A 57,671-nucleotide genomic window follows, 5' to 3' on the forward strand; every position below is an offset into this window, starting at 1 on the left:
CCGCTGACATTTCAAGCGGTTTTATTCCGTAGGTCATCCCTCCAAGAGCTGTTGCAAGGTAATAATCATCGTCTTCAAAGGTTGAGATTCCCATTGTCTGCATAAAGGCAATTGCGTTTGAAGGTCCAATTTTATCAAAGACCTTAACTGAAGGAATATTATAGGAATAGACTAAAGCCTGTCTCACGGTAACATTTCCGTGATAAACTCCGCCGTAGTTCTTAGGGGCGTATCCGCCAAAATCAGTATAGGCATCCAGAATTTTAGTTGCAGATGTTATTAAACCTTTATCTATGGCTGCTGCATAATAGAGGGGTTTAATATTAGACCCCGGCTGTCTCGGGGTATCTGCCATGTCAATCTGGGTATTCCCGCCATAATAGGCTCTGACACTGCCATCTAAATCAGTGGTGACAACACTCCCTGTTTCAGTATCCAGGCCGTTTTTATCCAGGCCGGTTGTCAGACTGTCAATGGCATCTTTCTGATAAACAGAGTTAATGGTAGTATAGATACGGTAACCACCGCTGGCAATGTTTTCTTTAATATAGTTAATTGCCTGCTCCTCGGTGATTCCCCGTTCCTGCATAACAGCTAAAACCTGGGTTTTAGCATATTCATTCAGTCCTTTCCCGATGAATGCTTCATAACCATCCACAATCTGATTATCATTATTGATGGTTTCCGGGTCTCTGATCGTAATTTCTGTGGCTACCGCCGCATCGGATTCTTCCTGGGTGATATATTTTTCTTTGACCATTCGCTGTAATACCTGGCGTTGCCGTTTTTTTGCGGCTTCAAAGTGAGTGTTTGGCGCATAGGCACTTGGTGCCTGGGGCAGCCCGGCAAGCATTGCCGCTTCTGCCAGGTTTACCCCTGAAGCACTCTTATTAAAGTATGCTTTTGCGGCTTCTTCAATCCCGTAAGCGCCGGATCCAAAGTAGTATTCATTAAAATACATCTCCAGGATCTGCTGTTTTGTATATTTTTGTTCCAATTGCAGTGCAATGGAAATTTCCTTTAATTTGCGGGTCAATGACTGATTAAAGGTTTGTTCTGTGGCAATATCCGACAAAAACAATACTCTGGCCAGTTGCTGGGTAATGGTGCTGGCGCCCTCCCCATTGTTTTTATTTATGATATTTGCAAAAAACGCACGGGCAATCCCAAAAAGGTCAATGCCGGAATGATCGTAGAATCGGGAATCCTCAACAGAAATGAGTGCCTGTTGCAGTTGAACCGGAATCTGATCGAGGGTTACATAGGTACGGTTTTTTGTATACAATTCAGCAATCAACACATTATCCTGCGAATAAATTTCTGTTTTTTCTTTAACCTGATATTGATAGTCAGAAATATCCATCTGCTTAGCAGCATAAGCAGTATAAGCAGCCTCAATTGTATAAACAGCCCCAGCACCTATAATTGCCAGGATCAGCAGGACGACTGAAATCTTAATACCAATACGGATTTTTTTCTTCTGGTTTTTCATTTCTTTAGTTTGTTTTCTGCTCATCTTAGCACCTTTTTCTTTTCATATTTTCCAGGATTATTTCTGATGTCTTTTAATTCATTAACGATGGCTCTTTGCTTCGAAACCACCCTAATGGGTGCACATTAAAGCCTCCTATTGATTATTTTACCCAATCTTTTCCTAAAACTTCTTCAATAAATATCCTTGAAATGGTTGGATCAAACTTTGTGCCTGAACATCTTTTTATTTCATTAATGGCTTCTTCTTCACTTAATGCATTGCGAAACATCCAATCACTGGTCATTGCATCAAAAGCTTCTGCAATAGAAATAATCCTTGCCGGCAACAAAATTTCTTCGTCTTTTAGACCTTTCGGATAGCCTTCCCCGTTCCATTGTTCGTGATGTTGCAGAATCTGATCGGCTATTTCCGAAAATTCATTCGCTGAACTCAGTATTCGATATCCTATTTCAGGATGTTTCTTGATTTCATTCCATTCATCCGGAGTTAACTCTCGAGGGTTGTTCAAAATTTCATCCTTAATTCCTATTTTCCCGATATCATGCATCAGACCTGCTGTTCTGATCTGAATGACAGCATCTTTATCAAAATTCATTTTGGCTGCAATCAATTCGCAGATTTCACTCACCCTTATTGAATGCAAATGCTCCCTTTTGCTTTTTTCATAGAGGGTGATCATGATGAGTTCAATTGTTTTTCCTCTGAGGCTGGGACTTTCACAAAGCTTGTTTCGATACATATGCTCTTCCGCTTTTTTAAATATCTCCTGAATATTTTCTTTCTCTTTTTCTTTTGTTGCATATCCAAAGGCAATGGAAATATCACTCCCCCCTACTTTCTCTTTTGAGGACAACGTTTTTATGCGTTTAATAATTTCCTCAGTTTCTCTTCCATTGGTTTTAGGTAAAATAATAACAAACTCATCCCCTCCGTGCCTGGCAAGGATGTCATCAGATCGGCATCCTTTTTTCATCACTTCTGCCGCTTTTTTAATGAGTACATCTCCCACGGCATGTCCAAAAGAATCATTAATGAGTTTCAATCCATTAACATCACCCATGATCAGAGATAACGGCAGGTTTCTTTTTGTATCAAGTCTTTTTAATTCTTCGACGTAAAATCTCCGATTATAGATTCCAGTGAGTTGGTCGTGAAAACTTAAATGAAGGATTTTTCCTTTCTCTTCATTCTGAAAGGCGAGCTCTTTATTGGCGATGATTAATTCAGCGGCCCGTTTTTCCTTCTCTTCGTTTTGAAAGGCGAGTTCTTTATTGGCTATGACTAACTCCGCAGCCCGTTTTTCTTTTTCTTCGTTTTGAAAGGCAAGCTCTTTATTAGCAATGATTAACTCTGTAACCCGTTTTTCTTTCTCTTCGTTTTGAAAGGCGAGTTCTTTATTGGCTATGACTAGCTCCGCAGCCCTGTCTGCCTTTTCTCTGACTTCAAAGGCAAGCTCCTTATCCGCAATGACTAGCTCCGCAGCCCTGTCTGCCTTTTCTCTGACTTCAAAGGCAAGTTCCTTATCCGCAATGACTAGCTCCGCAGCCCTGTCTGCTTTTTCTCCGACTTCAAAGGCAAGCTCCTTATCCGCAATGACTAACTCCGCAGCCCTGTCTGCTTTTTCTCCGACTTCAAAGGCAAGCTCCTTATCCGCAATGGCTAACTCCGCCGCCCGTTGTTTTTTCTCTTCTTTTTCATAGGCAATTTCTTTATTCGCAATGACTAACTCCGCAACCCTTTTTTTGACTAATAGTTCAAGATTATTTTTTAAATAGAGCAGTTCATTTTCAGCTTTTCGTGTAGCAGTAATATCTCTTGCTGTTGCAAAAATGCCGATTGTTTTTCCTGCATCGTCTTTGTATACTGATGCATTATATAAAACAGGGGTTGTGTGTCCATTAATATTCTTGAGTTCAAGTTCATAATCAAAGACCATCCCTTCTCTGAATGCTTGTTGATATCCGGCTTTTGCTTTCCCGGGCTGGGTAAAATAAGCTGAAAATTCTGTCCCAATTAACTTTTCTCTGTGAAGTCCTGTGGCATTTTCCATAGCAGCATTCACATCTGTGACAATACCGTCCGGTGCTATTGTTACAAGGGCGTTTGGGCTTACTTCAATTAAATTACGATTATATTTTGAAATACTTTTCAGCGCTGCATTTTCGGCTTCGGCTTGCTTTATAGCAATCATCAGCTCTGCTATCTGTTTTTCATTTTCCTCTTTTTGAAAGGCGAGCTCTTTATTGGCAATGATTAACTCCTCAGTCCGTTTTTCCTTCGCTTCGTTTTCTTTAAGTCCCGTTTTCATTGACTCTGTTGTCGGCTCCCCCACTGGCTGTTTGTAAATATTGTCACCCATAAAACTGCCCTCCAATTTATTTAGTAACTTTATTAAAGTCTTTTGCTTTTCGTTATGATGCCCATCTAATTCTTGACTTGACTAATTATAAACCACTTCAAGCACCTTGTAATTCAATAAGCAACACGCCACCATTTTTTTATCTTTCTTTATTTACTGTACTACCCCTTTCAGCGAAATATTATCAAGTAGTTTATATTTATATCCGTATAAAAACAGCAGCTTATTTTATCCTTCAGACCATTAGCTTGAACATGCCTCGCAAAAAAAAGAGAAACCCAGAAAGGTTCCTAAAATTCAACGTTATTTATAGCTGGTTCACGGTTTGAAAACGAACCTTGATTTTATACTGTAGAGGTGGGTAGTACCCGCCAGCAGACGTGGGTGTTTGAGCTCAAGGTTAGCAGGCGATTAATAATCGCCCCTACGTTTTTTGAGCTGGCGATTAATAATCGCCTCTACTCTTCTTTCATGTCAGCAATCTTGTTTTTTATGGTTTCATACGGGTATCCCCGACCCATAAGACTTTTGGTAATGCGATATTCCAAGTCTTTTCCTTTGTATCCCTTATTTTTATGGGTTCTTTCGTATTTTTCATAATCCCGGTTAAGCTTATCCATTTCTTTCATCTGTTTTAGTGCAACCTCGTCCTCAGATAATTCTATGGCCGCTTCCTCCAAATCCAGGGTTCGAATGATCCCGGAGATCATATCCGAAGGATATCCCATTCGACTTAGCTTGTCATAAAGTTTTTTGCGTTTTTGCTGGACAGTTTGACCTTTTAACTTTTCAACGTTTTTTTCCGCAAGAGCTTCACAGCATATAAGCTCTTCCGCTCTTGGAAAAAGATCCTCTAAGCTGAGTAATAAATCGTCACTGATACCTCGTCTTCCCAGATCCTGGCGTATTCGTTTAGATCCGTAACGGGTCACCTGGCGATTATATTCCACATAATTTTTAAGATAGATCTCATCATTCACATAGCGATACTCTCGCAGCTTACCCATAACATGATCAATGGTTTCCTCTTCCATGTTTTTTTTCTTAAGATATTCAACCATTTCACTTTCTGTTCTGGCCTTGAAGGATAAATATTTTACTGCCAAATCCATGGCCTTCTGATTTTGATTTACTTTCATTAACTTCCTCCTTAAAAAACAAAATCACCAACATCCATTTGCTGGTGATTTCACATTTTGTCTAAAGATAAAATAACACATTTTCCTTATTTCATCTTTCCTTTAATGGATGATAGTACTGCTGCAAAATCCTTGGTCTCAGACAAAAGAATCGTTTTTTCAGTATAACGAATATTATTGGCATTAGGATAAAGATTCTGATAGGTTTTAATAATGCTTTGTGCCTCTTCAACGGATGACACCGCACCTATTTCCTGATCACTTATTAAAATAATCGCACCATTGGTATAAAGATCAATGTCACTATTAATTAAAACCCGGGTACAAGTTTCAAGATCCATAGGATTTTCAACCCTACCTTCCACAAGTTCAAAACCATTACCAAGAACAATATTATCATTATTGTAACTTCCCCGGAGACTTCCTTCTATACCCTCAACTGCAGTCTTGAAAATTCCTGTTGTTCGAACACAGCCAAGACTTTGACCATTGTAAATAATTTCATAGCCCCGTGTCTGAGCATTCACAACTCCCACCGTCATTATAACAATTATAAGGGTAATGGTTAATATTGTCGTACGCATTTTTTTTCGTTGCCTTATTTTTTTTCTTATTTCCCGTTCGAGTTTTACATCCTCGTGCATATCTTTACCCCTTGTTATTTTTTGTTACATAATGTTTACAATAATATTATCATACTTGTTTTTTCCCGACAAGTTTTTTCTGGAAATTCCATAAAAAAAGATGCCTGATCAAAGGCATCTTCTTTTATAGACATAATAATAATATCTATTCAGATGATAAATCATTGTCATTAAAATTAGATTTAGATCTTATACTCGGTCTCCGGTGTTAACATTAATATAATTTTGGATTGGCTGTGCTATGCCATTCAGTCTTATTTCAAAATGAACATGGTTAGCTGTGGATGATCCTGTGGATCCCATACCACCAATTTTTTGGCCTTGGGTTACTGTTTGACCTGCAGAGACATCTAAACTACTGAAATGTCCATATAAGGTTGAATATCCATTGCCATTATCAATGATGATGCATTTTCCATAACCACCATTCCAATCAGCTGAGATCACCTTTCCTGATACCGAAGCATAAACAGGTGTTCCAGCACTGTTTAAAATATCTACTGCAGCACCAGTGTAGTGATTGCTATAATATCCACCATCATAATTTCGAAAGATTTCTCCAATAAGACCACTGGCTGGAAGCTCAAATTCTGACTGGGGTGTTTCCGCTGCCGCTGCTTTATCTGCCGCTGCTTTATCTGCCGCTGCTTTATCTGCTGCTACTTTATCTGCTGCTACTTTATCTGCTGCTACCTGATCTGCTGCAACTTTATCTGCTGCAACTTTATCTGCTGCAACTTTATCTGCTGCCGCCTGATCTGCTGCAACTTTATCTGCTGCTGCCTGATCTGCCGTTACTTGATCTGCTGCTGGAGTTTCAACTGCTGCAGGTGTTTCTACCGCTGGCGGGGCTTCCACTGCTGGGGTTTCCACTGCCGGGGCTTCAACTGCCGGAGTTTCCACTGCTGGCGTTTCCACTGCCGGGGCTTCCACTGCCGGAGTTTCCACTGCTGGGGTTTCCACTGCCGGGGCTTCCACTGCCGGGGTTTCAACTGCCGGGGTTTCCACTACTGGCGTTTCAACTACTGGCGTTTCAACTACTGGCGTTTCCACTGCCGGGGTTTCTATAAAGCGTGCTTCTTCAAATGGTGTTTCCACTGCTGCAGGTGTTTCCACTGCTGCAGGTGTTTCTGCTGCTGCAGGTGTTTCTGGCGCTGCAGGTGTTTCTGCTGCTGCCGGGGTTATAGCTGTTGTGATCGTTTCCGATTCATTACTGTCTGTTTCAGGCGCTTTTGCCTGGCTTGCTGAATCAGTATCTGAAATGACCTCAACAACCTGTTCAACACTTAGGCGCTCAGTGGCCCTTCCGGGACGCACTTCATAATCGGTATTTTCATCAACAGGGGTTGCAACTTTTCCTTCATCAATCCGACTCAAGGCCATTTTGAAAATTTCAGGATTTTCCACATACCCAATACTGTTTCCTTTATAAATAATCTCATAGGCTTTTGTTTGGGCATCCACAACCCCTGCTCCGGCTAAAACTAAGAAAGCACTAACAACAACTGCAGTACTTCGCATTTTAAAAGACTTGCTGGTGCGACGCTTAGGACTGACATGCGTTTTCTCATGAATTTCAACTTTTTCGGTTGTTTGGTTAAATTGGAACTTCTTTAACCATTCTTTAATTTGCGAGAAATATTTCTCAATATTATTCATGTATTCTCCTTGTTACAGTTTCTTTACAAGAATAATACCACAATAATTTTATTTTTACAAGTTCTTTGTTTTTCTTCTTAAAACAATTTAGTTTTATGTTATAATTTTATAGAAAAATAATTAAACACTGGACGGTGACAAATGAAAGCTATCAAAATAAACCCCTTAACCAGCACAACCCCTTTACAACTTGTTTTTTTTCGCGAAATTAATAATACCCCCTTAGTAAAATGCTTTTCGAAGATCTTAAGTGAATCCGAGAAATCCCCTGATAATAAGCCATCTCCCGAATTAGTCGAGGCTTATTATCATTTAAAATCAATCCTTATACAGGACTATATGGAACCAGAACAATCTCTGGCTAAACACCCGGTCGGAAAATCCATTTGGCAGTATTTTTTACTTAAAAACATTTTTAATGACGTAAACGCACTCACTTTGTTTTGTGAAACCCAGCTTATGGAAACGAATCATCATTTCTATAACAGTATGTTACAGGATGTTAGTATTTTATTACAAATGTTAAATTTCCAATGGGAAATCTTTTTAGATGAATATTCCATAGACTCCGAAAATATTTTAGCAAAAGAAACATCTTTATTAAGTTCACAGAATACCCCCTTAACAGAAGCGATTCAAAAAAATGATCCCAACCAATTTCTTAGTGCATTAAATCACTTTATATATGAAAACGGCCTGGGTATTTTTTTGAATAATGCTTCCTTTAAAGTTAATGCGTCAGGTCAGCTTGTTCCCATTAGCAAAGAAACGAACCAAACCATGGATGATTTAATCGGTAATAACCTTCAAAAAACAGAAATCATTAACAACACTCAGGCTTTAATTGATTATGATCAGGGACTTAATGTATTACTCCAGGGAAGCATGGGCACAGGAAAATCCTCAACTGTTCTCGCACTGCTTCATACCTTTCGTAACACCCGACTAAAAATCATCGAAATAAAAAGAGACCAGCTCTCTCAGATTCCCCATCTTTTTAAGCAACTGGGGGATCGCTCTTACCCATTTATTCTTTTTATTGATGATCTCACCTTTGAAACCAGAGATAATGAATACAAAATTCTCAAGGGAGTCCTGGAAGGATCCCTTGAGAAAAATCCCAGTAATATTCGTATTTATGCCACCTCAAACCGACGACATCTCGTTGAGGAACGTTTTAGCGAACGGGAAGATGCCGTAAACGCCCGGGAAGTTTTAGAAGAAAAGCTTTCTCTCAGCAGTCGTTTTGGCTTGGTACTTACCTATTCCACCCCAAACCAGCAGGAATATCTGTGCATCGTCAAGGAGTTGGCAAAATCTTTTGGTGTAATCATGGATCCATCTGAGCTTGAATCTCGGGCAATTATGTGGGAACGTCGCCATATCAATACCTCTGGCCGTACTGCCGAGCAATTGGTCCATTATTTATTAAGCGAACAAAAACGCCTGGAATTGAAGCATTAATCATTCTTCATTCCAACCCAGTATTTTTATTAATCGCAGATCTGAATAACCATAAGCACTGGCTGGATAATTAATCCGGTCAGTGGTATTGGAATTAACCAGATAGTCTAAAACATTTCCCTGATCATCCATTACCACCTTGGTGATAATCACTGAATGAACCCACTCCCCATTGTTTCCGTATTGAAGAATATCCCCGGCGCAGCCGCTAAAAATATCTTCATCCACCGCTGCAGCTAGTCCATAACCGGTGTTTTCGCTGGCATAGGCATAAAACTCAGGCACCCCTGCCCAGGCAGGACTTCTCCCACTGGAAACCTCATCAATAGCGACGGTTTCACCATACCATTTCCATTGGGTATCAATATCCCCATAATAATCCATGGGAATTCCTCCGGCAACCAAACACTGTGAAATAAAATTATTGCAATTACCGCCATAATCATCATAGGCAGTATAATCATCCTCATTTCGAATCACCTCAACAGGATCAACCCAGGTTATTGCATAGTCAACCGCATCTTTTGAATTATAACTGTTTTCAGCAGAAGTATCTGTTGTTTTTTCATCTGTTCCATTGTACACTTCTTTTGCTGCAGTCAATTTAGCTATTACCGAAGATTCTTTTGCTGTAAGTTCGTCTACCAGTCTTTCTGAATAACCATATTCCTGGATAGTTTCCTGTATCAATATAAAAACATCCTCTTCCTTAGTATGTTCTACAATTGCATAGCCATTAATGCCTTTTTCAAGAAAAAAAGTGTGCTTTATTCCACTGCTTGAAGAATCAACCTCTGAAATAAAAGCAAAATTAACCGTCTGATCTTCTAATACTGTCACTTCTATTAGCCCATCACTTTCAGTAACATCCGTAATGGATAATCCAACCAGATAATTGGTAATATGTAAATCATTGGTCTGATTTAATCTCAAATTAATGAGATAATCTAAAACACTCTGATTAATTTGAGCGTTTTCGCTGGTACTATCTTTAAATAATCCGGTAAGATCCGTGGATTTTAAATCTGCCAATGCATTGGTGTTCACTCTAAAATAGTCAAGAATCGACACAAGGACTTCGGCGTCAGTTTTGTCTTCTCCACTGCGAATAAAAATTTCATGAGCCTTATCTTCTGACTTCTCAGCCTTCACATTTTCACTGAAAGTATTTAATGCCTCCGAAAAGCTTGGGCTATTTCTAAATAATGCCACCATCATTATTAATATCGAAAAAATTATAACAAGGCCAAATACAGCATCTTTTCTCATCTTTCTTTTCTTCGGCTCAATCTCTCTTTGTCTTTCGTCTATTTTTTATTATTATACCTATGTTATCTGAACATCTCGTGAAGAACAAGTGAAAAAACATAAAAAGACATAAAAAAAAACAGCTTTCGCTGTTAACTTCTGTAGTGGTGCCCAAAGGCGGAATTGAACCACCGACACGAGGATTTTCAGTCCTCTACAAATTATATTTACTAATACTAATTCAATTGCTCGTTGCTATTTCAAAAGCATGTGGTAGAAAAGAGTTTGCTTGACTAAGCGATTCACACCAAATCACAGATTTGGGTTCTCTGCTTATGCTTACCTTCCCGAGCTTTTTTGCTTTTTCATAAAAAAAAAACAGCTCTCGCTGTTAACTTCTTTAGTGGTGCCCAAAGGCGGAATTGAACCACCGACACGAGGATTTTCAGTCCTCTGCTCTACCGACTGAGCTATTTGGGCATCCTGTGCTCTATATAAAATTCGAGCCAAAAAAAATATGGTGGGCCTTCAGGGGCTCGAACCCCGGACCTACCGGTTATGAGCCGGTTGCTCTAACCAACTGAGCTAAAGGCCCCAAAAATTACTTTAATTACTTTTTAAAAAAATGGTCGAGGTGAGAGGATTCGAACCTCCGGCCCCATGGTCCCAAACCATGTGCGCTACCAAACTGCGCTACACCTCGATGCAACGTCCTTTATTGTATACTTTTCTGTTGTTCTTGTCAAGCGGTTTTTAACTTTTATATTTTTGCTTTTTTCGAAAAGTTTTTCCCGTTACGACTTGATTATTTTAGCATAGGTAGAGCCATAAATGCAAGTCTTTTTTTTAGGTATGGGTCTTTTTTTTGACTCATACCTAAACCATTAAATTATTATTGTTCAATCCTTCTTTAATACTCTTTTTTCTTTTTTTATCCATTGAAAACAATACCCTTCAATGGCCGAAATCAGCCATGTGAAAGACTTGATTAATGGATAGATAGCCATAGATAGTATAACCAAAATGGCAACCATGACCCCAGTGAATTCGCTTAGCTGTAATAGGAAGAAAAAGTTTTCCAGAAAAACAACAGAAAAAATAAAGCCTGCGGTCATAGCAAAAAATAATCCCCATCGCCCACTGTTCATTGGTTGGCACACTCTGAAAAGAATAATTAAACCGGCTAAGCCCGTAAGGATCACTGCAAGCGTTGAAATTTCCAGTCTGGTCAAAGGAACCAAACCGCCAAGAATCATAATAATAATGACATTAGTCACAATGGCCAGGGCCCCCGGCATGGATTTCATTAAAACAAATGCTAGAAAATTCCCGGTGACTCTGCTTCTATTGGACTCCAGGGCTAAAAAGAAAGCCGGTATTCCAATGGTAAGTGTGCTGATTAACGTAAGCTGTATGGGAACAAAGGGATAGGCTTCATTGGCAATAACAACAATGATCGCCAGCATAAATGAAAAAATAGTCTTTACTAAAAAAAGTGATGCCACGCGCCTGATATTATTAATCACCCGTCTGCCCTCGGCGAGTACCCGGGTTAGACTGGCAAAATTAGAATCCAAAAGCACTAACTGGGCAACCTGACGGGCTGCATCGCTTCCCTGCGCCATGGCAATGCTGCAGTCTGCATCCCGTAGGGCAAGAACATCATTAACGCCATCACCGGTCATTGCCACCGTATGGCCTGCTGCTTTCAGTGCGTTAATTAAAACCCGTTTTTGATTTGGCGTAACCCGTCCAAAAACCGAATAAATTGAAGCCGCCTCTTTTACATCCTCATCTGTAGTCAGTGTTGAAGCGTCAATATAATTATCTGATTCCCAAAGCCCGGCCCGTTTAGCCACCTGGGATACTGTCACTGGGTTGTCTCCGGAAATAACCTTTATGCGAACCCCTTGATTATGAAAATATTGCAGTGTTTTTTTCGCTTCAGGGCGAATCTTATCCCCCATGGGAAGCAGAGCAATGGTTTCGATGTTATCAGGCAATTCATAGTCACCTCTAAACGCGCTGTTAGAATACCCGATCATTAAAACCCGATTTCCCTGACCGGCATATATTTCAACCTTTTCCCGAATACTATGATATTGACTCCCTAGAATATTTTCTGGTGCACCAATCACATAAGTTCCGAATCCTCCAAAATTAGCCCCACTCCATTTCCGTGCTGAAGAAAAGGGAACTATTTTTTCGCAGCGCCATTGAGGTGGTTCACCTTTGAAATAGTCTTTTAAAGCTTTAAAAGTGGCATTGTCATCTTTAAGATTAGCAACCAGAGCCCGTAATCCCTGAACCGGATTCTTTTCATTCTGTAATATTTCCAAAGACAATACTTCCATATTACCTTCAGTGATGGTACCCGTTTTATCCAGACACAGCACGTCTACCCGGGCAAGTGTTTCAATACAATAAAGTTCCTGGACCAGGGTTTGATGATGTCCCAATCGGATAACGCCTACCGCTAAAGCCACACTGGTTAATAAGACTAGACCCTCAGGAATCATTCCAATCAATGCTGCTACTGTGGCAACTACCCCTTCTTCCAGGGTCAGCCCCTGGAGGATAATCTGATTGTACAATAATAAAATCCCAATAGGGACAATACCAATTCCAATAACCTTCATAATCAATCGGAGAGCACGCATTATTTCCGAATTTGGTTCCTTAATAACCTTGGCATCTTCTGCTATTTTTGAAGCGTAATTTTCTAAGCCAACTTTTGTCACTTGAACCGTTGCTTCACCGGAAACCACAAAGCTCCCTGAAAGAAGAGTATCCCCCAGGTGTTTCACAATTGGCTCTGACTCTCCGGTTAATAAGGATTCGTTGACTTCTATTTCACCCCTGATCACAATCCCGTCTGAAGGAATTTGTTTTCCCGGGGTTAAAATCAACACATCATCCAGAACAATGCTTTCAAAATTTATGACCTGTCGAATGCCATCCCTCAGGACAGTGGTCCGGGGCTGAGAAATCAAAGAAAGCTTGTCAATGGTTTTCTTTGCTTTTATTTCCTGAACAATACCGATAATGGTATTAATAATTACAATATTAATAAAAAGAAGGTTCCGATAAGACGCAACAAAAATAATCATACATGCCAGGACAATGTTAAGGATATTGAATAAGGTGAAGATATTATCCTTAATAATGGCGTTCATGGTTTTGGTTTTCGATGGTGGTTGAGAATTAACCTTGCCTTCTTTTATCCTTTCTTCTACCTGGGCCTGGGTTAAACCAAACTCAGGATTGATGGTTTTTTCCATGAGACCTCCCAGAAGTTTATTCGTAATCTAAATTATATCACCGCAATCTTAAATAATCATAGTGCTCACTTGACCAGGAATTCCCGGCTTATTAAATGGTTAGTTTGCTTTTTTTTACGAAAAAAAAGAAGCCTGTCATAACGACAAACCTCTCATTGTACTATTTATGAAATCAGGCTTTCCCTGACAACTTGATTCACAAGTTTTCCATCAGCACGACCTTTAACCTTCGGCATCAGGACACCCATAATTTTACCCATGTCTTTTGCGTCAACCGCTCCAGTTTCTTGAATTGTTTCATTCACAATAACCCTGATTTGATCAGCAGTTAGTTGTGCAGGAAGGTAACTCACTATTACTTCAATCTCTTCGTGAGCTTGCTGGATTAAATCGTCTCTTTGAGCCTTCTCAAACTCAACCAGGCTATCCCGGCATTGCTTAAGTTGTTTAGCAATAATCACAAGGATTTCTTCATCTCCCAATTCAACCATATTATCCTTTTCTACCTGTAAAACAGCAGCCCGGATCATGGTGATGGTGGATTTTCTAATCTTTTCCTTGTTTTTCATTGCAGTTTTTAAATCGGCTTGTAGTTGATCTTTTAATGCCAATTAGTCACATCCTATCTTTTTTTCATCTTTCTTTTTCTAGCTGCTTCTGATTTTCTTTTACGCTTTACGCTTGGCTTTTCGTAATGCTCTCTTTTTCGAATTTCAGACATTACACCCGCCATTGCTGTTTTTCTTTTAAATCTGCGCAATGCACTTTCGAGTGTTTCATTTTCTTTGATTTTTACTTCTGACATTTTTAACCCCCCCCTCTAATCTGTTCATGATTTCTGGAACTATTTTCTGACATGGTATGAGTCAACTTATATTATAAGCAAAATTTTGGTCGCTGTCAATTAATTATTCAACCTGGAGGCCATAAAAGTGGTCTTCCACCTAATAAATGATAATGCAAATGGAGTACTGTCTGATTTCCATCCTTTCCGCAATTATTTACCAGACGAAATCCAGTTTTTGCAATCCCTGTTTTTAATGCAATGCGATTGGCTACAATATGGATATGACTGATAATATCATCTCCTGCCAGTACGGTTAAAATTGAATCATGGTGTTCCTTAGGAATAATGATCACATGTACCGGTGCCTGAGGATTAATATCATTAAACGCCACTACCAGGTCATCTTCATAAATAAAATCAGTTGGAATTTCTTTTCTTGCGATTTTACAAAAAATGCAATCATCGGACATCTTTTTTCCTCCTTTTAAAAATTTTTTCCAGTCAATTTACGTGGGTGTCTTTGAGTATATAATACCCTAAGTTCTAAAATTGTACCATCGATTTTTTCTTTTGTGGTATACAATACCGGAATATAGTTTTCAGTATGTCCTTGGTGAGAATCTCCTTTGGTGTAATGCTCAAAAAGAACTTTGGCCTTAATTCCATCATTCTTTTTTAAAAACTCAATCTCCAGTTCCTGGGAAAGCTCACTCAGACGATGACTCCTGCTTATTTTCTCACTTTCATCTACCTGGTTGGGAAACTCTGCCGCTTTTGTTCCTTTTCTTGGAGAGTATTTAAAGACATGAATTTGATAAAATCCCACCATCCTGCCAAAATCCAGACTTTGATTAAATTCCTCTTGGGTTTCCCCTGGAAATCCTACCATCACATCGGTGGTCAAGGCAGCTAAAGGAAAGCGTTTCCTTATATTTTCTGCAATGGTCAGAAATTCAGCAGAGGTATAACGCCGACCCATTCGCTTAAGTACTGTGTCACTGCCACTTTGAAGTGACAGGTGAAAATGAGGGCAAAAACTTTCAATGGCCAGGAAACGATCCAAACGATCCTCGGTAATAAATTTCGGTTCAAGTGATCCTAAACGAATCCGTACCAGTCCGGGAATCTTATCCAGTTCCTCCATTAAATCAACAAGATCAAATCCATTTTGATCAAGGCCATAAGACGCGATATGTATTCCCGTGAGAATAATTTCCTGGTAACCCGCAGCCACTACCCGACATACCTCTGCGACGACATCTGCCTTAAGACGGCTCCTGATGGGTCCCCGGGCATAAGGCACAATACAATAGGTACAGAACTGATTGCATCCCTCCTGTATTTTAATAAAGGCCCGGGTTTTTCGTTTAACCTCGGAAATCACCAAAGGTTCGAAAACTTTCTCTTCCATTATATCAGAGACAAAATCACGTTGGGTCTGATCTTTTAAATGGGCATCAATATAATTGAGAATTTCCCCTCTGTTTTTAGTGCCGATCATCAAATCAACTTCCGCGATTTTTTCAACTTCTGACCGGGAAGCCTGGACATAACAGCCAACTGCGCAAATCATTGCCTTTGGATTTAGCCGCTTTGCCTTGCGCATCATTTTTCGAGATTTCTGATCTCCTAAATTAGTCACTGTACAGGTGTTGATGACATACACATCCGCAACTTCAGAGAAATCCACAAGATGATAGCCTGCACCCTCGAAAATTTCCATCATGGCTTCACTGTCATAGGTGTTAACCTTGCATCCCAGAGTCATAAAGGCTACATTTTTTTGTTGCACTGTCATATCGAGCTTATCCTTCCCTCCAGAAATTTAATTGGCTTAAAACAACCATCCCAGCGGTTTCAGTCCGTAAAATGCGATTTCCAAGAGAAACACTTTTCACCCCAGCCAACTGGCACATACTAACCTCCGTGGGATCGAAGCCCCCTTCAGGACCAATAATTACCCCAATATCAAGCGGTTTTCTAATCTCCTGCCCCTGACATAAACCTGTAAGCACTTCTTTCAGAGACTGTTTTTTCTCATCCTCATAGGCCAGAAGCAGCAAATCAAAGTGTTTTGCATCCTGAAGAATATCCTTTAATTCACTGAGCTCTCCGATAACCGGAATAATTCCCCGTTTTGACTGCTTCGCCGCTTCATAGGCAATGCGCTGCCAGCGTTCGATTTTTTTATCTTTTTTCTCTTTGATCTGTGAAACAGAGCGTTTAGACTGAAAAGGGACAATACGATTAACCCCCAGCTCCACACTCTTTTGGATAATCACTTCCATTTTAGATCCTTTAGGCAAGCCCTGAAACAGTGTAATACACATATCGGTTGTTTCCCCTTTTGAGAGAGAGGTTTCCGTGATCCTCCCGGCAATGGTTCCATCCCCAGGTGCTTCCAACACAACCCGGAAGTCCAGTCCCATGCCATCACAAACTTCAATGATTTCGCCTTTTTTAAGTCTTAAAACTTTGGTAATGTGTTTAAAATCTTCTCCGTCAATGTTGATTACACGATCATTGATTTGATTGGGGTTAACAAAAAAACGATGCATATTAACCTCTCTTTTGAGCAACCACGCCGACCCATTCACCCATTTGCTGAACATAGAGGATTTTAAAGCCTTCATTTTTAAGGGCAATCAGAACATCGGTGAGTTTTTCAATAATAATCCCGGAAGATATAAAAATACCATTTTCTTTAAGATATGGTTTAATAATTCCTGACAATTCCACAATGGCTTCGGCTAAAATGTTGGCAACAATCACATCCGCGACTTCATCAATAACGTCCAGCAGATTGCCTTCACGAATTTCAATCATACTCCCCAGGTCATTGAGCTCAGCATTTTCTCTGGCAATTTTAACTGCAAGGGTGTCGAAATCCACTGCCACAACTTTTTTTGCCTTAAGTTTTCCTGCAATAAGTGATAAAACGCCGGTACCACAGCCAATATCGAGTACCACATCCCCGGGTTTAATGTATTCTTCCAGTTTAATGGCACAAAGCTGGGTGGTTTCGTGAGTACCCGTACCAAAGGCCATTCCAGGATCAATATTGATGACAACGTCACCCTCGGCTGGTTCATAATCTTCCCAGGTGGGCTTGATGACCATGCTCTTTCCCATTTTTGTAGGTTTATAAAACTTCTTCCAGGAGTTTGCCCAATCGTCCTCTTCAATTTCAGTGATCATCATTTCGCAGTCGCCGGGATTAATGCCAAAGGTCGGCAATGCCTTCACCCGGGTAATGAGTAGATACAGCGCCTCATCGGTGTTGGTAACTTCGCTGAAATATCCTGTGACAATCGAAGCATCCGGATCAATTTCCAAAAGAGACTCATCCACAAAATTCACCTTTGGATCCTGTTGAATCAAGAGTACCTCATGAAGGGTTTGAATCACAACTCCCTGAGCTCCACTTTCATAAAAAGCATTAACCACTGCTTCTTCTGCCTCCAACGTTGTTGTGATTTGAACTTCTTTCCAAAGCATTTCCGCACCTCCTGTTATTTTCTTTTCTAATCTATTATTGTACCCTAACTTCCAACTAAAATATACAGTGAATTTATTGTAAAATTGTAAAATTTAAAAATGCTCTGTTGGCTGAGTCAATTTTGACTCAGCCAACAGAGCATTTTTTTCAAACTTATTAAAGTCCAAATGATCCATTAATTCTTAAGAATCAAAGGATCATTAGTCCCTGATACTCCTTAATTATTTAATCGTCCGCTTGCTCCTACCTAAATGACATACTCGCAACTGCCCTTTTCGTGATATCGCTTGACTAAATCCGCCAGCGTCACATTATCCACTACATTTTCAATAGCGTCCTTAAGTTGCTGCCAGATCTCAATTGTCACACACCGATCTGCACGATCACAGCTATCCGTTACATCCAGGCAGGCCACCGGAGAAAGCTCCCCTTCCATCAACCTTAGAATCATTCCCACCGTGTATTCTTCCGGTCGCCTTGTGAGTTGATAACCACCCTGGGACCCTCGAACACTTCGCACATATCCTGCTCTGGAAATTTGAGTGATAATCTGTTCTAAATATTTTTCCGAAATCTCCTGCCGTTCTGCAATCCGTTTAATGGGAATATATTCCCCGGTATTGTTTAAAGCCAGGTCCAGCATTAAACGCAAGGCATATCTGCCTTTTGTTGAAATCTTCATTAGTTATACAATCCCGTTGAGAGATATCTTTCGCCTGTATCAGGCAAAAGAACGACGATGGTTTTTCCGGCATTTTCAGGTCTTTTTGCCAGCTCTGTTGCTGCAAAAATGGCAGCTCCGGAAGAAATCCCTACCAAAAGCCCTTCTTTTTTGGCCACGAGCCGTGATGTCTGGAAGGAATCGTCATTACTTACGGTAATGACTTCATCATAAACTTTGGTGTTTAAAACCCCTGGAATAAACCCTGCGCCAATTCCCTGTATCTTATGAGGACCTGGTTTCCCGCCAGAAAGCACTGGCGAATCTTTAGGCTCAACAGCGATGATTTTTACCCCAGGTCTTTTTTCTTTAAGCACTTCTCCAACACCGGTAATGGTACCCCCGGTACCAATGCCTGCTACAAAAAAATCAACTTGTCCGTCTGTATCATTCCAGATTTCAATGGCTGTTGTCTTTCGATGAATTTCCGGGTTTGCAGGATTTTCAAACTGCTGTGGTATATAAGAATTCGGAATTTCTTCTCCTAATTCTTTGGCCTTGGCAATGGCCCCTTTCATGCCGCCGGGACCCGGCGTTAATACCAGCTCAGCACCTAATGCAATCAAAAGGTTTCGACGTTCCACACTCATGGTTTCCGGCATGGTTAGAATCAGACGATAACCTCTTGCTGCTGCCACAAAAGCGAGGCCAATCCCGGTATTACCGCTGGTCGGCTCGATGATCACTGTGCCATACTTGATTTTGCCTGATTTTTCTCCATCCTCGATCATGGCCAGACCAATACGATCTTTAACAGAGGACAATGGGTTGAAATATTCAAGTTTTGCTAATATTGTTGCGTTCAGATCTAAGCTCTTTTCATAATTCGATAATTCTAATAATGGGGTGTTTCCAACTAAATCAGTTAAACTCTTTGCAATTTTTGACATGGTGGTACCTCTCATCTTTCTAAATTCTAATCCATATTAAGTCGATATGAATAACCTAATTTCATTATATGCCTCAGACTTTTTTTTGTCAATATAAAATCAATAATTATTTAGATTATAACCCATATAAGCCAAAAAAAGAATACCTGATTTCTCCGGTATTCTGATTATTAGTCACACGCTTTTTTTTGGTCCTTTTTCTTTTTCTTCAACGCGAACCCGAGCCCAGAAACGTTTCCCTTCAGGATGGGAATCCATTCCTGTAACTTGAGCAAATTGCTGGAGAATTTGTTTCTGTTCATGGGTGAGTTTACGCGGTACTTCAACCTTGATGGTAATGTACTGATCCCCTCTGCCATGGCCATTGACATTGGGAATCCCCTTTCCTTTTAACCGAAAGACTTTGCCATTCTGAGTTCCCTCAGGGACTTTCAGCTTAATCTTAGTATCAATGGTAGGAACCACAATATTGTCGCCCATAGCCGCCTGGGCATAAGTAATGGGTAAATCATAGTAAACATCATCGCCATTTCGTTTAAAGATGGTATCTTCCCGAACCGTGATGTAGACGTAGAGGTCCCCGGTTGATCCATGATTAGGACCAATATTTCCTTCCCCACGGAGTGGCAGGATTGAACCATTATCCACACCTGCCGGAATCTTAATATTAATGGTACGCTCTTTATTCTCAAGGCCTGTTCCATGACATTTATCACAAGGCCGTTCAATGATCGTGCCTTCACCGTGGCATTTATCACATTCCTGGACCTGTTGAATCGTGCCGAATGGCGTTTGCTGTCTGACATAAACCTGTCCTGCCCCTCCGCATTGATCACAGGTTTTAACATCCGAGCCTTTTTGAGCCCCGGATCCCCCGCAAACCGGGCATTCCTCTTTACGTTTAATTTTAATCTTTTTCTCAACACCGAAAACAGCTTCATTAAATGTTAATGTCAAACTGATTTTCATATCAGAACCACGGTTGGAGCGTTGACGCGTTCGCTGACCGCCGCCAAAGCCGCCGCCACCGCCAAAGGAACTGAATATATCGCTGAAGATATCCTCGAATCCACCGCGTCCGCCACCGCCGCTATAACTGTAGCCACCGCCACCGGCACTGGCATCTGTTCCGGCATGACCGAATTGATCATAACCAGCCTTTTTCTCAGGATCACTTAAAATCTCGTAGGCTTCATTGGCTTCTTTAAACTTCTCTTCAGCAGCATTATCCCCTGGATTTTTGTCAGGATGATATTGCATGGCCTTTTTTCGATAGGCTTTTTTTATCTCGTCCGCACTTGAGTTTTTATTAACACCAAGTACCTCGTAATAATCTCTTTTTTCACTCATAAATCTATCTCACCTCTTTTGAATCCTTCTTTAAATAGTCACAACTATAAATTATACCCTTTATAACCTAAGAGTGGAAGTTTTTTTTATATTTGAAACCCTGATTCTAAAATAAAAAGAGTGGCAGCCTCAGCTGCCACTTGTGTACTTAACTTGCACCAGGACTTATTTCTTTATTTATTCCTTTACTTCTTCATATTCTGCATCCACAACATCATCTTCGCCTTCAGCAGCAGCTTCCTGCTCTTCAGGTGTTTTCTTAGCAGCAGCTTCTTCATACATTTTTTGAGCCAATGGATAGAATGCTTCATTTAAAGCTTCCGTTGCCTTGGTAATGGCTTCTACGTCTTCACCTTCACTGACAGTTCTTAAATTGACAATCGCTTCATTAACTTTGGCTTTTTCATCCTCAGATACCTTGTCTCCCATATCCTTTAAGGATTGTTCGGTTTGGTAAATGGTAGAATCCGCAACATTTTTAGCTTCGATAACTGCCTTTATTTTCTTATCATCTTCAGCGTGTTGTTCAGCTTCTTTGACAGCTTTATCTATTTCAGAATCACTCATATTGGTGGTGGATTTAATAACAACATTTTGAGTCGTTCCGGTACCCATATCTTTGGCGGATACATTTACGATCCCGTTGGCATCAATATCAAAGGTCACTTCAATTTGTGGGATACCACGTCGAGCGGCAGGAATGCCGGTTAACTGGAAACGGCCCAATGTTTTATTGTCCTTGGACATTTCTCGTTCACCCTGTAAAACATGAATATCAACGGAAGTCTGGCTATCTGCAGCAGTGGAAAAGGTTTGGCTTTTCTTGCTTGGAATAGTCGTATTTCTGTCGATTAATCGAGTAAATACGCCACCTAAGGTTTCAATTCCCAAAGATAATGGTGTGACATCAAGAAGCAACACATCATGAACATCCCCTGCCAATACACCAGCCTGAATAGCTGCACCAATGGCAACACATTCATCCGGGTTAATCCCTTTATAAGCATCTTCACCGGTCAGACTTTTAACAGTGTCCTGAACTGCAGGAGTTCGTGTGGATCCCCCAACAAGAATCACTTTGTCCAACTCGTTTTTGGCAATACCGGCATCCTTCATAGCTTTTTCAACAGGTCCGATTGTAGCCTTAACAAGATCTTTGGTTAACTCGTCAAATTTAGCCCGGGTTAAAGATAATTCCAAATGCTGAGGACCTTCAGCCGTAGCTGTAATAAAAGGTAAATTGATATCGGATTTAATAACCGTTGATAACTCAATTTTCGCTTTTTCAGCAGCTTCCTTAAGTCTCTGAAGTGCCATCTTGTCTTTTAAAAGATCAATCCCATGAGTCTTTTTAAATTCAATTGCCATCCAGTCAATGACTTTCTGGTCAAAGTCATCCCCACCAAGACGGTTATTTCCGTTGGTTGACTTAACTTCAAACACACCATCACCTAATTCAAGAATGGACACATCAAAGGTTCCGCCGCCAAGGTCATAAACCATGATTTTCTGGTTCTGGCCTTTATCCAGACCATAAGCCAATGCGGCCGCAGTCGGCTCATTAATAATTCTTAATACTTCCAAACCGGCAATACGTCCTGCATCCTTGGTTGCCTGTCTCTGAGCATCACTGAAATAAGCAGGGACTGTAATAACAGCTTTAGTAACCGTTTCTCCCAAATAGGATTCAGCATCAGCTTTCAGTTTCTGAAGAATCATTGCTGAAATTTCCTGTGGTGTATAGGTTTTGTCATCAATTACGACTTTACGATTAGATCCCATATCTCTTTTAATTGAAGCAATGGTACGATCGGGATTGGTTACGGCCTGACGTTTAGCAACCTGCCCAACAAGACGTTCGCCATCTTTTGTAAAAGCAACAACTGATGGTGTGGTTCTATTTCCTTCTGCGTTAGGAATAACAACAGCTTCCCCGCCTTCTAATACAGCGATACATGAATTGGTGGTTCCTAAGTCAATTCCAATAATTTTTTCTTTACCCATTTTTATTTCCTCCTGAAATTTATTATTTTTTATTTGTTTTTTGTTTACTATTTATTACAAATCTTAACCATGGCCGGTCGTATGACCTTCCCTTTAAAACTGTAACCCTTCTGGAATACCTCTAAAATATCCTGATCTTCCTTTTCCGGATCCTCACCGACAGCAACGCCATGATGAAAATTCGGATCAAAGGATTTGTCACAATCAATTTCTGCTAAACCCTCTTCTTTAAGAACATCTTTAAGCTGCTTAAACACCATCTGGACGCCGTTGACATAAGTCTGTCCCTCAGTCTCAGCACCGTCAAACGATGCCTCGGCCCGTTCCAGATTATCCATAACCGGAATAAGTTTGGTTATCAGATTTTCCATAGCAAAACTGTAAATCTCTGCTTTTTCTTTTAATGTTCTTTTTTTGAAGTTTTCAAAATCAGCTTGAAGTCGAATTAAGCGATTTAGTACCTGCTCATCTTCTTGCACAATCTCCTTCAATATTTCTTCCGGAGCTTCCTCAGCGGTTTGCTCATCCGCAGATGCCTCCGCCTCATTTGAATCAGATTTCTTAACCTCTAAAGGTTTCTCCTCCAAAACTTCGTCTTTTAAAATTTCCGACTGATCTTTCTTTTGTTTTGTCATAAAACCACCTATTTCATTAATAAATTTGAGATATGTAAATTCAACTCATTGCGTATGTAATTCAGCACCGATGAAACATTGTCATAGTTCATCCGGGTGGGCCCGATCACTCCGAAGGCTCCCATCATTTCGCCTTCCAACTCATAGGTAGAAGTAATAATGCTAAAATCCTTCAAGCTTTCATTGTCATTCTCACTCCCGATTTTAATATGAATGACCCGATTGCCATCATTGGTAATCATCATATCCGAAAGCACTTGCTTTTCCTGAATAATGTTAACCAATTTTTTAATCTTTTCAACATCACTGAATTCAGGATAATTAAAAAGATTGGTTAGCCCCATGGAATGAATTTCAGATCCTTCTTCCATGAGAGCCTTCTTTAAATGGGGAAGGATCTCATGAATAAGCTGAGTTTCCTTCTCATTTAGCTCCTGTATCTGATCAATGAACTCAGAGCTCATATCTCTCAAAAAGCTATTCTTAAGAAAACTATTCAAAACATTGGTGAGCTTTAGTGAAAGCAGCGGGTCTACTTCAAAGGAAAGGCACATTTCAACATTCTTTGCCATGCCTTCTTGAGTAACTACTATCATTAGTACCCGATTTTTAATCAACGAAACAATTTGAACATGCTTACAGTTAATATTTGTTATTCTTGGTGCTAAAACCACTGACGTATAATTCGTCAGCTGGGATAAAATCCGTGCGGTATGATCCATGGTGTTGCCCAACTCACTGGTATAATTCAAAAAACCACGATGGATGTCCGTACGGATCATTTTTTCCAGTTTTTTAACTTCCATGATCTCATCAACATAATAGCGATAAGCCTGCTGGGTCGGAATCCGGCCGGAAGAAGTATGCGGCTGTACTAAAAAACCTAAATCCTCCAGGTCTGCCATTTCATTTCGGATGGTCGCCGGACTAATCCCCAGGTTACACCTTTTTGAAAGGGTTCGTGACCCTACCGGTTCAGCACTGTTAATATAATCACGAATGATGACCTCTAATATTTTCTTTTTTCGAGCGTTGAGTTCCATGCTTTACCTCGTTACTAGCACTCACGATAATCGAGTGCTAACATCTGAATTAAATATACCACCCTGTCCCGACTTTGTCAACTGATTTCTATAATACTCTATTCAAGTTTTAAAGTTTTCTTAAGGTAGTTATTAAAAAACGCCCCTTATAAAAAAGCCATGAAGACTTGATTTCCAAAATCCTGTCCCCGATCCGTCAGGCGAAGGATTGATCCCTCTCGAACCAATAACCCCTGACTAATAAGTGAAGTAATCGCATTTTCATAAATCAGGAAAAAACTTTTTCCAAAACGCTGTTGAAAAGCCGCGTCATCAATGCCTTTCAGCTTCCGAAGACCTAAAAACAGCCACTCACTCATGAGCTGGCTCTTTGTTAAGGGAGCATCCGTTACCCCAGGGTTTTCGTCGTTTTCAACCAACCGGCAATAGTCTGAAAGATTCCCGGTATTGCCATAACGAACGCCATTATAAAACCCGTGGGCCCCGCATCCAAAGCCGCAATAAGGAATTTCCTCCCAATACTTAAGATTATGCCGACTTTCATAACCCGGCTTCGCAAAGCTGGAAATTTCATAATGCTCATAGCCCTGAGACCTCAAAAAGCCATCAATTTCCCAGTGCATTTCCCGCTCAACATTCTCATCCGGTAAAACAATTTCCCCTCGGGCTTCTCGTTTTGTCATTGGGGTTCCCTCTTCCAGAATCAGGCTGTAACAGGATAAATGCGTTGGCGAAAAGGCCATCAGGGCTTCCAAAGTCTCAACAACATCCTTAATACTTTGACCCGGAAGACCATACATCACATCCACACTGATGTTTTCAAAGCCAGCTTCCTTTAAAAGCCCCATGCTTGTTATAAAATCCGATTGCCGGTGAATCCGTCCCAGGCTTTTTAAAAGCACATCCTGCCATGCCTGTAAACCCATACTCACCCGATTAAAGCCGGCTTCCCTGAAAATCCGCGCTTTCTCAGCGCTCAACGTTCCGGGATTAATCTCAATGGTTTGCTCAGAATCACTGGAAATTGAAAAGACCTCATGAATCAGCCCCATGGTTTCGCTTACATATTCGGCCGGAACTGACGAAGGGGTGCCGCCGCCAAAGTAAATGGTATCCACCAAAGGCAGTTTTTCACCTTTATTTTTTATTGCAAAAGTCTTTATTTCTTTTTGCAAAGCATTAAAATAACGTTTAATTTCATCATCACTGCTAATACTAAAGGAAGGAAAATCACAATAGGCACATTTTTTTACACAAAAAGGGATATGACAATATATTCCAAGGGCATTCATTTTTCACCTCAACCATTTTTAATGACTCTTTCTATTAAGCTATGCTATAATAATAACATAACTTTACAACCATTGAAAAGAAATCAAAGGGAGGAAATTTTATGAAAAAAAAGACCAAGCTTGCACTGATTATCGGTGCTTTTACGGTTATTCCAGCATTGTTCATTGGCCGGGAACGGCGACGAAAGCGACTATTTGAAGCAGCCTATGCAGCAGCCTATAAAGAAGCAATGATAAAAGCTAATGCCGGACCGCTTTCCCCAGATGGTACACCACTTTATGATTTTAAAAATAAAGATAATCTCATCTATTGTGATGAAAGCCAGCTGGGAAAACGTTTAATTCAACTGGAGAATTCCATTAACATTCGAGACATCGGCGGCTATACCGGCTTAGACGGCCGGACCGTAAAATGGGGCAGGATCATTCGCAGCGAGGAATTGGCTCACCTCTCCGATAAGGACGTCTGCTATTTTAAGGATCTTGGTTTAAAACATGCCTTTGACTTTAGGAATAAATCAAAAGCCTTAAAACAGGTGGACCGATTACCGGAAGCCACCGAATATCATCTCCTGCCCATATTTGACAGTCTCGATTTTGGCATTGGGCAAATAGATTTTACCCAACCCGGCACTGTGGATAAATTTATGCGTTCTATTTATAAAATTCAAACCGAAGAACGGGCCCAATGCTTTGCTGAGGTTCTAAAATATCTAACCCTGCCCTGTGAACTGCCCATTCTTTATCATTGCACCAACGGTAAGGACCGCACCGGATTTATGACCTTCCTAATTTTAAGTCTGCTCGGGGTTGATGAAGATAAAATTATTTCCGACTACACCCTTACCAACCTCACCTTTGATGAAAGCTTTGGACTGTTAGGGGATAATATGTCCGAAGAACTTGGTATTGAAAACCATCATCTTTGGGAGTTCTACGGTGTCAAACCCGACTGGCTCAGAATCTCCATCAATTATATTAAAGAAAACTTCGGATCAGTGGAAAATTATTTACTCAATGAAACCGACCTCACCGCCCAGGACTTTGCTAAAATTCGCGAAAATCTGTTAGATTAAAGAAGAATAGATATTGCGAAAGTATCCTGAGCTTCACTGTCTGTTTACATGAAACAATTTTTCCACTATACGTCGTACAGTCTAACGACTGTTCGCCTATACGTTATAAAATTGTTTTCGTGAAGGCAACGAGCCAATCACAAGCTCGCTTGTAGTTGGCGACTGCCCGCGAACCATAAGAAATTCGCATAGCGATTTCTTATGGTTATGAAAACTGACATCAAAGCAATTTACGATTATGTTTATAAATTTCGAAATTACCTAGAATAATAAAAAATAAGGAGGACCCATAAATGCAAATGGATGAACGTGGAAAAATAGGCAGAGATGCAAGTATTCTTCTCGCCGCCACCGATGGTAAAACAAGAAATGCTGGACTGTTAGCCATTGCCAGGGGGCTTGAAGCAAACGCCGCTGCCATTATTACTGCCAATAACGAGGATATGAAACGGAGTCAGACCGAAAATCTTGGCGCCCCTTTGTTAAAACGCCTGACTTTTGATGCTGACAAAATTAATGATGTCATCAAAGGAATTTACAGTCTTACCGAGCTTAATAACCCATTGGGAGTAACAAAGCTTTCCACCCATTTGGATAAAGGGCTTGATCTTTACAAAGTCACCTGCCCCATCGGGGTTATTGGGGTTATCTTTGAATCCCGGCCCGATGCCTTTATCCAAATAGCCACACTTTGCCTGAAAAGCGGAAACAGCGTTTTATTAAAAGGCGGCAGAGAAGCCCTGGAAACCAACCGGATCCTATGCCGAGTCATTCAGGAAGCCACTGCCGCTGCCGGGATTCCCCAGGGATGGATACAAAACCTTGAAAGCCGGGAAGAAGTCACTGCCATGCTGGCCCTTGACCAATACATTGACCTGATTATCCCCAGAGGCTCCAATGATTTTGTAAAATACATTATGGCCAATTCAACGATTCCCGTCATGGGTCACGCCGACGGCATTTGTCATGTGTATGTCCACGATGATGCCGACCTGAAACAGGCTGTGGATATCATTGTGGATTCTAAAACCCAATACGTTGCCGCCTGTAACACCCTGGAAACCCTGCTGATAAACGAAAAAATTGCGGTCTCATTGTTGCCCATCCTAAAGGTCGCCCTGGAAAACAAAGGCGTTCTTATTAAAGGGGATGAAGGCGTTCGCAAAATTATTTCTGCGGAAACCGCCACGGAAGAAGACTGGAAAACCGAATACCTGGATTATATCCTGGCCATTCGCCTGGTTCCCTCAATGGATGCGGCCATTGATCACATTAACACCTATGGCTCCGGTCATACCGATGTGATTCTTTCCGCTGATAAAGATTTTGTAAATACTTTTATGACCCTTGTGGATTCCGCCTGTGTCTTCTGGAATTGCTCTACCCGATTCAGCGACGGCTTCCGTTTCGGCTTTGGTGCCGAAGTCGGCATCAGCACCTCTAAGCTTCATGCCCGGGGACCTGTCGGACTTGATGGGCTGCTCAGTTACAAATACAAGCTTGTCGGCCATGGCCAGTGCGTCATCGATTATGCCAATGGCAGTCGCAAATTCAGACATGAACCAAACCAATTGGACTTTCACCTGTAAGCTTTTCAGAAATACTTCATGGAACTGAATAACAAAAATAGCGAACCAAAAAAGAGGCCCCGCCTCTTTTTTTTGTTCACTTTAACTAAAGTCATTAGCAGAAACACTAAACTCTATTTACAATGACTTTAATATTTCAAAAACCCAGAAATTTACAGGCTATTTTTTTCCCAATTATTTTCTTAATAATAAAAATACTCAGACAGCTTAGAAGAACTACAAAGGTAAGCTGTATTAATTGATAAGCCGGTAAAATCTCTCCAATGAATGGCACAAACGAAAGAATAATATAACTGATCATAACCCAGAACAAATGAATATAAAAGATCCCATAAGAATTATCTCCCAGATATTTCAGCCATTTACACTCGCTGTTTGCCACAGACGGTTTAATAACCATCAATAAATTAATGATTGTAAAGACATAAAAAATTGATGAGACTTTAATTTGAATGGTTGCAAACTCTCCAGGAAACCCTAATGCCAGCAGCCCATACCCTTCAGCAATACTGACGATCAAACCGATGAAACAGCATAGAATTGCCTTAGACAATTGATGTTTTCTGAATAACGGGTGATACCCTTTAATTTTAACCCACAATCCGGCATAGTAAAAAATGAACCATGCCGGGAAAAACGTCTGATAAAATGCAAACTGACTTTTAAAAATGATGGCATAGGCATATAAACCAATCAAATATAAAGGGGTTATCAATAGCAATAATTTCGTCCCTCGATTTTTCTGTATTGCTCTAACTAAAAATGGTGTGAATATCGCCAGCTGCAGTAATACGACGATGAAATAAAGTTGAATGGATGATAATCCAAAGATAAGCTTAAACAGAGAATCAAAAACACTCACCTTTCCTCCAGCCAAATAAACGGTTAGCAGGGTGTAGAATGAAGACCATATTAAAAAAGGAATGAGAAGTCTGACAATCCTGTTCCTGATAAATGAATGTGCCGATTTCAGAACTTTTTCAATATTGACAAAATATCCTGCCAGAAAAATAAATATTGCTACCGGAAAGTTAATAAATTGTCGCATGATAATCCAGTAATCAAAATTCCAGTAATCAATCGGTGTTTTTTGGTATCCTATACCGCTTTTGCAATGGATTAAAACAACAATAATAATGCATAGGCCCCTGATAATCTGCCAAAATGGTTCTCTAGTTTTAGTAAGCGGAGATGCTTCCATTTTATTCCACATTTCCTTTGATTTTCATGAGCTGTTCAGTGATAATCCTTTTAGCTTGAAATAAAAGCAGCTTCTTCTTCAACATCCCTGAAAACCTCTTCTCATTAATTTTTTTACACTTGTATGACACCTTTTTCTCTAAAATCCCATTTATCCCTTGAAGCGAATATTTAGAAAGGAGGTTTCAACAATGCAATGAAAGAATTAGTATACCACTTGCCCAGGTTTTTTGCCATTATCGGATCCCTGGTGGGATTTCTCATGGGAGGTTATGACGGGTTTCTTTATACCCTTTTAAGCTTTATCCTAATGGATTACCTCACCGGAGTGATGACGGCCATCATCACAAGGCAAGTATCCAGCGAAATCGGTTTTAAGGGAATTCTCAAAAAAATGCTGATCCTTATTATGGTGGCCATGGGCCACCTGTTGGATCAAAACCTGCTCGGTGGCGGTGATGCCATGCGCACAGCGGTTATTTTCTTTTACACCGCCAATGAAGGCATCAGTATTATTATTGTGCTTTACTTTAAATAACTATTTAAAACTCTTCAGAAGTATTCAAAACACTGGTTTTATGAGGTTTTCCCTTCTCCTGACTTTTTATGACTTTACATGTTTATTCGTAAATTTAGTACAAAAACAGTACCATGTTTTCAAATAAAAAAAAGAGGCTACCGCAAGATAGCCTTTTCCCAATACTCTGTTATTTAATTTAAGCATGCATCCTTATAAACTCATCCATTTTATCACTTGCCACTCTACTTTGTTTTTCAAAACTGTGAGCATATATATTCATTGTTGTGCTTGTATCTGCATGGCCTAAGATACTGGATATATCAATAATATTTACACCCAAATAATTTAGAAGTGTTGCACATGAATGTCTTAATCCATGAAGAGCTATCATTGGTAATTCTTCAAGTCCTTTTTCTTTTGGATACTCTTTGTTTTCTGTTACCCATTTATTATAGCGCTTAATATGATTGATAAAGTAATTATAGGTTGTGCTTCTTCCCATTAACTTTCCATCGCTTTGAATAAAGAGATTGCCATCACCTTTCCATGCATCCCCTAATAAAAGTCTATACTGATTATATTCAGCTTTATATTGTCTAAGCAATGGAATCAAAGAATCAGGTATCGATACTATACGAATAGAGGAGTATGTTTTGGGCTTTTTATATTCAATACCTTCTTCTGTCTTTGTTACTGATTTACTAATATCAATAATCCTTTTCTCAAAATCAATATCATTCCAATGCAAAGCCAAAGCCTCACTTTTTCTTAGCCCACAAAATAATGCAATGTTAAAGAATAATTTGTATTGCGTTGAAACTTCCCTACAATCCATATAATAATCATTTATGTGATACATCTTACCTTCATCATTTACCCTGTTGTGTCCTGTGTATTTAACAGGAAAAGTCATCTCTAATGATTTTAAAAATAATAGTGATTGTTGTGGTGTGAAATATTTTATCCCTGGTTTCTCTTTATTCGTTTTTGGAAGAATAGCATTTTTGCAAGGATTTATCTCAATCATTTGCCAACGTATTGCCGTACTAAACATGCTACTTAATATGAAGCTAAACTTAGCAATAGTTGAGTGAGCATATTCATCAACCATGGTTTTATAAAATTCTTCAATTAATGGTATTTTTATAAAAGCAATTTTATAACTCTTAAAGAATGGGATCATTTTATTTTCCAAGTAATATTTATATCCTTCATATGTACTATAAGTAAGATTGTCTTTCATGTATTCAAGCCAGTTATAAGCAAATTCTTCAAATGATTGTTTTTCTCCATCAAAGCACGCACCATGCTTTACTTTATCTTCAAATTCCATTGCAAACTTATTAGCTGATCTTTCTTGTTGTTTTGGTGTCATTGATATATCAGGAGTAAAGGTAGTAGTTTGCTTTATTTTTCTTCCTTGCATATCATATCCATTAGAAACTGTTATTCTAAACACTACACCTTTTTTATTTTCTACTTTTTTTATTGATGCCATTTCTAACACTCTTTCTCAATTTGGTTTTTATAACGGTAGAAGGTAGCTTTCGTCATCCCTAATTCATTCATTAGTTCAAACGGTCTTTTCTTTCCTTGCTGCACTAAGCAATATTGTTTTGAAAAATCTTCAATGTTCATAACTCTTGGTCTTCCATAATTATCCCATTCGCCACGTTCTTTTTTAGCTTGTATACCTTCTCGTTGTCTTTTTTCTTTTTTCTCAATTTCTGCTTGTGCCATACTTGCAAAGAGTTCTAACATCATGTTGTTAATTGTTTCTAACATCATCTTCGCTGTAGAGTCTGGCATATCTGATATTTTAATTAACGTGGTTGGTAACTCTAAAACCATAATCCTTATGTCATTGTCTTTGAAGTATTGTAATTCTTTAAGTGTATCTTTTTTATTTCTACCTAACCTGTCAATCTCTGTGACAACCAGAGTATCGCCCGACTCTAGTATTTCATCTTTAATGATCATGTATCTAGGTCTATTAAAATTCTTTCCTGTCTGTTGATCAGTATATACTTTATTCTTATACAGATTGATTTTGTTATCAGTAGCAAATTTTGTAAGCTCTGTTATACCCCTGTCAAGATGCTGATCTTTTGTACTGGTTCTGTGATATGCAACATATTTCATACAATTACCTCTTCCCTAAGAATTAATCGAACAGATGTTCGTTTATGATTATATTATACTTAGCAGGTATCAAAATGTACACACATCTTTTGAGTATTATCAAAAGGTTCTAGTGATAAGATTTTGGTAATGTTTTTATGCCCTTTTTACCAGTATCATTATGTATAAATTCTGAGACTATCAATATTAAGCTGATATTGGATTAGGCATAATGAGTGACCATATAGACCCTGCGTGTGTTTGTAATTTTCCTCGGCAACACTTACTAATACATGATTGGCTAAATCCCCAATCACTCGCTTCTGTAGCACTTTCCCACATCTCAATTAATTTACCATCAAGTGTGCATTGGTACACTTGTTTTGAAATTGCTTTTCTAGCTCTTTCATTGCGTGTGCCGTAATTGTTGTTTTCCTTTGCCGTCATTAATTCCAGATTCCATACCCAATTGTTGGCCTTTTTCTCATCTTTGTGGTTGATCTGCAATCCGTCTGGTATTGCTCCGACGTGGGCTTGATACACAAGTCTATGAACGCTTATTTTTTTCCATTGCCCGTCATCAGAAACTAATTGAACTCGCATATAACCATTATGATTGTTTTGCTTCATCATTCTCATTGTTTTGGTATCATAAACTTGACCATCAGTAGAAATACGATAGCGTTTGTAGTTCTTTATTTTTCCCCAGTAAATAGGTTCTCCGGTCTTTGTTGTTGTGGGTAGCTGCATAATACTTACCCCACGTCTTGTTCTTTATCGCCAGTGTTCAAATAATCGATAAACTTATCAAAGTTTACTAAATATTTTGTACCTGCTTTTACATGTACGATCTTATTCTGTTTGCATAATTGCATGATATTGCAATAAGCAAAACCTGTTTCATCTGCAGTTTGCCGAATTGTTCTCATTCTTGGGATTGTTATTGTACTTTCCATTGTATCTCCTTCAGTTAAATTATGTTTTAAAGTATATTCAACTGAATATTGCATTTAATGCCTTTTATTGGTTTTCTCATTTTATTTTATATATCTTTAAATCATTTAGGATGACTTTAGAAAGGCTTTATTTTATTCCTATATATTCTTATTAACTAATAAATTAAAGTTAAACTGATGATGGCTGATAGCCTCTGATTAACATCTATTCTTTATAAGCTTGCTACTTATTTATTGGATTATTCCAATTAGATATCTTATTATCTGCATTGACTTTCTCCGCTAAATTACGTAAATGATAACCACGCATGAATGCTTTTGAAACTACACTTGAAACTTTCTTTTCTGTTTTTTCTTTATTTGCTTCAAACTTTAATTGCTTTTCCGATTTGCTGCTATTCAAAGCTTTTGTTTTGATATCTGGTGTTAATAGACCTGCGTAAGTTGAATAGTTCAATAATTGCAATACTGCTTTACTACCAATAATTCCGGACTTAACTTCTTTAACTAAATTATTTCTTATTAGGGATTCATTGGCCTGCGTCACATACTTAGGCATTTGGGCTAACAACTGTAACAACTTGGAGTTGACTGCTTGTGTATCGTCCTTTTCACCTTTAAAAGAATACTGGCTGTTTTTAACCTCTTCTAATTCCTGACTGTATTCCTGGTATATTTCTTCATTTGTTTCTAACATCTTATTGAGCTTTTCTGAATACTGGTTGCAAATTCTGTCTGTACTTTCTGAATCAATTTCGCTGTAATTATCTTTAAAGCTTTTAACACCTTGATATAAGCTAGATATTTCTTCCCGGGTTTCTGCTTTGTGTATTCCTTCGAATAGATCATTATGTTCTTCCACCATGCTTACTGTTGATATTGTTTCCATATTATTTCTCCTTTATTATGTGGGTTATTCCCAATCCTCTTCTGTTTCAGTTTCCATGTCTGGGTCCTTAGTTCTTCTTACCACCTCAATAACAAGTGGTCCTGCTTCTTCACTACCATCTAGTAGAAATGCTGTTTCAACACCATAAGCCTTGTCAATTAGATATTTACATGCATTGAATCTATCTTTTGATAGCCGATCTTTTGCTATATAGATAATGCTTTCTAAGGACTTGATAGTTGATTCTTTTAATAGTTTAATAAATTGTTCTTTTTCATCCTTTTGCTGTTCCGTTTGTTTTGGTCGTCCTTTGACATTGCCTGATTGTCCTTTTACAAAAGACATATTAGTCACCTCCCTTATGCATAAACTTTTACTTCAATAATTTCTTTATCTTCTTCCCATTGTCTAATGATTTCAGCTTTTGTTGATGGTGTAGATAACTGCTTTAACAGTTGTTGCGTCTCAGCAATTTCTGCTTGTAACTTTAATACCAATTGTTTGTGAAATTGATTTCCGTTGGTTACTTTCATTTGATATTTCCTTTCATTATATTGCTGTTGATAAGTTAATGTGTGTTGTCTTCTTTATGTTACACTGTCCTCAATATTGGGACAGGATTTCAAAGTTATGTTTTCATCCTGCGGGCAGTGTACGCTGCTGTACGTGTTGTATATGCTATTCTACATATAGATTTGATGAAATTTATTTTTAAAAATTTATGGCCCATTTTAACCATAATTGGTTAATTGAGTTAGAAAAATTTTAGCCACATGACTTCTTGAATTCAGAAAAAGTTTCAATTATATCTTGAGGTAGGGCGTATTTGTCAATTATATTTTGATAGTCCCTTGCTAAATGATCGGACCTTCCTCTTAGTACGTTCCATTTTCTTACGGACTTTTTCAACACTTCTGCATCGACTATCAAGTCCCTTTGTTTTGCGATTGTCTTCACGATATTTTCTGTTTCACACAATGATTCAATAAGAAGTAAGGTACACTTGTTTAGATATGGTTTTATCTTTTCCTTAATTATTTCATCGCAGAAGATACGTTGATATTCTTTTATAATAGAAACTAGAGCATCCTTACAGAGGATATCTGCGAACGTTGTTTTCCCTCCAAATAGTTTCTCAAGCGTCCTTTCGATCATTATTATTTCAATTCGTAACAACCCATCTGGTACTGCATCTGAATTTTGTTTCTTTTCCTTCTTTTCCATGATCTGCTGTTGTGTTTTGTCATACGCCTTAATGATGTAGTAATGTAATCTTTTTGCTATTACGGTATGAGTTTCCTCTTTTAAACTGCAATATCTACTTGGTCCCACATATTTAATATTATCCCGCTCTGTTGATAGCGTTGATAGGTTTAAAAGATTTAGCACATCTGATTGAGTAGCATTCCCTGATACTTTCTGCGTTACGTTGCACTCAATGGTTTTAATCGTGCTGTTTAACTCACTTCCGAAGAGTTGCTTTAGTTGTTTTTCACAATCCGATTTGATCATTTCAAGCATTATGCTGTCCACAATAGAAAATGGTTGAATATTATCGTCTCTTATGAATCGTGGTAAAACTAATCTGACCGTTGCCTTTCCGTCTTTAGCTTCTACTGTACCATACTTTTTGCCATGTTCGTTTATCAATGGCTGCTTTGGTAAATTCTTCAACTCACCTTGAAATACTACTTCGAACGCACATCCGTCTAAGCCCTGTTTTGCTTTGCTAATCATTCTTACCTTCCTTTCTGAAATTACTTCTGATTTTCTAATCATTTTGTTGAGCAAAAAAAAGAGAGGAACAAAAATCTACCATCATTACTGATAGACCTTGTTCCTCTGAACATTTTTATATTTAATTTCTAGTTTATTAAGTTAAGTACTACGTAATGCCATTTTTCTTTTAATAGTCAACATCATCCGGAATCTTATTAGGATATAGAACTTCTACTTTCTTATTCTCTTGTAAACATCTCTTTATTTTTTTAGTAACATTTTCTGGATAGTCCATGTATTGCATCATAGGATAACCTTCACCAAATCTGTTGAAATATAAATTTGTATACTTCTTATACTCACTGAGTGCTTTGCTTTTCATATATTTCTCCCATTAGTCTATTATACAGCATATCATTAAATGTGTACAGGCTTATTTTAATTTATTTTTACACCGCTTTATACCTTTATTTATATAAACGCATTTAATTACTAATTTTATTGTGCTTTAAAAGCTATCAGAATGGCCTAGATTAACTTTAATTAAATAACTGATATAATATCCATCCAATTAAATAAGATCAATCTGAGATCATTCTCATGATTTTGAAGATAGTATTTGTTATTCTCTATACTTATACTAATTAATATTTCTTTTATTGCGATCTACATACTATAAATTACTTGTTTTATCAATAGTACTAAAATAGTACAAATTTTATAATTTAAGTTAGAAAGTAAAATAAATAATCCATTAAAAATATTAAACTCATTTGTTCAATTAACTTAAGCAAACATCTAAAACATTTTAAAATGAATATCTTGAAAAGCATTTGAAATAAACACTTTGAGGGCTGATGACCTTAATTATGTTGTGACCTTCTCACTATCAATTCAGCACATAACATCTGCCCTATCTCATCTAATAGTATTATGCTTTTGAACGGATGAGTCAATATGTATTATGGAAAATCTTGGCCGTATCGGTTTTCCCATTCCGGAAAAGTTAAAGAAGGTTTTGGCACAATTATCAGAACAGGAAAAGGAGAAATATTAATATGTACATGTTGCAAATTCAGGAAGCCCTTCAAAATGCCGGCTATTTCCCAGGCTCATTGGATAATATTGCCGGACCACAAACACTTGCAGCTATTAAAGCTTTTCAGGCAGATCACAACCTGGAAGCCGATGGGATGGTTGGCCCGATGACCCATCAGGCACTTTTTCAGGACACCAACCCGGTTCCATCACAACCCGGACAACTCACCCCTCACTTTAACCGACAGGAATTTAAGTGTTGTTGCGAAAGACGATACTGTAACGGTTTCCCAAATGAAATGCATCCGGATCTCTTAAACCACTTAGAATCTGTCAGACAGAATCTCAACACACCAATCATTGTCACTTCCGGTGTCCGCTGCCCCACCCGTAATCAGGAAGTCGGCGGCATCCCTAATTCCAAGCATCTCATCGGTTATGCAGTGGACTGCTACGCCCCAGGACTTTCCATCGAAGCACTGGTTGAAGCAGCACAAAGAGAGAATCTGGGAGTCATTCTTTACCAGAATGAAGGATTCTGCCATTTAGAAATTTAATGCTTTAATCACAAAAAACGGAAGCCAATCTGGCTTCCGTTTTTTTGTGCTATAGGTTATGATTTGTCAGTAATGAACCTTTAGTTGCCTTATTAACAGCAATCAGGAGCAGATAACCAGTCAATGAACCGATAATGGTACTAACCGAAAAAGGAATAACGAATCCGTACCATGCCGCTGTTGAATTTCCAAGTAAAAGCCTGGCTACAGGATAAGAAAGCAAAGCACCGATAATACCGGTGCCGAAGATCTCACCGAGTACAGCAAAGTGAATTTTTTTAGTCTTATTATAAATAATTCCAGCAAGTAATGCCCCGATCATACTCCCAAAGAATGCAAGAGGTGTACCTGTTCCAAGTAAGTTCCTTATCAGTGAAATAGCAAAAGCACACATCACACCATATAACGGACCTAATGTTACTGCACAAAGCACATTAATCATGTGTTGTATTGGAAAGAATTTTGTAATTCCTAATGGAATATAAAATGGAGAGCAAACAACGCCAACAGCAACATACATCCCTGCAAGAGCTAATTTTTTAGTTTTCATTATAAGCGCCTCACTTCAGATCCACCTTTTTACCACTCAATACACGATTCATAGTTCGTACCGCACATAACTTTCCGCACATTGTGCAGCTGTCCTCATTTTCCGGTTTTGAACTTTCACGGTAACGACGTGGCTTTATCGGATCTAAAGCAAGATTAAACATCCCTTCCCAATCAAGGTTTTTACGGGCAGTGCTCATTTTATAGTCAATATCTGAAGCCCCTTTAATCCCTTTGGCAATATCTCCGCTATGAGCGGCAATCCTTGAAGCAATAATGCCTTCTTTCATATCATCCATATCAGGCAAACGCAAATGCTCTGCCGGGGTAACATAGCAAAGAAAATCCGCACCGCTGGCTGCCGCTAAAGCACCACCGATGGCACTTGTTATATGATCATAACCCGGTGCGATGTCAGTGGTTATCGGGCCTAAAACATAAAGGGGCGCGCCATGACATAGCTTTTTCATAAGCAGCATGTTTGCAGCAATCTCATTAATAGCCATGTGTCCGGGACCCTCAATCATAACCTGAACATTTTTCTCCCAGGCACGCTTTGTCAGTTCGCCCATGACAATAAGTTCCTCAATCTGAGCAGCATCAGTGGCATCATATATACATCCGGGACGACAAGCATCACCAAGACTCATTGTGACATCGTATTTTTCAAATATTTCGAGGATTTTATCATAGTGCTCATAAAAGGGATTTTCTTTTCCAGTTTGCTCCATCCAGGCAAAGAGCAGTGAACCTCCCCGGGATACAATATTTGTCAACCTGCCCGTCTTTTTAAATCGCCTTGCCGTTTCACGATTAATGCCGGCATGGATTGTCATGAAATCCACGCCATCCCGAGCATGAACTTCCACAATCTTGATAAATTCCGCTGCTGTAATATCCGTGAGATTCTTATCATAAAAGCCGATGGCATCATAAATCGGCACGGTGCCCAGCATAACGTTCGCGGTTTCAACAACCAGCTTTCTGAAATCTCCTGTTTTGCCAAAGCAGCTTAAATCCATAATGGCATCGGCCTTCATCTTAACTGCGGTTTTCACCTTTTCAATCTCATTATCGAAATTGCATACGTCTTCTGAAATGCCCAAATTAACATTGATTTTAGTCGTTAATCCCCTGCCAATGGCTTTCGGGATCAGATTTCGGTGATTTTTGTTGGCGGGAATAACTGCGGACCCTGCTGCTATCCGCTCCATAAGTTCCTGCGCACTTAAAGCGTCTGTGGCCGCCGCCTGTTCCATTTCCGGTGTAACAATACCCTTTCGAGCTGCATCCATTTGTGTTGTATAATTTATTTAATACTCCTTCATATCACATCATTTTTTTTATTATGGCAAAAAATAAAAGACCCGCACCAATATGGGCGAGTCAAATAATTTGTTAAAATTAATGCCTTCCCTACGATGGTGCTAACCATATCAGGTTCAATGGGTTAAAAACAGAGTTTTCTCTCAGCCTTTCGGCACCCCAAGCAGTGTTACAATATTTAATTTTTTTTAGTGTATCATAAACTAAATAGAATGTAAAGCTTTCAAATGTTTCTAGCTGAACATATCGTCGCCGCTTTTGAAGCCAAAAGCCGGATGGAAGTCAAATTTCACTGCCCCAACAGCGACATCATTCCCAGCAGCTTTTTTAATACGGGCGATTCCATCATTTCCAAATCCGGCACATAATTCTAATGCGTTACATCCCTTTTCAACCATTTCTATTGCTACTTTTTCTGCTTCGTCATAGTCAGCGCATCCCACTACATTCATATTAATTGCTTCTGAAGGGATGATCGCTCTATCTTTTTTTGAGTCCAAACCAGGCGCCACATAAATAAATGCACATTCGAATTTCATTTTTCTCCCTCTTTCTGTGTGTGTAAGTGTAGAGTGCTTATATTCAACCGTCGGCATTCTTCACAATAAAACCCACCTCACTGATTCTATCTTAGCAGAAATTGTCAACGGTTGCAATATACAAAGCAGATAATACCCATAGCAATAAATCCCCCCATTCAATGTCGAAAAAATATTTCGCGAAACTTTTTGGTACTTTTATATTAGTATTTTTCGGTATAAAATTACATAAATAAATGGCAGGCTACTGTTTTCCAAGTGCCTGCCACCAAAATCCTATTTTTTAATTATTGATCTCCGATGGGTTATCAATATCTATATACCGCAGCCAGGTCGCTTTCCGTTGGCATATCCTCACTTTCTAGGATCACAACTTCTCCCCCTCGACTAAGAACCGCTTCAGCCATGTCGTCGTAAATATCTCCAACGTAAAAATCTTCTGCCACGCCTTCAGTAATGGTACCGTGACTAGGCTCATATCTACCTGGATGGACTTTATTTTCTTCCAGATAAAGGACTTCCACCCGTCCCTCTGTAATCGCTCTGGCAATTTCAACCACATCATTTGAGCCCATATCTTTTGAATGAGCCTGGTTGAATATTTCCATTCGTTCTTTCAGTTGCTGTCTGAAAATATCCATCATGACATTCTGAACCTTTTCATAAAGCATTTTTTCGTCCATTGCCTCAATGTCACTTTTAATACCTTCTTTAATCAGATATGGATTTTTTGATATCTTTCGGAATTCCCCTTGATGTTCATCTAACCCAACGAGTATAAGGGGTATTTTATACTGCTTGGAATGCTGCTCTTCAACGAAGGTCTCCACGTGGCGGAAAAATTTTTCTTCATCTACTTTTCTCTCATCCTTAGCGCCTCCGTATCCGTGATATGTGGATTGCTCGCCTCCGGTACTGGCATGGGACAGATGCCCTTCTGTTGTTTGAGTCCCTAAAACACCTTCCATTGTTGAGTCTTTTTCGTCTAATGAAATCTGATGAAGTCCATAATGATCTGCTTCAAAAAGAAAGAATCGATCTCGATTGAGTCCGAGAACATGATACCGGCCGTTTAACTGATAACTTTTCAATAGGGGTTTTATATAATAGCTATCGGATACAATGGCACGGCTGGTTACGCTAATGGGCAGTTTGTATACAATACATTCTTCCTCATCCGCCAGAATCGCCATTCCTTCTGTAGCACCTTCCCAGAATATAATATCCTCTTCCATTTGTTTGAAAAGAGAAAACAGATCTCTAAACCCTTTGACCTCTTTATCTTTTAACGCCTCCTGTGCCTCTCTGACAAGATTTTTGAAACGAATAGGATTTTCAAGCCGATCCGGTTTTTTAATATTGGTATCAATATAAATAGATATTACCGGACTCTTTCCTTTTTCCATTAAAGGGTGTGGAAATTCTTTTACAAATTGATATTTCATAATATTAATCCTCCTTATGTAGATATTATATACCTACCCGTTTTCTTAATAAAATCACACCAACCATAAGATATTCCTTTCTTATTCCGAAACTTCACCAACTTTTTTATTGACCTCTTCAGCAAATTCTTTAATATGTTTTATTATTTCCCTATATGTGGTTTCCATGAGCTCAGGTTCTAATTCGAATAATTTAATACCATATCTTAAATTTACAAATCCAGTGACTTCTAATTCATCCTCTGAAATACAATTAAAATCCGCTTCGTAGACTAATTTACAATCGATTAATGAATTGAATTTACTAACCAATGATATTAAAAGCATGTTTGCTATAGCGTATTGTTGATTTAATACATAAAAATCAACATAAGTTTCCTGACAATGGTCTACTCTTTCGCTTTCTATAAGAAATCCCTGGCAGGAGTTCATCGTAAAAAATACATTTACTGAATTAATAGCGTCTGCCAATTCCTTAATCCCTTTATCGATTGCGCCCGGATCTCTTAAAAAATATTTTTTATCTTCGGTTGTAAAAAGTGTTGCAGGGTTTTTATCAATTTCTAAAAATGAATCATCCATATTATATAAGCCCTCTTTCTCGATTATCGTCTCTATTATACCTTGAATTTCATAAAAAAGGTAGCTTAGGCGTAGGCTCGCAAAAACCATTGGGCACCTTGTTGTATAGCGTTGAGCTTGCAAATACAGCAGGTATATTAATAGATATCTGCATCAACAGTCTGAAATGCTTCAGTAAAACCTGTTTAGTTATGCCTTTGCTTTTTTCATGGCTTTGAATCCTCTGAATTAACATCACTGTTTTCTTCTGTAATTTGATCTTTCCGCCGGAAAAGACCTTTCTTTTTATGATGACTGCCTGACTGAACCTTATCTTGATCACGACTATAACCATATCCATAATAGAGAGCACTTTTTTTAAATTCTACTTTTGTTAAGACAACACCTATAATGTTTGCCTCTACTTTTTCAAGGTTTTTTTTTGCTTCAACAACCATTGCTTTTTTTGCTTCCTGAGCTGCCACAACCAGTAGTACTCCATCGACTACTTTGGATACAATACTTGCATCCGCAAAGCTTAATACTGGTGGCGTATCAATCAGAATGATATCAAATTTTTTCTTGCATTCGATAATCATGTTCTCAAAAGCATCAGAATTCAACAGTTCTGTTGGTGAAACTTGTTTATTTCCTGCTGTCATGACTTCTAATTCTTCAAGGTCGCCAACTTTATTCAATACAAAATCAAGCGGCAATCCATCAACGAGCATATTCGACAAGCCTGGCAGTCTTGAATTAATATCAAAAATTTTGTTCACACGCGGTAGTCTTAAGTCTGCATCAACGATCAGCACCCTCTTACCTGACTGAGCAAATGTTATTGCCAAATTACAAATGGTGGTGGTTTTTCCTTCTTTTTTGCCCGCACTGGTCACTAGCATGACCTGATATTTATTTTTAAAATTTTTAAAATTCAAATTGGTCCTTAACAATTTATAACTTTCTGTTTCAAATGATGTGGGACTGCTTAATGTTACTAAACTTGATAGATTCATATTATTTAGCCTCCCTTTTAAATTTTGGAATGCTTCCCAGTACTGATATCCCAATGAGAGTTTCAATATCCTCTTCATCCTTAACCGTATCATTAAGTAAAAACATAATGATTACAATAAACAATGAAGCAAAAAGACCTAAAAGGCCTCCGATTACTGCATTCAGCAATTTATTCGGAGCAATGGGCTTTTGAGGTACCGTGGCCTGGTCCAGGATACGAATATTTTCCACCCCAACGATTTGCGAAACAGCTAATGTCAGTTGCTTAGCTAGTTCATCTGAAACCATTTTTGCAATTTGAGGGTCAGTATGTCTAAATCCAACGGTAAAAAGCCGCGAATCTTTAACGGTTTCAATGACTACATCTTTCTGAAACTCATTGTATGCTATATTCATCCCTGTATTTTTCATGACTTCATCAATAACCAAGTGGGTTAAAGCAATTTGCTTGTAATCAGTGATTAACTGACTATCCGCTTCCAATTGACCTAGGGAAATACCAATTGATGCCAAACCTGAATTTTCCTGTCCGATAAACAAAACTGTTTTTGCTTCATAAATTGGTGTCACGAATATGGCTGTTATAGAATAGGCCGTCGCAAAGCCTGCCATTGTAAGTAACAATATCAGCCACCATTTTTTAATAACAATATCAAACAGCTCTAATAAATTGATACTTTTTGTTGTTTTCATAATGATCTCCCATCCTCTATAACCCACTTTATCACATATTACTTATTTCCAATTTTCTAAGTTCATTTCTTCTTTCTGATCAAATAAATTCTTAATCAAATCTAAATCCTCCTGGTTGTATAACTCGTACCATAATCCATCGATGATCTCAGAGTAAGTTTTCAGACGATAATTTTCATAGGTAATATTTGCATCCCAGCTACTCATTTTAATATAATCCATAATCTTAAGTGCGTTAGCATCGGTTTCTATCCCTTTATTATAATAGGTTTCAACAAGTTTGATTTTCTTATTCTGCTGTTTTACGATCCACACCATAGATCAAACGGAGTTTTATTTCGCTTTTATTATTCACTTCATGATTGTCTTTATAGGTTGTTACGATTTTTTTTACTCTACGAATGAGTTCTTTTTTATCTGAGGAGTTTAGTATTAGGGTCAACTCGGCAATAGATTGCTTAAGGCTGACATAATCGATTTTACAGGGTTGGCCTATTCGAATCTTTTCATATCGGGTATCGATTAAACCTTCTTCATCCATCAGAAGTTCTTCATAGAGCTTCTCACCTGGTCTTAGTCCTGTGATCTCGATCTCAATGTCTTCGTTTAGCTTAAGACCGGAAAGTTTAATCAGATCTACGGCCAGGTCATATATTTTTACCGGTTGGCCCATATCAAGAACAAATATTTCCCCGCCTTTTGCAATGGCACCGGATTGCATCACCAGTTGAGCTGCTTCTGGTATAGTCATAAAGTACCGAATAATTTCTTTATGGGTGACCGTCACTGGTCCGCCTTCTTTTATCTGTTTTTTAAAAAGTGGTATGACTGAGCCGTTACTGCCAAGAACGTTGCCAAATCTAACCGCAGTAAACTTTGTCTTGCTTTGCTGGGCAAGGCCCTGGATGATCATTTCACATATGCGCTTACTGGCTCCCATAATATTGGTTGGATTGACCGCCTTATCTGTTGAAATCATAACAAAGCGCTCAACACCATATTCATGGGCTGCTTCTGCCATGTTTTTGGTCCCAAAGACGTTATTCTTAATGGCCTGGTTTGGTGAATGTTCCATCAGTGGCACATGTTTATGAGCTGCGGCATGGAAGATCACATCTGGATGATTTGATTCTATAATAGAAAAAACATCATCTCGGTCTCTTACCGATGCAATGATGACATCCAGATTCAACTTGCTGCCATAATCCTGTATAAGTTCATTTTGTATTTCATAGGCATTATTCTCATAATTATCAAGTATAATAAGCTTACCTGGGTTGAATCTGGCAATCTGTCTGCATAATTCAGAACCGATGGAACCACCGCCACCAGTCACCAAGATAATTTTACCTTCAATGTAACTGACTACTTCTCTTACATTAAGGTTCACTGTTTCTCTCCCAAGAAGGTCTTCAATCTCAACATCTCTAATCTTACTTAAAGAGACTTGACCATCAATCATCTCACGGATGCCTGGTATGATTCGTACCTTGGCAGTTGTTCGTTTACATTCACTCAAAATCATTCTCAGGGTGGTGGGATCCGCTGTTGGTGTGGCAATGATGATCTCGCTAACTCTAAATCTATGAACGATACTTCCGATGTCATTATTGTTGCCTCGGACTTTGACCCCTGCAATGTTTTTATTTAGTTTATTTTCGTCTTCATCAATAAAACCTATAACATGTCCATAGTTAAACGCATGGTTCTTAATCTCGGTGGCAATCAGAGTCGCCGTAGCACCGCTCCCAATAATTAATATTTTTTTCTCAGAACCTTTTTTATTAAACAGTTGTTTATTTTTCAAACTCCTAACAAGCCGATAGCTAAAACGGGTGCTGCCAGCAATGGCAATTTCAAAAATCATGATGGTTAGATAGATACCAAAGTATAGTCTTTCCCCCATATATATCAGAATAATGGTGCCAAAAATATTTGATACAACCCCGGCAAGTACAATTTTCATCAGTTCCTCCACTGATGCATAGGTCCATATGCTGTTGTACAAATCAAAGTATCGGTAGATCACAATCTTACCCAGTGTCAAAATGAATATACTATTTAAGTATATACTTATGATCTCTGTTGGTACAATGCCTTCATAATGTAGGTATACCGCCACAAAGAAAGCTATATTCACAGCCAACATATCTGCAATAATTAGAAATAAGTGTCTGCTCATTTTAGTTCCCATGGTATACCTCACTTTTTAACATAGAAACATTATGTTGGTGCTTTTTTAATTGTTTCTAATGTCAGATTTTTTGACAATGCCAACAAATCGGCTAATGCTTTGGTCAACCAAATAATTCCAAAGGTTTTAATCATTATTAATTCTTCCTGCGTTGCTATCATTTCGACTTACCTATTATGTATTTAATGCCACAAGGAATATCGACAAAACCATACCAAATATTTAGCATAACTTATATATTTTTCAGTATAAATTAATGACTTATTTCTGTTATCGCATACGCAAGCCAAATCTTCTTGCTTTTTCTATATCCGCAATCATTAATGCACCATCTTCGATCATCAATCTAGGATTATCGACAAATAATGTCTCTGCACAAAGCTCCCCAAAAGCCTGAGAAACACTATCATAGGCCCTTTTCATTACTGGTGGTCTATTGTCAACATTATGCCCGTCCGATGCAACAATATGGATCGAACCACCTTCTATCCATTTAAGTGCTTTTTTTCTGGTTTTTTTGTCTATAATATAGCTTGACGTTATTTGTGCGTAGATGCCTTTTTCTGCCAATTCTTTGATTTTATCAGGTTTTTTCATGAAAATCTGATAACGCTCAGCATGAGCCAGTACAATCTTGTAACCACTGAGCTGGAGATCATGCATCATGGCTTCATGAAATGGGTAGAAATGATAATAGGGTAATTCCACCAATAGATATCGGCTATCCCCCATGGTATGGGCTTGACCATTCTTTATCCCTTCCATGCTTTCTTCACTTAAATAAATCTCATTACCTAAATGTATTTTTAAATCAATTTTTTCAGTAATAATGTAGTCTTTTATCAAATTATATTGTTTTTCAACATTTTGATTGTAATAAATGGGTATATTAAAATGGGGTGTTAAAATCATCTCACTCACACCCTCATTGATTGCCATATGTAGCATCCGTATGGCTACATCCATGTCTTTCGCACCATCATCAACGCCTGGCACCAAGTGTATGTGTGTATCAATCATAACATCACTTTCTCTTTATTTGTTTGCTTCAATGTCATAATAAAAAGCTCCTTCTGTTAACAATCTTATCCATTATAAATACTTGACGGTTTTTATAAATCACGCGCATTATTCTCTACTGAATAAATCTCTCGTATACACTTTATCCACTACATCTTTAATCTCATCGGATAATCGATTTGCTACGATAAGATCAGAAATTTTTTTGAATTCATCAAAATCTTTAATGACTCTAGAATTGAAAAAATCATCTTCATCAAGGGCTGGCTCAAATACAACTACTTCTATTCCTTTCGCTTTAATTCGTTTCATGACACCTTGAATAGCAGATTCGCGGAAATTATCTGAGTTCATCTTCATGGTGAGCCGATAGATTCCTACAATTTTTGGTTCTCTCTTAATAATCATATCCGCAATGTGGTCTTTTCTCGTTCTATTGGCATCTACGATGGCAGACATGATGTTTTGGGGTACGTCTGAGTAATTAGCAAGAAGTTGTTTTGTGTCTTTTGGTAAGCAGTATCCACCATATCCAAATGAGGGGTTATTATAATAGTTTCCTATTCTCGGATCCAGACTAACGCCTTTGATGATATCTTGCGTGTCAAGACCTCTTACCTCAGCATATGAATCAAGCTCGTTAAAATATGCAATCCTTAATGCAAGATAGGTATTCGCAAAAAGTTTAATCGCTTCTGCTTCAGTTGATTTAGTATAAAGGATATCAATATCTTCTTTAATGGCACCTTGAGCAAGTAATTCCGCAAAGACTTTAGCTCTTTCTGACTGCTCTCCAACAACAATTCTTGAAGGGTATAGATTGTCATAAAGCGCTTTTCCTTCCCTTAAGAATTCAGGAGAAAAGATAATATCCTCTGTTTCAAATTTTTCTTTAACAGCTTCTGTATACCCAACCGGTACCGTAGATTTAATAATCATAACGGCATCAGGGTTGATGGCAAGTACATTTGCAATAACGGCTTCAACTGTTCTCGTATTAAAGTAATTCTTTTTTGGGTCATAGTTTGTTGGTGTAGAAATAATAACGTATTCTGCGTCTTTAAAGGCTTCATAGTTATCTGTTGTTGCTTTTAGGTTTAGTTCTTTATTTACTAAAAAATCTTCAATTTCATTATCAAAAATTGGAGATTTTTTTCTGTTGATCATATCAACTTTTTCTTTTATAATATCGAGTGCAATCACTTCATTGTGCTGAGCAAGTAAGATCGCATTTGACAATCCTACATAACCGGTACCTGCAATTGTTATTTTCACGCTATGCCCCCTTGATTATTAAAACAGCCTCCACATTATATCATAATGCTTATTATTCAACAATAAAATATTCTATATACCAGTCCGCAAATTTACACGAAATTCAGCAATATATTTAATATATTTGTACCCTTTTTATCACTAGCTAACCATTAATTTAATGCATAATTATTATTATGAATCCAAGTATTTTTTCAATAAAGAAACCGCTAATATGAAAAAACACCCATTTGTGAGTTTAGGCTCTTTGCAAACCTGGCATCTCACAAATGGGTGTTTTATTTTTCTATGATAAATTTTTGTCTTAAACTTGTAAATTGACACTCATTTTAATATTTTGAAACAAGAATGTTGGCCAATTCCGGATGATTGCCAAGATAATAGGGTTTTTGATAGAGTGCACTTGCTACACTGATCTGATTATTCTGAACGACCAATGCGTCCGCCAGTAGCGTGAAAAAAATATAATCAAATGGTCCATGAATAATGTTATCTTTTACCACTATTGACTTTGCTAAACCCTTACTGGTATTGGTTCTTACATCTACAATTTGTAACAACTGCAATCCTCTTGTTATACCAGATGGATGTGCATCCTTTTGTTCTATTTGAATATTGTTATTAGTCATTTCTATGATCGGTTGACAATTATCGGTTAATCTCAGTATCGTTATGTTGCCAAGTGCATATTTCGACTTTATCTCATTGTTGTTAAATTTGAAATTCGTAATTTGTTGACTTGAACCTGGAAATCTTAAATCATAAACATCGATTTTGTTGTTTTCAATTGTAAAATTGTTTGCACATGTTGTCAACTCCATAAAAGATACAAACAATTCACTTTTCGGTTGTCCCAGTCTATCAGCGTATGATTCTTCTACGATAAATGTATTGTTTGAATACACTCTATTTACGGGAACACTATTCCCCGCGTCACCGCCGACGCCGCCTTGTTTTGCTTTTATCAATGCATTGTTCGTTTTGTTTGCATCAAAGCAAATATTGTTGATCCATGTGTTATTGGTGTAGGTAACCATGCCGGAGCTTAAATAAGCATCGTATAATGCTACATCAAAATTCGCCTTCATCCCTTCAACACGATTAGAATCATAGACCACCTCTTTATTTTCAGTTAATGCAAATGCATAATACTCGCCGCCGCCTGCTTCAGCCCACCAATTATCATCACATGTGACCTTGTTGTTATAGATCCCAACAAATTTTCTGGCTTCCACCATCTGTGCCTCATATGTGATGCCATTTGTGATACTCATACTTGCAAAAACGTTCTGGAAATTATGAATGGTGTTATTTCTGATTTCAACATTTCTGAAAGGTATATCACTTAAAACGATAAAACTGTATGTCGTGTTTGAGACACTATTATTTGTAAATATAAACTGATCAATACCAAAATCAACTCCCACAGGATTTAAGTTCTTATTTCCCTGCTGTCTGTATAAGGAAATATCTCCTTCAAATGTACAGCCATCGACTTTCACGCTGTTGACTTTTGAAGAACTATTCTCTGCAGGATTGTAAGCGATCAATAAAGCATTTACCTTACTCAAATTGGTGAATTTCATATTACTTATTGTCAGACTCTTGATTTTTTCAGGATCGAATAAAACAGTATTTTTTCCGTTATTAAAAATCAACTCTGAAGCATTCATACCAGTGATTGCAATATTAGGATTCGTCACTGCTTCAGATGTGTTTCCAATGTAGAACACGCCATTTAATGTGATACTGCCATACTGGTTCAATGCACGGTTAAGCAATGAAGCATTGTTGTCCTTCTGGCTGGCATCATTCGGAATTAACCCATAATTACCTGCTATTGGTTTTATTGTCGTTGCTGCTGGTTTTGTTGTCGTTGCTGCTGGTTTTGTTGTCGTTACTGCTTTTGTTGTCGTTGCTGCTGGTTTTGTTGTCGTTGCTGCTTTTGTTGTCGTTGCTGCTGGTTTTGTAACTACATTTTTCGTTGCGGTTGCGGCGTATACAGGCATAGTACTAAACAATAAGAAAAATGCGATCAAAAATACAAAAAGCTTTTTCATGATGGATACTCCTTTCGGTAGCCGGCTACCATTTTACAGGCCCTTGGCTTTGCGTCCCAACTTTTCAGTTGGTTTGCCATTATCGTTGGACAATAAATAAATAGAATACAAAAAAACTCTCCTTTCGGAAACTGGCTGCCATTTTACAGGCCCTTTAGCTTTGCGTCCCTGCCTTTCGACAGGTTTGCCTTTATCGTTGAAAAGTTATTTCACGACTATTATTAAATTCACATAGTTTGTTTGATCTAACAAAACCTCTCTCTCGTTATCTGGTTATCGTTTTACAGGCCGCTAGTTTTGTGTCCCTGTCTTTCAACAAATTTGCCTTTATCGTTGAAAAATCATTCCGTAAGAATCATTAAAATATTGAATTCTATAGTTGATACGCAATACATATTTATAGATTCAATGTATCACATTTATCGTTAATAGTCAATATATTTTTCTACTTTTTTTCCTTGCGAAAATTGCAATATAAAATGTACACCTTTTTCAAAAAAAGATATGTTAAGCGATGAATGGTTTATCGGTTTTTATTTTATTAACCATGCTGCACTAGACTTTTTACAAATTCAAATATCTCATTTCTAATATTCGAAAATAAGTACAATATTCCAAAATAACACAAAGCACATATTGTAATTGATAAAACACTCCATGGTACACTTGAATTCATTTGGTGCAGGAAGAATCCCAAAATCCCCATTGATATAGCCGAAAAAGCTGTTGGAAGTACATTTTTGATTGTATCTAGAATCGGAAATCCCATTGCAACCTTCATTATTAAAAAATGAACTAAAACAAATTCCATTCGAATTAATGATCTCGCATATACAAGTGTCCAAAAACCATATTTAGCACTAATTAAAATCGTCGGAACTAAGACAACCAAATGTAACACTTGGGCAAGGAAGGATAACTTAGGTCTTCCCTTGGCTCGATATACCTCACTGCAAAAGTTACCAAATACTATCATTACAGCGCTTGTTAAAGCCCAAATTCCAATGATTTTACTTGCTTCGCTCCACTGGCTGCCCAAAAAAATTTGAGTTGCCAAATCACTGTAAATATATATACCCATACCCATAGGAAGTACTAAAACAGAAACAAGACGCTGAACTTTATAATATATTTTTTTGAAATTAATATTATCATCCTGTAACCGAGACAGAGTCGAAAAAAGAACCGGCACTATTGATGCAATAATGATCGCCATTAACGAGTTAACCATCATTTGAGATGTAATATACAAACCTAAATAATATGAATTTAAAAGAACACCAATAATAAAGACATCAATCCATGAAGTGGCCCAAATTGAAATTTCTTCTGCTAAGGACCATATGCTGAAGGATAACATTTCTCTTAATATTTCGGCTTTATAAAACAAACCTGGCTTCCATTTTGATTTAATGGTTAATATCACAGCATTTGAGAGTTGCATAACAATTGAGCCAATAATGATTGACCAGTAACTCAAACCTAAAAGGGCAAGTGGTATTGTTACTGTAAATGGCACACAAATAGCAATCATCCTTACAAGAAATAACGTTTTAAAATCAAAATCTCTTCTATATAGAGCCATTTGTATACTTGAAAAAGATGTGAACACTAACTGCAAACATGCTATAGCAATGACACTACCTAATCCTGGATTACCAACTAAAACCGCAATCTGCTCACGATAGACTATAATCATCAGCCATAAAAAAATCGAAATTCCCAAATTGGTCCAAAAGGCCACATTTGTATTCTTGAATTTTTCTTCATCATCCTTAAACTCATGCTGAACCAAGTATTTTTGAAACCCCGCATCCGTAAACATATCTGCAAAACTTATGATCATCGTTACAATTGCCACTACACCAAAAGCTTCCGGAGCTAGAAGTCTTGCTAATACCATATTAGAAATAGGACCAACAGTTTTAGCTGCCAACTCAGTAATAAATGACCATTTTCCTGCATGAATAGCTTTGTTTTGGATATTATTTTCTTTCAATTGTAAAACCGCCTTTTAAGCCAGCCAATAGCAGTTCTCTATGTGCTTCACATTCAATATAATTCTGTATAGCTAAAAAGTCTTTATCGTTATATTTTCGTTTAATATTAAAATTATTTAAAATTCGTCTATCTATACGCGAAAACCATTTTCCCATACCTGAAAGTCTTGTCATATATGCCAATTTATTGTTTTCAGCAAATTTCTTATATTCCTTTTCTACAAATCCTTCTTGTGATATCTCCATTGAACGTTTTGCAAAGGCTTCTATGATTTCCTTCGCGACTGTACCTTTAGCAAGACGCACAACATTTTCTTCTTTCACAAAAGGAATATATTCGATACTAAGTACATTTTTAAGTTCAACCTTGATTAATAAGCTTGTCTTCCAGTACTCACTATTAGAATCGTCAAATATAAAATTCCCTTGCCCGTAGACAATTGTAGATTCTTTATATTTTTCAAAGCAACCAGCGCAATGACTATGTTGACATATAACCAAGTCTGCTCCTTTTTCCGCCATCTTTCTGGAAACCTTTTGAAGATAAGGTGATGGATAGCGATAGTGTTCTTTTCCGCCATGATAAAGAACAATCACATAATCGCACTGGGTTTTTAGGTTTTGTATGTGATCAAGACTTTCTAGTGGATCAAACGGATTTGCTCCAGAACTCTTTTCACTTGCTATGGTAAACTCGTGTTCAGCACAATTATAGATACCTATCTTTATTCCATCTCTTTCAATAATGCAAGGCGTACTTGCCTCAGAAAGATTCTTTCCTACTCCAATATAAGGTATCTTATGTTGATTCAAGAGATCAAGTGTTGATTTTAATCCTTGTTCACCTTGATCTAATATATGGTTGTTTGCTAAATTAATTAGTGACACATTAAGAGCCTTAATTCCATTAATCGCACTTGTTGGAGCAATAAGATTCGGTCCATGTTTTCTGATAGGATTTTCTTGATCTGCAAGAGGTACCTCTAAATTCAACAACCTAATATCAGCAGAATTCCATAGGAATAGTAATTCTTTACCAAGCAGAGTATTTACGTCAGCTTTATTGAATAAATCCATATTCGATTGTGTTGGTACAAGATCTCCTGCTATTAGTATTTGCATATTCCTACCCCTTTTAATTATTTGTTTCTATGGGTAAATTAATCCAACTACCTAGTAAATAATCATAAGACTCAGGTATAATTGGTGTAAAACCGGATCCATCAAAAAAAGTTATTTCTCCAAAATATAGGTTATCTTCCACAATAAACCAATCAATCCTAACCTGACACATATTTACTGCTAGCTGTTCAGATAACTCTATCATTTTTTCTAACTTTTTTGGTTTTTTACAAGTCGCATGCTCAGATATTTCAAATCCCCATGTCATGTCGATTTTATTCCACTCTAAGTCATATGTATCTTGTATGTGATTGGTAAATCTACCCATGTGTACCTGGACTAGTCTGGCTTTACCATTAAAACACACAACCTTATAATCATTAGGAGGAATATTTGTTTCAGACATAAACTTCTCACAGATAATTTCGGGTTTTATATTTTTATATGGCCACTCCCGGTGAATCCAATAATATTCTATTTCCATCCATTTTTTTACCGTTTTCTTTAACTCTACGTAATCGATTTTTGATTTATCCTTACACAGATAAACATCCCCTGATGTGTGATTGGGTTTTAATACAAATTGATTTGGCAATGCTTCAAAATCAATTTCATCATAGGAATCGTAAACCCCCAGAAGCGGTATGAGATATTCTTCACCAATTGTGCCTTTAATATATTTTCTCACCTTATACTTATCTGCTAATTGGGTATACTCTTGTTTTCGATCAAAAAGTTTTAACCATTGAAGCTTTTCATTAAATGACTGTGGGCTATCGAGATTCAACCTTCTCCCAATCGATGCTCTATATTCTAACTTAACAAACGTTTCATCTGGAATTATTCTTGTTATTCTCTGACCCAGGATATAATTAACGACAAGCCATGGATTCCTAATCCCCTTAACTATTCTTTTTAAAATCATAATAACCTCTCCTTGTAATCATTAATTGATTGAAATCAAGAATTTTCCAACTTTAGTTTTCAGTTTTAGCTAATCTATATATTATACTTCCAATCGCTAATATAAAACCTATACCTTTATCGTCATAGTAAACCATGCCTACAGACATAATCATATATCCAACAATAATTGCTATAAACATGTAGCATAATGATTTTGAGATAACTTTTGATGCTTTCATTAAATCCCTTATCACAATAACATTAGCAAGATAAAATAATGCAGTGCCAATAATACCGGTTCCAACTAAAAGTTCAATTACATTATTATGTGAATAGGTGTACCCTTGGCCACTACTAGTGCTCAATAAAACTCTATAATTATCAATGCCATACCCCAAAAACGGATGTTCTTTAAACCATGACCATCCCCATAGAATCATTTCTGACCTAATATTCATAGAGCTATCAGCAGTACCACTACTAGAAAAAAAATCAAACATGGTACCCATTCTCTCCCCAATAATTTGGTAGAAAAGGGGTACGTTATTTATTATATAAAATATGGCAAAGATAAACACTATACTTATGAATAAAGCTCTAAATTTACTGCCCAGCTTAATGTCCTCTTGAAAAATCAACATAAGTACTATTGAAATTACTACAAATAACAATGCTTTTCTGGATCCGGTAAGTAAAATAACGATTAAATCAGTTAATATAATCACAGAATACCAATAATTTCTAGTCTTCAGCAAATAAAAAAGGCAGAGAATCGAAGAGATCCCAATAATCATACCTATAGAATTTACATTTCCAAGCTCACTTCCAATTCTTTCTAAAACAGTAAAGTCAGCATTAATTAATATATAAATACTTGTAATAAAACCTGAAAAAATAAAGCATTTCATTATAAAGTATAATTTCTCTAATGTATCAACATAATTAATAAGCGATAAAATGAGAATATATATTAAAATTAATGTTTGAATTTTACTAAAAGCAGTGCTTGGCTCAATCGCATAAAATACTGACACCATACAAATAATAATAAATAATGAATAAACAAATAAAAAAAAGTTGAATATAATTTCTTTCCTCAACAACAAAATCTCTAACCAAATCAAGCCTATTAGAAACAATGCTAAACAATTACTCAAGATATTCCATCCTGCCTGGGATGTAAATACATAAATACTTAATACATAAAAAAACATTATGCAATTTATAAGTTGATTCAAAGTGATTTTCTTCATCCCATGTTACCCCCCATTCACTGTATGAAAAACTGCCAAATAAAAGTCCAATTAAGTGAAAACTTTAACTTATGTAATTATTTTCCCTGATTTTAGAAACTATATAAAATGAATTAAAGATTTGGCTAATTCCGCTACAGATTTGTTTTTGGGTGGCATCATTTCATTCAATATCTTGTCTTTGAGAGTTTGACTGTATTTTGACATTAAGTTTCTCCTCGTTTTTTTATACTATACACTTTTTAATTCCCTATGAAAAGTATCCTGACACCTAAGGCTTGTCAGATCGAAAAAGCTTCTATTATTTTGTTTAACCGCTTATTTTTCATATAATTTTTTCCCATTCTTTCACAATATTTTCCACACTAAATGCTTTTACTCTTTCTTTTGATTTTTTAGAATACAACTCAAGTAACCTTTTAGTTTGTAGTAAGCTTGTTATTGCATTTGCTAAATGTATTTCTTCTGCCTTCAGAGGTTCCGCTGCATCATACTTTTTTCCATCACATACAGGTATCAAAACACCATATTCACAAAAATCAACAGAATTGATTTCTGTATCTAAAGATGTGTTTGGTGCCAATATTTCTCTTGGTCCTGATTTACAATCTGCAGATATAACTGGAAGGCCACAAGCCATCGCTTCACATAGAGCATTAGGGAAACCTTCAAATAATGATGGAAATACAAATAGGGTTGCTTTACTTAAATACTTATAAGGGTTACTGTTAAATCCAAGGAAATAAATGTCCTCTTCTATCTCAAGATCCATACTAAGCTGCTTAAGATAGTTACTTAGATTCCCTTTTCCTAAAATAATGAGTTTTGCATCCGGTATACTTTTCTTGACTTCACTAAATGATCTAATGAGGTGCCAATGCCCCTTCTGATCTATCAATCTGCCTATCGTAATAATTGTAGGCTGCCTAAAAACCTCTAATTCATCTTTCTTTAACTCACCTTGACTTAATAACTCTATTTTATTTAAATCATAAGGATTATAAATTGTTATATTGTTTTGAACATTTTCAAGGCCATAATTTGTAATGAGTCTATTTTTTATTACGTTAGAAACAGAAACAATAAAATCGGCTCTTTTATATAAATATTTAATAGCCAAATTACCAACCTTACCATAAAAACCTGTATTACTCTGAGTAGTATAGTTTCTAACTGATACTATCGTATTACTATCTCCTTTAGTTAATATATTTAGAATATTGGGACTATCTAAAAAGCTAATTACAGTATCAAGTGAATATTTATTTTTAATATTTCTCAGCTTGATGATCCTTTGTACAAAACAAAAATATTTTCCAAAAACAGTTTTTTTATGTGGTGTTTTTAACGAAAGTAATTTCCCTGAATAAGAATAGTCTTGTACATGATCTTCATATACAATAACATAAACCTCATATCCACTTAATTCAAAAGCATTTGATAATATTGATGCAACCCTTTCCGCCCCGCCCCCTTGTAATGTGGGGATTAATAACGCTATTTTTTTCAAATCTTACACCCTTATTTCAAAAATTCAATTTTAAGCTGCAATTTAACTATTTATCCAAAAACATGAATAGTTTTTCTAATACAACACTAGGTGTGTATTTTTCTGCTTCACGTACATTATTTACCGCAATTCTAAATGCCATTTCCCGGTCATTATACAATTTTAGTATTGCCTTACTTATCGCTTCCGGCTTTTTTATGGGGACAAGTATTCCATTGAAACCATCGTCAATTATATCTTTGTTATATAACCAATTTGTCGCTATGATTGGCAAACCAGAATAATATGAATCAATGACACTACCTGGAAAACCCTCACCATCAAAATATGTTGGGAAAATCAATGCAAAATAATTCCTTAAAGTGTCAACAGTTTTATCATAATCGACTACCCCTTTATAAGTAACAAATTCTTGATTCTTAGCTAATAATTCTTTGAATTTTTCCTCATAATTCTTATTTACCATACCATAAATGTCTAATTGAATAAAATCATCGCCTAGTCTCTGATTTGTTATCCTAACCCCTTCAATTGCATCCTCAATCCCCTTTGTACAACTAACTCTTGAAAATGTACACACGGAAATGTTTTTTTTGTTTTCAATCTTTAAATCTGACTCGTTGATTTTTTCTAACCTTTTCAAGTTAAAAAGTATATAAATATTATCAATACCCAAACTTTCTAAATCCTTTTTCATAGTATTGGTTTCAACAAAAATCGCTTTGAATTTTTTTAACGGATTAATATATATTTTATTCTTTTGCAGCAAACTGAATAAAAATCCGCCAATTACTACATAATATACTTCTCGTTTGTAAAATAAATTGACAATTGATAATAACGGCACTATTACCTTAAAACCATTGTCTGCAGGGAAGATAATCACCTTTTTAGATTGAACAATCAGCATTATACTTTTTATAAAAAAAGAAATGGGGTTTCCCTTCCAATTATTTGTATTTAAAACTTTAACATTTTCAGGATTGTATCTGCCCTTAATTTCATTAGCAATTATAGTGGTTTTAA

General features: G+C 37.5%; 54 protein-coding genes, 3 tRNA genes and 3 riboswitches (1 of these 60 running past the window's edge). Of the genes, 6 read left to right on the forward strand and 51 right to left on the reverse strand.

Annotated features, from left to right (window positions below):
- From VIK44_RS06680 to VIK44_RS06700, 5 genes are all read right to left on the reverse strand, one after another.
- The coding region (locus VIK44_RS06680; RefSeq protein ID WP_331553072.1) for a transglycosylase domain-containing protein at window positions 1–1,516 on the reverse strand (1,516 nt) is incomplete at its 3' end.
- Window positions 1,517–1,634: 118 nt separating this feature from the next.
- Window positions 1,635–3,854: a diguanylate cyclase gene (locus tag VIK44_RS06685; RefSeq protein ID WP_331553073.1), complete on the reverse strand. Its 2,220-nt coding sequence runs from the start codon at window positions 3,852–3,854 to the stop codon at window positions 1,635–1,637.
- Window positions 3,855–4,312: 458 nt separating this feature from the next.
- Window positions 4,313–4,993: a RecX family transcriptional regulator gene (locus tag VIK44_RS06690; RefSeq protein ID WP_331553074.1), complete on the reverse strand. Its 681-nt coding sequence runs from the start codon at window positions 4,991–4,993 to the stop codon at window positions 4,313–4,315.
- An 86-nt stretch (window positions 4,994–5,079) separates the two neighbouring features.
- The gene (locus VIK44_RS06695; RefSeq protein ID WP_331553075.1) at window positions 5,080–5,637 is read right to left on the reverse strand and encodes a hypothetical protein; all 558 of its coding nucleotides are present in this window, start codon (window positions 5,635–5,637) and stop codon (window positions 5,080–5,082) included.
- A gap of 189 nt (window positions 5,638–5,826) precedes the next feature.
- The gene (locus tag VIK44_RS06700) at window positions 5,827–7,296 is read right to left on the reverse strand and encodes a M23 family metallopeptidase (RefSeq protein ID WP_331553076.1); all 1,470 of its coding nucleotides are present in this window, start codon (window positions 7,294–7,296) and stop codon (window positions 5,827–5,829) included.
- A 141-nt stretch (window positions 7,297–7,437) separates the two neighbouring features.
- Between VIK44_RS06700 and VIK44_RS06705 the strand changes: the two genes are divergently transcribed.
- Window positions 7,438–8,760: an ATP-binding protein gene (locus tag VIK44_RS06705; RefSeq protein ID WP_331553077.1), complete on the forward strand. Its 1,323-nt coding sequence runs from the start codon at window positions 7,438–7,440 to the stop codon at window positions 8,758–8,760.
- Here VIK44_RS06705 and VIK44_RS06710 read toward each other — a convergent pair whose 3' ends face one another.
- From VIK44_RS06710 to hemW, 18 genes are all read right to left on the reverse strand, one after another.
- Window positions 8,761–10,029, reverse strand: coding sequence for an amidase domain-containing protein (locus VIK44_RS06710; RefSeq protein WP_331553078.1), 1,269 nt, complete (start codon window positions 10,027–10,029; stop codon window positions 8,761–8,763).
- 383 nt (window positions 10,030–10,412) lie between these two features.
- A tRNA-Phe gene (locus VIK44_RS06715) sits at window positions 10,413–10,488 on the reverse strand.
- A 38-nt stretch (window positions 10,489–10,526) separates the two neighbouring features.
- Window positions 10,527–10,603: transfer RNA gene (locus tag VIK44_RS06720), tRNA-Ile, on the reverse strand.
- A gap of 31 nt (window positions 10,604–10,634) precedes the next feature.
- A tRNA-Pro gene (locus VIK44_RS06725) sits at window positions 10,635–10,711 on the reverse strand.
- A 196-nt stretch (window positions 10,712–10,907) separates the two neighbouring features.
- On the reverse strand, window positions 10,908–13,289 hold the full coding sequence (locus VIK44_RS06730; protein ID WP_331553079.1) for an HAD-IC family P-type ATPase: 2,382 nt from the start codon (window positions 13,287–13,289) through the stop codon (window positions 10,908–10,910).
- A 164-nt stretch (window positions 13,290–13,453) separates the two neighbouring features.
- The gene (locus tag VIK44_RS06735; protein ID WP_331553080.1) at window positions 13,454–13,900 is read right to left on the reverse strand and encodes a GatB/YqeY domain-containing protein; all 447 of its coding nucleotides are present in this window, start codon (window positions 13,898–13,900) and stop codon (window positions 13,454–13,456) included.
- Window positions 13,901–13,911: 11 nt separating this feature from the next.
- Entirely contained in the window at window positions 13,912–14,094 is a 183-nt protein-coding gene (rpsU, locus tag VIK44_RS06740) for a 30S ribosomal protein S21 (RefSeq protein ID WP_013379247.1), read from the reverse strand.
- Window positions 14,095–14,201: 107 nt separating this feature from the next.
- Window positions 14,202–14,546, reverse strand: coding sequence for a histidine triad nucleotide-binding protein (locus VIK44_RS06745; protein ID WP_331553081.1), 345 nt, complete (start codon window positions 14,544–14,546; stop codon window positions 14,202–14,204).
- Between the two features lie 14 nt (window positions 14,547–14,560).
- Entirely contained in the window at window positions 14,561–15,874 is a 1,314-nt protein-coding gene (gene mtaB / locus VIK44_RS06750) for a tRNA (N(6)-L-threonylcarbamoyladenosine(37)-C(2))-methylthiotransferase MtaB (protein ID WP_331553082.1), read from the reverse strand.
- A gap of 7 nt (window positions 15,875–15,881) precedes the next feature.
- Window positions 15,882–16,634, reverse strand: coding sequence for an RsmE family RNA methyltransferase (locus VIK44_RS06755; RefSeq protein WP_331553083.1), 753 nt, complete (start codon window positions 16,632–16,634; stop codon window positions 15,882–15,884).
- Window position 16,635: 1 nt separating this feature from the next.
- A complete protein-coding gene (gene prmA, locus VIK44_RS06760; RefSeq protein ID WP_331553084.1) occupies window positions 16,636–17,574 on the reverse strand; it encodes a 50S ribosomal protein L11 methyltransferase in 939 nt (312 codons plus the stop codon).
- 248 nt (window positions 17,575–17,822) lie between these two features.
- A complete protein-coding gene (locus tag VIK44_RS06765) occupies window positions 17,823–18,257 on the reverse strand; it encodes an Rrf2 family transcriptional regulator (RefSeq protein WP_331553085.1) in 435 nt (144 codons plus the stop codon).
- Window positions 18,257–19,186: a cysteine synthase A gene (cysK, locus tag VIK44_RS06770; RefSeq protein ID WP_331553086.1), complete on the reverse strand. Its 930-nt coding sequence runs from the start codon at window positions 19,184–19,186 to the stop codon at window positions 18,257–18,259. The genes VIK44_RS06765 and cysK overlap by 1 nt, the downstream gene beginning before the upstream one ends.
- A gap of 174 nt (window positions 19,187–19,360) precedes the next feature.
- Window positions 19,361–20,536, reverse strand: coding sequence for a molecular chaperone DnaJ (gene dnaJ / locus VIK44_RS06775; protein ID WP_331553087.1), 1,176 nt, complete (start codon window positions 20,534–20,536; stop codon window positions 19,361–19,363).
- Window positions 20,537–20,713: 177 nt separating this feature from the next.
- The gene (dnaK, locus tag VIK44_RS06780; protein WP_331553088.1) at window positions 20,714–22,540 is read right to left on the reverse strand and encodes a molecular chaperone DnaK; all 1,827 of its coding nucleotides are present in this window, start codon (window positions 22,538–22,540) and stop codon (window positions 20,714–20,716) included.
- Window positions 22,541–22,587: 47 nt separating this feature from the next.
- Entirely contained in the window at window positions 22,588–23,175 is a 588-nt protein-coding gene (gene grpE, locus VIK44_RS06785; protein WP_331553089.1) for a nucleotide exchange factor GrpE, read from the reverse strand.
- Between the two features lie 8 nt (window positions 23,176–23,183).
- On the reverse strand, window positions 23,184–24,218 hold the full coding sequence (gene hrcA / locus VIK44_RS06790; protein ID WP_331553090.1) for a heat-inducible transcriptional repressor HrcA: 1,035 nt from the start codon (window positions 24,216–24,218) through the stop codon (window positions 23,184–23,186).
- A gap of 146 nt (window positions 24,219–24,364) precedes the next feature.
- Entirely contained in the window at window positions 24,365–25,510 is a 1,146-nt protein-coding gene (gene hemW, locus VIK44_RS06795) for a radical SAM family heme chaperone HemW (RefSeq protein WP_331553091.1), read from the reverse strand.
- A 101-nt stretch (window positions 25,511–25,611) separates the two neighbouring features.
- On the opposite strand from hemW, the gene VIK44_RS06800 reads away from it, so the two are divergent.
- Together VIK44_RS06800 and VIK44_RS06805 are read left to right on the forward strand one after the other, a co-directional pair.
- Entirely contained in the window at window positions 25,612–26,586 is a 975-nt protein-coding gene (locus VIK44_RS06800; RefSeq protein ID WP_331553092.1) for a tyrosine-protein phosphatase, read from the forward strand.
- Between the two features lie 293 nt (window positions 26,587–26,879).
- Window positions 26,880–28,175: a glutamate-5-semialdehyde dehydrogenase gene (locus VIK44_RS06805; protein ID WP_331553093.1), complete on the forward strand. Its 1,296-nt coding sequence runs from the start codon at window positions 26,880–26,882 to the stop codon at window positions 28,173–28,175.
- Window positions 28,176–28,311: 136 nt separating this feature from the next.
- Here the strand turns inward: VIK44_RS06805 and VIK44_RS06810 are convergent, their stop codons facing one another.
- Entirely contained in the window at window positions 28,312–29,376 is a 1,065-nt protein-coding gene (locus VIK44_RS06810) for an acyltransferase (protein WP_331553094.1), read from the reverse strand.
- A 195-nt stretch (window positions 29,377–29,571) separates the two neighbouring features.
- On the opposite strand from VIK44_RS06810, the gene VIK44_RS06815 reads away from it, so the two are divergent.
- The gene (locus tag VIK44_RS06815) at window positions 29,572–29,913 is read left to right on the forward strand and encodes a phage holin family protein (RefSeq protein ID WP_331553095.1); all 342 of its coding nucleotides are present in this window, start codon (window positions 29,572–29,574) and stop codon (window positions 29,911–29,913) included.
- A gap of 178 nt (window positions 29,914–30,091) precedes the next feature.
- Here VIK44_RS06815 and VIK44_RS06820 read toward each other — a convergent pair whose 3' ends face one another.
- The 9 genes from VIK44_RS06820 to VIK44_RS06860 all read right to left on the reverse strand — a co-directional run bounded on the left by VIK44_RS06820 (window position 30,092) and on the right by VIK44_RS06860 (window position 35,962).
- Window positions 30,092–31,393, reverse strand: coding sequence for a site-specific integrase (locus VIK44_RS06820; RefSeq protein WP_331553096.1), 1,302 nt, complete (start codon window positions 31,391–31,393; stop codon window positions 30,092–30,094).
- A 2-nt stretch (window positions 31,394–31,395) separates the two neighbouring features.
- Window positions 31,396–32,037, reverse strand: coding sequence for a recombinase family protein (locus tag VIK44_RS06825; RefSeq protein WP_331553097.1), 642 nt, complete (start codon window positions 32,035–32,037; stop codon window positions 31,396–31,398).
- 186 nt (window positions 32,038–32,223) lie between these two features.
- Window positions 32,224–32,766, reverse strand: a complete 543-nt coding sequence (locus VIK44_RS06830; RefSeq protein WP_331553098.1) for an HNH endonuclease signature motif containing protein — start codon at window positions 32,764–32,766, stop codon at window positions 32,224–32,226.
- Between the two features lie 5 nt (window positions 32,767–32,771).
- Window positions 32,772–32,972, reverse strand: coding sequence for a DNA-binding protein (locus VIK44_RS06835; RefSeq protein ID WP_331553099.1), 201 nt, complete (start codon window positions 32,970–32,972; stop codon window positions 32,772–32,774).
- A gap of 223 nt (window positions 32,973–33,195) precedes the next feature.
- A complete protein-coding gene (locus VIK44_RS06840; protein WP_331553100.1) occupies window positions 33,196–33,861 on the reverse strand; it encodes a hypothetical protein in 666 nt (221 codons plus the stop codon).
- Between the two features lie 24 nt (window positions 33,862–33,885).
- The gene (locus VIK44_RS06845) at window positions 33,886–34,206 is read right to left on the reverse strand and encodes a hypothetical protein (RefSeq protein WP_331553101.1); all 321 of its coding nucleotides are present in this window, start codon (window positions 34,204–34,206) and stop codon (window positions 33,886–33,888) included.
- A gap of 14 nt (window positions 34,207–34,220) precedes the next feature.
- On the reverse strand, window positions 34,221–34,394 hold the full coding sequence (locus tag VIK44_RS06850) for a hypothetical protein (protein WP_331553102.1): 174 nt from the start codon (window positions 34,392–34,394) through the stop codon (window positions 34,221–34,223).
- A gap of 232 nt (window positions 34,395–34,626) precedes the next feature.
- Window positions 34,627–35,598, reverse strand: coding sequence for a hypothetical protein (locus tag VIK44_RS06855; protein ID WP_331553103.1), 972 nt, complete (start codon window positions 35,596–35,598; stop codon window positions 34,627–34,629).
- 169 nt (window positions 35,599–35,767) lie between these two features.
- On the reverse strand, window positions 35,768–35,962 hold the full coding sequence (locus tag VIK44_RS06860) for a hypothetical protein (RefSeq protein ID WP_331553104.1): 195 nt from the start codon (window positions 35,960–35,962) through the stop codon (window positions 35,768–35,770).
- Between the two features lie 573 nt (window positions 35,963–36,535).
- Between VIK44_RS06860 and VIK44_RS06865 the strand changes: the two genes are divergently transcribed.
- Both VIK44_RS06865 and VIK44_RS06870 read left to right on the forward strand, forming a co-directional pair.
- Complete coding sequence (locus tag VIK44_RS06865) at window positions 36,536–36,637, forward strand: phage holin family protein (RefSeq protein ID WP_414637064.1); 102 nt, start codon at window positions 36,536–36,538, stop codon at window positions 36,635–36,637.
- A 1-nt stretch (window position 36,638) separates the two neighbouring features.
- Complete coding sequence (locus VIK44_RS06870; protein ID WP_331553105.1) at window positions 36,639–37,175, forward strand: D-Ala-D-Ala carboxypeptidase family metallohydrolase; 537 nt, start codon at window positions 36,639–36,641, stop codon at window positions 37,173–37,175.
- 49 nt (window positions 37,176–37,224) lie between these two features.
- Here VIK44_RS06870 and thiW read toward each other — a convergent pair whose 3' ends face one another.
- The 18 genes from thiW to VIK44_RS06960 form a co-directional block, all read right to left on the reverse strand.
- Window positions 37,225–37,725 (reverse strand): energy coupling factor transporter S component ThiW, encoded by a 501-nt coding sequence (thiW, locus tag VIK44_RS06875; protein ID WP_331553106.1) that lies wholly within the window; start codon window positions 37,723–37,725, stop codon window positions 37,225–37,227.
- A gap of 10 nt (window positions 37,726–37,735) precedes the next feature.
- Window positions 37,736–39,037, reverse strand: coding sequence for a phosphomethylpyrimidine synthase ThiC (thiC, locus tag VIK44_RS06880; protein ID WP_331553134.1), 1,302 nt, complete (start codon window positions 39,035–39,037; stop codon window positions 37,736–37,738).
- Between the two features lie 82 nt (window positions 39,038–39,119).
- Window positions 39,120–39,222, reverse strand: a riboswitch (TPP riboswitch).
- Between the two features lie 61 nt (window positions 39,223–39,283).
- The gene (locus tag VIK44_RS06885; protein ID WP_331553107.1) at window positions 39,284–39,589 is read right to left on the reverse strand and encodes a DUF6506 family protein; all 306 of its coding nucleotides are present in this window, start codon (window positions 39,587–39,589) and stop codon (window positions 39,284–39,286) included.
- 308 nt (window positions 39,590–39,897) lie between these two features.
- Complete coding sequence (locus VIK44_RS06890; RefSeq protein ID WP_331553108.1) at window positions 39,898–41,034, reverse strand: hypothetical protein; 1,137 nt, start codon at window positions 41,032–41,034, stop codon at window positions 39,898–39,900.
- Between the two features lie 81 nt (window positions 41,035–41,115).
- Window positions 41,116–41,616: a hypothetical protein gene (locus VIK44_RS06895; protein WP_331553109.1), complete on the reverse strand. Its 501-nt coding sequence runs from the start codon at window positions 41,614–41,616 to the stop codon at window positions 41,116–41,118.
- 206 nt (window positions 41,617–41,822) lie between these two features.
- Window positions 41,823–42,611 (reverse strand): CpsD/CapB family tyrosine-protein kinase, encoded by a 789-nt coding sequence (locus VIK44_RS06900; protein WP_331553110.1) that lies wholly within the window; start codon window positions 42,609–42,611, stop codon window positions 41,823–41,825.
- A gap of 1 nt (window position 42,612) precedes the next feature.
- The gene (locus tag VIK44_RS06905) at window positions 42,613–43,305 is read right to left on the reverse strand and encodes a YveK family protein (protein ID WP_331553111.1); all 693 of its coding nucleotides are present in this window, start codon (window positions 43,303–43,305) and stop codon (window positions 42,613–42,615) included.
- A 42-nt stretch (window positions 43,306–43,347) separates the two neighbouring features.
- Window positions 43,348–43,623, reverse strand: coding sequence for a hypothetical protein (locus tag VIK44_RS06910; protein ID WP_331553112.1), 276 nt, complete (start codon window positions 43,621–43,623; stop codon window positions 43,348–43,350).
- A complete protein-coding gene (locus VIK44_RS06915; RefSeq protein ID WP_331553113.1) occupies window positions 43,595–45,499 on the reverse strand; it encodes a nucleoside-diphosphate sugar epimerase/dehydratase in 1,905 nt (634 codons plus the stop codon). The genes VIK44_RS06910 and VIK44_RS06915 overlap by 29 nt, the downstream gene beginning before the upstream one ends.
- Window positions 45,500–45,769: 270 nt before the next feature.
- On the reverse strand, window positions 45,770–46,519 hold the full coding sequence (locus tag VIK44_RS06920) for a tyrosine-protein phosphatase (protein WP_331553114.1): 750 nt from the start codon (window positions 46,517–46,519) through the stop codon (window positions 45,770–45,772).
- Between the two features lie 108 nt (window positions 46,520–46,627).
- On the reverse strand, window positions 46,628–47,794 hold the full coding sequence (locus VIK44_RS06925; RefSeq protein ID WP_331553115.1) for a nucleotide sugar dehydrogenase: 1,167 nt from the start codon (window positions 47,792–47,794) through the stop codon (window positions 46,628–46,630).
- A 329-nt stretch (window positions 47,795–48,123) separates the two neighbouring features.
- Window positions 48,124–49,854, reverse strand: a complete 1,731-nt coding sequence (locus VIK44_RS06930; protein ID WP_331553116.1) for a hypothetical protein — start codon at window positions 49,852–49,854, stop codon at window positions 48,124–48,126.
- Window positions 49,855–49,867: 13 nt separating this feature from the next.
- A riboswitch (cyclic di-GMP riboswitch) is annotated at window positions 49,868–49,942 on the reverse strand.
- Between the two features lie 35 nt (window positions 49,943–49,977).
- A riboswitch (cyclic di-GMP riboswitch) is annotated at window positions 49,978–50,053 on the reverse strand.
- 342 nt (window positions 50,054–50,395) lie between these two features.
- Window positions 50,396–51,853, reverse strand: coding sequence for a lipopolysaccharide biosynthesis protein (locus VIK44_RS06935; RefSeq protein WP_331553117.1), 1,458 nt, complete (start codon window positions 51,851–51,853; stop codon window positions 50,396–50,398).
- Window positions 51,840–52,976, reverse strand: coding sequence for a CapA family protein (locus VIK44_RS06940; protein WP_331553118.1), 1,137 nt, complete (start codon window positions 52,974–52,976; stop codon window positions 51,840–51,842). The genes VIK44_RS06935 and VIK44_RS06940 overlap by 14 nt, the downstream gene beginning before the upstream one ends.
- A gap of 13 nt (window positions 52,977–52,989) precedes the next feature.
- Window positions 52,990–53,901 carry an ATP-grasp fold amidoligase family protein gene (locus VIK44_RS06945; protein WP_331553119.1) on the reverse strand — a complete coding sequence of 304 codons (912 nt, stop codon included), beginning with the start codon at window positions 53,899–53,901 and terminating at the stop codon, window positions 52,990–52,992.
- A 52-nt stretch (window positions 53,902–53,953) separates the two neighbouring features.
- Window positions 53,954–55,135: an O-antigen ligase family protein gene (locus VIK44_RS06950; protein ID WP_331553120.1), complete on the reverse strand. Its 1,182-nt coding sequence runs from the start codon at window positions 55,133–55,135 to the stop codon at window positions 53,954–53,956.
- A 325-nt stretch (window positions 55,136–55,460) separates the two neighbouring features.
- Window positions 55,461–56,645 carry a glycosyltransferase gene (locus VIK44_RS06955; RefSeq protein WP_331553121.1) on the reverse strand — a complete coding sequence of 395 codons (1,185 nt, stop codon included), beginning with the start codon at window positions 56,643–56,645 and terminating at the stop codon, window positions 55,461–55,463.
- A gap of 46 nt (window positions 56,646–56,691) precedes the next feature.
- A protein-coding gene (locus VIK44_RS06960) for a glycosyltransferase family 4 protein (RefSeq protein WP_331553122.1) crosses the window boundary here: on the reverse strand, window positions 56,692–57,671 show its 3' portion. It continues 76 nt past the right edge of the window; the window shows 980 of its 1,056 coding nt (coding positions 77–1,056); its start codon lies off the right edge, out of view; it ends in the stop codon at window positions 56,692–56,694.

Origin of the sequence: Acetobacterium sp., assembly GCF_036508315.1 — a bacterium.
Lineage (GTDB): Bacteria > Bacillota > Clostridia > Eubacteriales > Eubacteriaceae > Acetobacterium.

Excerpts from the sequence above, each read along its gene's own strand:
- VIK44_RS06685 (WP_331553073.1), bottom strand. The coding sequence starts at position 3,854 with ATGGGTGACAATATTTACAAACAGCCAGTGGGGGAGCCGACAACAGAG.
- VIK44_RS06690 (WP_331553074.1), bottom strand. The coding sequence starts at position 4,993 with ATGAAAGTAAATCAAAATCAGAAGGCCATGGATTTGGCAGTAAAATAT.
- VIK44_RS06695 (WP_331553075.1), bottom strand. The coding sequence starts at position 5,637 with ATGCACGAGGATGTAAAACTCGAACGGGAAATAAGAAAAAAAATAAGG.
- VIK44_RS06700 (WP_331553076.1), bottom strand. The coding sequence starts at position 7,296 with ATGAATAATATTGAGAAATATTTCTCGCAAATTAAAGAATGGTTAAAG.
- VIK44_RS06705 (WP_331553077.1), top strand. The coding sequence starts at position 7,438 with ATGAAAGCTATCAAAATAAACCCCTTAACCAGCACAACCCCTTTACAA.
- VIK44_RS06710 (WP_331553078.1), bottom strand. The coding sequence starts at position 10,029 with ATGAGAAAAGATGCTGTATTTGGCCTTGTTATAATTTTTTCGATATTA.
- VIK44_RS06730 (WP_331553079.1), bottom strand. The coding sequence starts at position 13,289 with ATGGAAAAAACCATCAATCCTGAGTTTGGTTTAACCCAGGCCCAGGTA.
- rpsU (WP_013379247.1), bottom strand. The coding sequence starts at position 14,094 with ATGTCAGAAGTAAAAATCAAAGAAAATGAAACACTCGAAAGTGCATTG.
- VIK44_RS06745 (WP_331553081.1), bottom strand. The coding sequence starts at position 14,546 with ATGTCCGATGATTGCATTTTTTGTAAAATCGCAAGAAAAGAAATTCCA.
- mtaB (WP_331553082.1), bottom strand. The coding sequence starts at position 15,874 with ATGACAGTGCAACAAAAAAATGTAGCCTTTATGACTCTGGGATGCAAG.
- VIK44_RS06755 (WP_331553083.1), bottom strand. The coding sequence starts at position 16,634 with ATGCATCGTTTTTTTGTTAACCCCAATCAAATCAATGATCGTGTAATC.
- prmA (WP_331553084.1), bottom strand. The coding sequence starts at position 17,574 with ATGCTTTGGAAAGAAGTTCAAATCACAACAACGTTGGAGGCAGAAGAA.
- VIK44_RS06765 (WP_331553085.1), bottom strand. The coding sequence starts at position 18,257 with ATGAAGATTTCAACAAAAGGCAGATATGCCTTGCGTTTAATGCTGGAC.
- cysK (WP_331553086.1), bottom strand. The coding sequence starts at position 19,186 with ATGTCAAAAATTGCAAAGAGTTTAACTGATTTAGTTGGAAACACCCCA.
- dnaJ (WP_331553087.1), bottom strand. The coding sequence starts at position 20,536 with ATGAGTGAAAAAAGAGATTATTACGAGGTACTTGGTGTTAATAAAAAC.
- dnaK (WP_331553088.1), bottom strand. The coding sequence starts at position 22,540 with ATGGGTAAAGAAAAAATTATTGGAATTGACTTAGGAACCACCAATTCA.
- grpE (WP_331553089.1), bottom strand. The coding sequence starts at position 23,175 with ATGACAAAACAAAAGAAAGATCAGTCGGAAATTTTAAAAGACGAAGTT.
- hrcA (WP_331553090.1), bottom strand. The coding sequence starts at position 24,218 with ATGGAACTCAACGCTCGAAAAAAGAAAATATTAGAGGTCATCATTCGT.
- hemW (WP_331553091.1), bottom strand. The coding sequence starts at position 25,510 with ATGAATGCCCTTGGAATATATTGTCATATCCCTTTTTGTGTAAAAAAA.
- VIK44_RS06800 (WP_331553092.1), top strand. The coding sequence starts at position 25,612 with ATGAAAAAAAAGACCAAGCTTGCACTGATTATCGGTGCTTTTACGGTT.
- VIK44_RS06805 (WP_331553093.1), top strand. The coding sequence starts at position 26,880 with ATGCAAATGGATGAACGTGGAAAAATAGGCAGAGATGCAAGTATTCTT.
- VIK44_RS06810 (WP_331553094.1), bottom strand. The coding sequence starts at position 29,376 with ATGGAAGCATCTCCGCTTACTAAAACTAGAGAACCATTTTGGCAGATT.
- VIK44_RS06815 (WP_331553095.1), top strand. The coding sequence starts at position 29,572 with ATGAAAGAATTAGTATACCACTTGCCCAGGTTTTTTGCCATTATCGGA.
- VIK44_RS06820 (WP_331553096.1), bottom strand. The coding sequence starts at position 31,393 with ATGGCATCAATAAAAAAAGTAGAAAATAAAAAAGGTGTAGTGTTTAGA.
- VIK44_RS06825 (WP_331553097.1), bottom strand. The coding sequence starts at position 32,037 with ATGAAATATGTTGCATATCACAGAACCAGTACAAAAGATCAGCATCTT.
- VIK44_RS06830 (WP_331553098.1), bottom strand. The coding sequence starts at position 32,766 with ATGCAGCTACCCACAACAACAAAGACCGGAGAACCTATTTACTGGGGA.
- VIK44_RS06835 (WP_331553099.1), bottom strand. The coding sequence starts at position 32,972 with ATGGAAAGTACAATAACAATCCCAAGAATGAGAACAATTCGGCAAACT.
- VIK44_RS06840 (WP_331553100.1), bottom strand. The coding sequence starts at position 33,861 with ATGGAAACAATATCAACAGTAAGCATGGTGGAAGAACATAATGATCTA.
- VIK44_RS06845 (WP_331553101.1), bottom strand. The coding sequence starts at position 34,206 with ATGTCTTTTGTAAAAGGACAATCAGGCAATGTCAAAGGACGACCAAAA.
- VIK44_RS06850 (WP_331553102.1), bottom strand. The coding sequence starts at position 34,394 with ATGAAAGTAACCAACGGAAATCAATTTCACAAACAATTGGTATTAAAG.
- VIK44_RS06855 (WP_331553103.1), bottom strand. The coding sequence starts at position 35,598 with ATGATTAGCAAAGCAAAACAGGGCTTAGACGGATGTGCGTTCGAAGTA.
- VIK44_RS06860 (WP_331553104.1), bottom strand. The coding sequence starts at position 35,962 with ATGAAAAGCAAAGCACTCAGTGAGTATAAGAAGTATACAAATTTATAT.
- VIK44_RS06870 (WP_331553105.1), top strand. The coding sequence starts at position 36,639 with ATGTACATGTTGCAAATTCAGGAAGCCCTTCAAAATGCCGGCTATTTC.
- thiW (WP_331553106.1), bottom strand. The coding sequence starts at position 37,725 with ATGAAAACTAAAAAATTAGCTCTTGCAGGGATGTATGTTGCTGTTGGC.
- VIK44_RS06885 (WP_331553107.1), bottom strand. The coding sequence starts at position 39,589 with ATGAAATTCGAATGTGCATTTATTTATGTGGCGCCTGGTTTGGACTCA.
- VIK44_RS06890 (WP_331553108.1), bottom strand. The coding sequence starts at position 41,034 with ATGAAATATCAATTTGTAAAAGAATTTCCACACCCTTTAATGGAAAAA.
- VIK44_RS06895 (WP_331553109.1), bottom strand. The coding sequence starts at position 41,616 with ATGGATGATTCATTTTTAGAAATTGATAAAAACCCTGCAACACTTTTT.
- VIK44_RS06900 (WP_331553110.1), bottom strand. The coding sequence starts at position 42,611 with ATGAATCTATCAAGTTTAGTAACATTAAGCAGTCCCACATCATTTGAA.
- VIK44_RS06905 (WP_331553111.1), bottom strand. The coding sequence starts at position 43,305 with ATGAAAACAACAAAAAGTATCAATTTATTAGAGCTGTTTGATATTGTT.
- VIK44_RS06910 (WP_331553112.1), bottom strand. The coding sequence starts at position 43,623 with ATGGTGTGGATCGTAAAACAGCAGAATAAGAAAATCAAACTTGTTGAA.
- VIK44_RS06915 (WP_331553113.1), bottom strand. The coding sequence starts at position 45,499 with ATGGGAACTAAAATGAGCAGACACTTATTTCTAATTATTGCAGATATG.
- VIK44_RS06920 (WP_331553114.1), bottom strand. The coding sequence starts at position 46,519 with ATGATTGATACACACATACACTTGGTGCCAGGCGTTGATGATGGTGCG.
- VIK44_RS06930 (WP_331553116.1), bottom strand. The coding sequence starts at position 49,854 with ATGAAAAAGCTTTTTGTATTTTTGATCGCATTTTTCTTATTGTTTAGT.
- VIK44_RS06940 (WP_331553118.1), bottom strand. The coding sequence starts at position 52,976 with ATGCAAATACTAATAGCAGGAGATCTTGTACCAACACAATCGAATATG.
- VIK44_RS06945 (WP_331553119.1), bottom strand. The coding sequence starts at position 53,901 with ATGATTTTAAAAAGAATAGTTAAGGGGATTAGGAATCCATGGCTTGTC.
- VIK44_RS06950 (WP_331553120.1), bottom strand. The coding sequence starts at position 55,135 with ATGAAGAAAATCACTTTGAATCAACTTATAAATTGCATAATGTTTTTT.